This window comes from Nocardia aobensis NBRC 100429 (assembly GCF_000308375.1).
GTDB lineage: Bacteria > Actinomycetota > Actinomycetes > Mycobacteriales > Mycobacteriaceae > Nocardia > Nocardia aobensis.
Genome location: NZ_BAFQ01000025.1, coordinates 1 through 44772, shown reverse-complemented (window position 1 = coordinate 44772; position 44772 = coordinate 1). Strand labels below are relative to the sequence as shown.

Annotated in this window: 41 protein-coding genes and 1 riboswitch; of the genes, 24 read left to right on the top strand and 17 right to left on the bottom strand. The window is 68.7% G+C overall.

All coding sequences use genetic code 11. From position 1 onward, the window contains the following. From RJ03_RS03420 to RJ03_RS03410, 3 genes are all read left to right on the top strand, one after another. On the top strand, nt 1-1280 hold a 1280-nt coding region (locus RJ03_RS03420; protein ID WP_036497968.1), incomplete at its 5' end, for a citrate synthase. A 364-nt stretch (nt 1281-1644) separates the two neighbouring features. Further along, nucleotides 1645-2847 (top strand): GNAT family N-acetyltransferase, encoded by a 1203-nt coding sequence (locus RJ03_RS03415; protein ID WP_036497967.1) that lies wholly within the window; start codon nt 1645-1647, stop codon nt 2845-2847. A 216-nt stretch (nt 2848-3063) separates the two neighbouring features. Beyond that, nucleotides 3064-3453, top strand: coding sequence for a YccF domain-containing protein (locus RJ03_RS03410; RefSeq protein WP_198163982.1), 390 nt, complete (start codon nt 3064-3066; stop codon nt 3451-3453). A 28-nt stretch (nt 3454-3481) separates the two neighbouring features. Here RJ03_RS03410 and RJ03_RS03405 read toward each other — a convergent pair whose 3' ends face one another. Further along, nucleotides 3482-3946, bottom strand: coding sequence for a MarR family winged helix-turn-helix transcriptional regulator (locus RJ03_RS03405; protein WP_051024228.1), 465 nt, complete (start codon nt 3944-3946; stop codon nt 3482-3484). A gap of 36 nt (nt 3947-3982) precedes the next feature. Between RJ03_RS03405 and RJ03_RS03400 the strand changes: the two genes are divergently transcribed. Both RJ03_RS03400 and RJ03_RS03395 read left to right on the top strand, forming a co-directional pair. Then, nucleotides 3983-4219 carry a DUF2530 domain-containing protein gene (locus RJ03_RS03400; protein WP_036497965.1) on the top strand — a complete coding sequence of 79 codons (237 nt, stop codon included), beginning with the start codon at nt 3983-3985 and terminating at the stop codon, nt 4217-4219. Nucleotides 4220-4318: 99 nt separating this feature from the next. After that, the gene (locus tag RJ03_RS03395) at nt 4319-4933 is read left to right on the top strand and encodes a TetR/AcrR family transcriptional regulator (protein WP_228816590.1); all 615 of its coding nucleotides are present in this window, start codon (nt 4319-4321) and stop codon (nt 4931-4933) included. A 12-nt stretch (nt 4934-4945) separates the two neighbouring features. Here RJ03_RS03395 and RJ03_RS03390 read toward each other — a convergent pair whose 3' ends face one another. Continuing rightward, a complete protein-coding gene (locus RJ03_RS03390; protein WP_036497937.1) occupies nt 4946-7786 on the bottom strand; it encodes a sacsin N-terminal ATP-binding-like domain-containing protein in 2841 nt (946 codons plus the stop codon). Between the two features lie 26 nt (nt 7787-7812). Beyond that, complete coding sequence (locus RJ03_RS38990; RefSeq protein WP_083870573.1) at nt 7813-9105, bottom strand: DUF3027 domain-containing protein; 1293 nt, start codon at nt 9103-9105, stop codon at nt 7813-7815. Nucleotides 9106-9122: 17 nt separating this feature from the next. Between RJ03_RS38990 and RJ03_RS03380 the strand changes: the two genes are divergently transcribed. The 3 genes from RJ03_RS03380 (at nt 9123) to RJ03_RS03370 (ending at nt 12283) form a co-directional block, all read left to right on the top strand. Next, nucleotides 9123-9902 (top strand): glutaminyl-peptide cyclotransferase, encoded by a 780-nt coding sequence (locus RJ03_RS03380; protein ID WP_036497935.1) that lies wholly within the window; start codon nt 9123-9125, stop codon nt 9900-9902. Nucleotides 9903-9992: 90 nt separating this feature from the next. Beyond that, a complete protein-coding gene (locus RJ03_RS03375) occupies nt 9993-11747 on the top strand; it encodes an MFS transporter (RefSeq protein WP_051024223.1) in 1755 nt (584 codons plus the stop codon). Beyond that, nucleotides 11744-12283: a DUF2771 domain-containing protein gene (locus tag RJ03_RS03370; protein WP_036497932.1), complete on the top strand. Its 540-nt coding sequence runs from the start codon at nt 11744-11746 to the stop codon at nt 12281-12283. The genes RJ03_RS03375 and RJ03_RS03370 overlap by 4 nt, the downstream gene beginning before the upstream one ends. Nucleotides 12284-12317: 34 nt before the next feature. Here RJ03_RS03370 and RJ03_RS03365 read toward each other — a convergent pair whose 3' ends face one another. Continuing rightward, nucleotides 12318-12746, bottom strand: coding sequence for a cold-shock protein (locus RJ03_RS03365; RefSeq protein ID WP_174372251.1), 429 nt, complete (start codon nt 12744-12746; stop codon nt 12318-12320). Between the two features lie 206 nt (nt 12747-12952). Here RJ03_RS03365 and RJ03_RS03360 point away from each other — a divergent pair, with 206 nt between their 5' ends. Further along, complete coding sequence (locus tag RJ03_RS03360; protein WP_036497928.1) at nt 12953-13186, top strand: hypothetical protein; 234 nt, start codon at nt 12953-12955, stop codon at nt 13184-13186. A gap of 316 nt (nt 13187-13502) precedes the next feature. After that, nucleotides 13503-13660: riboswitch (cyclic di-AMP (ydaO/yuaA leader) on the top strand. Between the two features lie 9 nt (nt 13661-13669). Continuing rightward, complete coding sequence (locus tag RJ03_RS03355) at nt 13670-14311, top strand: resuscitation-promoting factor Rpf1 domain-containing protein (RefSeq protein ID WP_036497926.1); 642 nt, start codon at nt 13670-13672, stop codon at nt 14309-14311. A 156-nt stretch (nt 14312-14467) separates the two neighbouring features. On the opposite strand, the gene RJ03_RS03350 is transcribed toward RJ03_RS03355, so the two are convergent. Continuing rightward, a complete protein-coding gene (locus RJ03_RS03350; protein ID WP_030513263.1) occupies nt 14468-14656 on the bottom strand; it encodes a hypothetical protein in 189 nt (62 codons plus the stop codon). 41 nt (nt 14657-14697) lie between these two features. On the opposite strand from RJ03_RS03350, the gene RJ03_RS03345 reads away from it, so the two are divergent. Further along, nucleotides 14698-17052 carry a helicase-associated domain-containing protein gene (locus RJ03_RS03345; RefSeq protein WP_036497924.1) on the top strand — a complete coding sequence of 785 codons (2355 nt, stop codon included), beginning with the start codon at nt 14698-14700 and terminating at the stop codon, nt 17050-17052. A 37-nt stretch (nt 17053-17089) separates the two neighbouring features. On the opposite strand, the gene RJ03_RS03340 is transcribed toward RJ03_RS03345, so the two are convergent. Then, on the bottom strand, nt 17090-17608 hold the full coding sequence (locus RJ03_RS03340; protein WP_036497921.1) for an LppU/SCO3897 family protein: 519 nt from the start codon (nt 17606-17608) through the stop codon (nt 17090-17092). Between the two features lie 276 nt (nt 17609-17884). On the opposite strand from RJ03_RS03340, the gene RJ03_RS03335 reads away from it, so the two are divergent. Then, the gene (locus tag RJ03_RS03335; RefSeq protein ID WP_036497919.1) at nt 17885-18673 is read left to right on the top strand and encodes a hypothetical protein; all 789 of its coding nucleotides are present in this window, start codon (nt 17885-17887) and stop codon (nt 18671-18673) included. 31 nt (nt 18674-18704) lie between these two features. Here RJ03_RS03335 and RJ03_RS03330 read toward each other — a convergent pair whose 3' ends face one another. The 4 genes from RJ03_RS03330 to RJ03_RS03315 form a co-directional block, all read right to left on the bottom strand. Next, complete coding sequence (locus tag RJ03_RS03330; protein ID WP_036497917.1) at nt 18705-20135, bottom strand: M1 family metallopeptidase; 1431 nt, start codon at nt 20133-20135, stop codon at nt 18705-18707. Between the two features lie 86 nt (nt 20136-20221). Continuing rightward, nucleotides 20222-20887 carry a DUF3239 domain-containing protein gene (locus RJ03_RS03325; RefSeq protein WP_051024217.1) on the bottom strand — a complete coding sequence of 222 codons (666 nt, stop codon included), beginning with the start codon at nt 20885-20887 and terminating at the stop codon, nt 20222-20224. A gap of 70 nt (nt 20888-20957) precedes the next feature. Next, nucleotides 20958-22616 (bottom strand): DNA repair helicase XPB, encoded by a 1659-nt coding sequence (locus tag RJ03_RS03320; RefSeq protein ID WP_036497915.1) that lies wholly within the window; start codon nt 22614-22616, stop codon nt 20958-20960. A 144-nt stretch (nt 22617-22760) separates the two neighbouring features. Further along, nucleotides 22761-23351 carry a GNAT family N-acetyltransferase gene (locus RJ03_RS03315; protein ID WP_036497958.1) on the bottom strand — a complete coding sequence of 197 codons (591 nt, stop codon included), beginning with the start codon at nt 23349-23351 and terminating at the stop codon, nt 22761-22763. Nucleotides 23352-23417: 66 nt separating this feature from the next. Here RJ03_RS03315 and RJ03_RS03310 point away from each other — a divergent pair, with 66 nt between their 5' ends. Continuing rightward, nucleotides 23418-24359, top strand: coding sequence for a sigma-70 family RNA polymerase sigma factor (locus RJ03_RS03310; protein WP_036497912.1), 942 nt, complete (start codon nt 23418-23420; stop codon nt 24357-24359). A gap of 50 nt (nt 24360-24409) precedes the next feature. Here RJ03_RS03310 and RJ03_RS03305 read toward each other — a convergent pair whose 3' ends face one another. Beyond that, complete coding sequence (locus RJ03_RS03305; protein WP_030513254.1) at nt 24410-24610, bottom strand: hypothetical protein; 201 nt, start codon at nt 24608-24610, stop codon at nt 24410-24412. Between the two features lie 229 nt (nt 24611-24839). Here RJ03_RS03305 and RJ03_RS03300 point away from each other — a divergent pair, with 229 nt between their 5' ends. Then, a complete protein-coding gene (locus RJ03_RS03300) occupies nt 24840-26009 on the top strand; it encodes a pyridoxal phosphate-dependent aminotransferase (RefSeq protein ID WP_036497908.1) in 1170 nt (389 codons plus the stop codon). Nucleotides 26010-26062: 53 nt separating this feature from the next. On the opposite strand, the gene RJ03_RS03295 is transcribed toward RJ03_RS03300, so the two are convergent. From RJ03_RS03295 to RJ03_RS03285, 3 genes are all read right to left on the bottom strand, one after another. Next, the gene (locus RJ03_RS03295) at nt 26063-27151 is read right to left on the bottom strand and encodes a 3-deoxy-7-phosphoheptulonate synthase (RefSeq protein WP_036497907.1); all 1089 of its coding nucleotides are present in this window, start codon (nt 27149-27151) and stop codon (nt 26063-26065) included. 288 nt (nt 27152-27439) lie between these two features. Then, nucleotides 27440-27910, bottom strand: coding sequence for a carboxymuconolactone decarboxylase family protein (locus tag RJ03_RS03290; protein ID WP_036497954.1), 471 nt, complete (start codon nt 27908-27910; stop codon nt 27440-27442). A gap of 121 nt (nt 27911-28031) precedes the next feature. Then, entirely contained in the window at nt 28032-28913 is an 882-nt protein-coding gene (locus tag RJ03_RS03285) for an oxidoreductase (RefSeq protein WP_036497952.1), read from the bottom strand. Between the two features lie 166 nt (nt 28914-29079). Between RJ03_RS03285 and RJ03_RS03280 the strand changes: the two genes are divergently transcribed. Beyond that, entirely contained in the window at nt 29080-30726 is a 1647-nt protein-coding gene (locus RJ03_RS03280; protein ID WP_051024214.1) for a (2,3-dihydroxybenzoyl)adenylate synthase, read from the top strand. 105 nt (nt 30727-30831) lie between these two features. Here RJ03_RS03280 and RJ03_RS03275 read toward each other — a convergent pair whose 3' ends face one another. Then, entirely contained in the window at nt 30832-32088 is a 1257-nt protein-coding gene (locus tag RJ03_RS03275) for a salicylate synthase (RefSeq protein ID WP_083870574.1), read from the bottom strand. Between the two features lie 297 nt (nt 32089-32385). Here RJ03_RS03275 and RJ03_RS03270 point away from each other — a divergent pair, with 297 nt between their 5' ends. Both RJ03_RS03270 and RJ03_RS03265 read left to right on the top strand, forming a co-directional pair. Continuing rightward, on the top strand, nt 32386-34764 hold the full coding sequence (locus tag RJ03_RS03270; protein ID WP_083870571.1) for a glycerol-3-phosphate 1-O-acyltransferase: 2379 nt from the start codon (nt 32386-32388) through the stop codon (nt 34762-34764). Next, nucleotides 34761-36209, top strand: coding sequence for an HAD-IB family hydrolase (locus RJ03_RS03265; protein WP_036497901.1), 1449 nt, complete (start codon nt 34761-34763; stop codon nt 36207-36209). Before RJ03_RS03270 ends, RJ03_RS03265 begins: the two co-directional genes overlap by 4 nt. Before the next feature lie 49 nt (nt 36210-36258). On the opposite strand, the gene RJ03_RS03260 is transcribed toward RJ03_RS03265, so the two are convergent. Beyond that, nucleotides 36259-36960 carry a polyprenol monophosphomannose synthase gene (locus tag RJ03_RS03260; RefSeq protein WP_036497947.1) on the bottom strand — a complete coding sequence of 234 codons (702 nt, stop codon included), beginning with the start codon at nt 36958-36960 and terminating at the stop codon, nt 36259-36261. Nucleotides 36961-37080: 120 nt separating this feature from the next. Then, the gene (locus RJ03_RS03255; RefSeq protein WP_036497946.1) at nt 37081-37260 is read right to left on the bottom strand and encodes a hypothetical protein; all 180 of its coding nucleotides are present in this window, start codon (nt 37258-37260) and stop codon (nt 37081-37083) included. A gap of 200 nt (nt 37261-37460) precedes the next feature. Between RJ03_RS03255 and RJ03_RS03250 the strand changes: the two genes are divergently transcribed. The 7 genes from RJ03_RS03250 (at nt 37461) to RJ03_RS03220 (ending at nt 44521) form a co-directional block, all read left to right on the top strand. Next, a complete protein-coding gene (locus RJ03_RS03250) occupies nt 37461-38273 on the top strand; it encodes an enoyl-CoA hydratase/isomerase family protein (protein WP_036497898.1) in 813 nt (270 codons plus the stop codon). Nucleotides 38274-38286: 13 nt separating this feature from the next. After that, a complete protein-coding gene (locus RJ03_RS03245) occupies nt 38287-39021 on the top strand; it encodes an SDR family NAD(P)-dependent oxidoreductase (RefSeq protein WP_036497896.1) in 735 nt (244 codons plus the stop codon). A gap of 26 nt (nt 39022-39047) precedes the next feature. Continuing rightward, on the top strand, nt 39048-40691 hold the full coding sequence (locus RJ03_RS03240) for a class I adenylate-forming enzyme family protein (protein ID WP_036497895.1): 1644 nt from the start codon (nt 39048-39050) through the stop codon (nt 40689-40691). After that, nucleotides 40688-41875, top strand: a complete 1188-nt coding sequence (locus RJ03_RS03235) for an acyl-CoA dehydrogenase (RefSeq protein WP_036497893.1) — start codon at nt 40688-40690, stop codon at nt 41873-41875. The genes RJ03_RS03240 and RJ03_RS03235 overlap by 4 nt, the downstream gene beginning before the upstream one ends. An 11-nt stretch (nt 41876-41886) precedes the next feature. Continuing rightward, nucleotides 41887-43035: an acyl-CoA dehydrogenase family protein gene (locus RJ03_RS03230; RefSeq protein ID WP_036497890.1), complete on the top strand. Its 1149-nt coding sequence runs from the start codon at nt 41887-41889 to the stop codon at nt 43033-43035. Nucleotides 43036-43108: 73 nt separating this feature from the next. Further along, nucleotides 43109-43771, top strand: a complete 663-nt coding sequence (locus tag RJ03_RS03225; protein WP_036497887.1) for a TetR/AcrR family transcriptional regulator — start codon at nt 43109-43111, stop codon at nt 43769-43771. Between the two features lie 6 nt (nt 43772-43777). Beyond that, nucleotides 43778-44521, top strand: a complete 744-nt coding sequence (locus RJ03_RS03220; protein WP_036497884.1) for an enoyl-CoA hydratase/isomerase family protein — start codon at nt 43778-43780, stop codon at nt 44519-44521. Nucleotides 44522-44772: the final 251 nt, after the last annotated feature.

The following is a 44772-nucleotide window of genomic DNA, read 5'->3' as shown; positions in this document are numbered from 1 at the left end:
CCTACCCTGGCGGCGAATACGCCATGACTGTCGCCCAGGCCGTCGAAGGCAACGACGGAATCGATCTGGGCAAGCTGCTGGCCAGCACCGGGTACGTCACCTACGACCCGGGCTTCACCAACACCGCGCCCACCAAGTCGGCGATCACCTACATCGACGGTGAGGCCGGCATCCTGCGCTACCGCGGCTACCCGATCGAGCAGCTGGCCGCGAGCTCGAACTTCATCGAGGTGAGCTACCTGCTCATCTACGGCGAGCTGCCGACCCAGGCACAGCTGGAAGACTTCACCGACCGGATCCGCCGTCACACGCTGCTGCACGAGGACCTCAAGCGCTTCTTCGACGGCTTCCCGCGCAACGCGCACCCGATGCCGGTGCTGTCCTCGGCGGTCAACGCGCTGTCGGCCTACTACCAGGACTCGCTGGACCCGCGCGACCCCGAGCAGGTCGAGCTGTCCACCATCCGCCTGCTGGCCAAGCTGCCCACCATCGCGGCCTACTCCTACAAGAAGTCGGTCGGCCAGCCGTTCCTCTACCCGGACAACTCGCTGAGCCTGGTGGAGAACTTCCTGCGCATGACCTTCGGCTTCCCGGCCGAACCCTACGAGGTCGACCCCGAGGTCGCCGCCGCGCTGGACATGCTGCTCATCCTGCACGCCGACCACGAGCAGAACTGCTCCACCTCGACCGTGCGCCTGGTCGGCTCCTCGGACGCCAACCTGTTCACCTCGGTATCCGGCGGCATCAACGCGCTGTGGGGCCCGCTGCACGGCGGCGCCAACCAGGCCGTGCTGGAGATGCTGGACGGCATCAAGGCGAACATCAACGGCGGCACCGTCGACGCCGCGGTCAAGGACTTCATCCGCAAGGTCAAGAACAAGGAAGACGGCGTGAAGCTCATGGGCTTCGGACACCGCGTCTACCGCAACTACGACCCGCGCGCGACCATCGTCAAGAAGACCGCCGACCAGATCCTCGGCAAGCTGGGCGTGCAGGACCCGCTGCTGGACATCGCCAAGGCGCTGGAAGAGGCCGCCCTGACCGACAGCTACTTCGTCGATCGCCGCCTGTACCCGAACGTCGACTTCTACACCGGCGTCATCTACCGGGCCATGGGCTTCCCGACCCGCATGTTCACCGTGCTGTTCGCGATGGGCCGGCTCCCCGGCTGGATCGCGCACTGGCGCGAAATGCACAGCGAGCCTTTGAAGATCGGCCGCCCGCGCCAGATCTACACCGGCTACGGTGCGCGCGACTACGGCGATATCGCCGGTCGCTGAATCACCTGACCCGAAGCCCGCCTTCCGTTCGGAAGGCGGGCTTCGTGCATGTCGAGGGCGGTTGCCGCGCACGGCTTTTCGCTGGTCCGCATCGGTGGACGCTGCGCCGCAAGCGGATTCGCGCACGATTACAAGCGCACGTTAAGCGGCTCGCCGGCGCTGCCCGGCACCATTGTTCTCGCAGCCCGGAAATGACGCCGGGCGCCGGATCCGGGCCTGCCTCGGAGGGGACGGCAGGCCCGGATCTGTGTTATCTGCCTCCGCTTCGCTTCGGCGGGGTTTCGGAGATGTCTTTTGTCTCCATGCATGGCACCTCGTGAAAATCCTGGTGCGCCGGGTCGTGCCGGCGTGCGATGGTCGAGGTATGGCGATCGCATCGGAGGTCACGCTCAGGCCCGCTACCGAGGAGGACATTCCCGGTATCGGCTTGCTGTTGTCGAACGCTTTCGGCGCTTCGCCCCGCGAGGACCCGGTCGTCACCGCGCAGCGGTTGAAACTGTTCCCGATCGAACGTGCGCTCGTGGCCGTGGACGGCGACCGGATCGTCGGGCACACCCGGGACACCACGATGACGCTCACGGTGCCCGGTCCCCATCCCGTCGAGGTCTGCGGCGTGGCCGGTGTCGCGGTGGCGCCGACCCATCGCCGGCGCGGGATTCTGCGCGCGATGTACACCGAATTGCACGAGCGCATCGAGGCCGCGGGGCTGCCGCTGACCATCTTCACCGCCAGCCGGGCCACCATCTACGGACGGTTCGGATACGGGCCGTGTGTGGTGGAGAACCGCGTCACCATCGACCGGCGGTTCGCCGAGTTCCGGCCCACCGCGCCGGATCCCGGCGGCGTGACCCTGAGCTCGCTCGACGACGCGATCACCGTGGCTCCCGGCATCTACGACCGCTGGCGGCGACTGGTCCCTGGCGCCCAGGCCCGCCCGCATTCGGCGTGGTTGATCCAGTTGGTCGGCAGCGGGGGCCAGGCCGCCCTGTACGCCCTCACCCATCCCGACGGGTACGCGCTCTACCGCTACGACAACCCCGAGCCCCGCGAGCTCACCGCCGAGGTGGTGGAACTGCGCGCGGTCACCGTCGAGGCGCATGCCGCCCTGTGGCGTGCCCTGCTCGGTCTGGACCTGGTGGACACCGTCACCGCCACCATCGGTGACGACGACCCGCTGCCCCACCTGCTCACCGACTCCCGCCTGGTCCGCACCGTCAGCCGTCACGACGGGCTGTGGGCCCGGCCGATGGACGTCCCCGCCGCCCTGTCCGCGCGCGCCTACGAGACGGATCTGGATGTCGTTGTCGCCGTGGACGATCCGTTCCGGCACGCCGGGGGTACCTTCGCCCTGCGCGTGCGTGACGGGCGAGCCGAATGCGAACCCACCAGCCGCACCCCCGACCTCGAGCTCGGCATCGACGTGCTGGGCAGCCTCTACCTCGGCGCGTACTCCGCCCGCACCTTCGCCGGCGCGAACCGATTGTGGGCGAAGGACTCCCGGATCGTCGCGGATGTGGACCGCGCTTTCCGGGCCGAACGCGAACCGGTCCTCGGCTGGTTCTTCTGAGCTGTCGTCCACCACTGTGGGCCGACACTCGACCGGCTCGATCCGGTGCGGCCGTCGCGACCTTCGACACCGCCCGATTCCTCGACGGACGGAGCCGCCGGTCACGCATCGGTGGACCGCTCGCGCCGGTGCCGGGCAGCAGGGCACGCTCGAGGGGAAGTTCCGTCGTCTCTGGTGAGGAGGGCACCGCCCTGGCATGCTGGGGAGGTGACCCTCATCCGGTTCGTACTGAATGTGCTCTGGTTGATTTTCGCCGGGTTCTGGCTGGCGGTGGGCTATTTCCTGGCCGGAATCGTCTGCTGCATCCTGATCATCACCATCCCGTTCGGGATCGCGTCGTTCCGGATCGGCGCCTACGTGCTGTGGCCGTTCGGCCGGGAGGTGGTGGCCAAGCCCGGAGCGGGGGCTCCCTCGCTGATCGGCAACATCATCTGGGTGATCCTCGCGGGATTCTGGCTGGCGATCGGGCACCTGGTCACCAGCATTCCGCTGTTCGTCTCGATCATCGGGATTCCGTTCGGCTGGGCGAACCTGAAACTCATCCCGGTCTCGCTGATGCCGCTGGGACGTGAAATCGTCTCCAGCGACCACGCTTTCGTGGCCTGAGCGCCCGCATCCGGACGCCGGACGGGCCCTACTCCGAGTCGGCGACCAGCTGCTTCATGATCGAGACCGCGTCGTCGAGCACCCGCAGCTGATCGGGGGTCAGACCGGACAGCTGATCGAACATCCACGCCTCGCGGGCGTTGTTCTCGTCCTGGATCAGCGCCTTGCCGGCGTCCGACAGCGACACGATGACCTGACGGCCGTCGGTGGGATGCGGATCGCGCTTGACCAGCTGCAGTTCCGAGAGCGAGGCGATCACTCGCGTCATCGACGGAGGTTGCACCCGCTCCTTGGCGGCGAGCACACCGGGAGTCATCGCCCCGTCCCTGGCCAGGGTCGCCAGAGCCGACAGTTGAGTGAGCGAAATCTGCGCGTCGGCGCGCCGGCCGCGCAGATGGCGCGTCAGCCGCACGACCGCCAGGGACAGTTCACCGGCGAGCGCGCGGATATCGGAAGGCGTTGTCACAGAGGCAAACGATACGTGACACCACATATGTGGTTCGCCGTTCCCGCCGCTATCGTTGACTTCGTGACCCCCGAGGTGCCCGAGATCCCGCCGCGGCTGACCGATCCACGTCCCGTGCTGGCCGTCGGCTCGCTGGTGTGGCTGGTGGCCACGATCGTGGTCTGGTGCAACGACAGCTGGGCCGACGCGCGGCCGATCTGTCTGATGGGGCTCGGCGTGGGACTGCTCGGCTACAGCATTTTCGTGATTCAGCGCCGCGGCGCCCGCAGAGGTGACAAAGGCGCGCAGAAAGGGCTGTGACACCGGCCGGCACGCGCCACGCCCGAGCGCGCCGACTTTACAGTGTGCGAATTGACTCATCGCGTCCTGGCGGCTTAACTCGCTTCCGTGTCCTCCCGATTGAGCGTCGAAGAACGACGAGCCCACCTCATCGAGGCCGCCATCGGCCTCGCGGAGAAAAAGGGCGTCGCCGGGGTAACTACACGCGATGTCGCGCAGGCGGCCGGGGTATCGCTCGGTGTGGTGCATTACTGTTTCGAAAACAAAGATGCGCTGATGACCGAGCTGGTCAAAGCATTGTCGATGGAATTGCGCGATTCCGTCGAGACCAATGAAACGGTCTGGCAGGAAGTCGGAAGTGGAAAAGAATCCCTTCAAAATTTGGTGCGCGCCAGCCTGGAACTGCTCTGGCTGAACATCGAATCCACACCGCAACGACAACTGCTCACCTACGAAACCACCACCTACGCTTTGCGTGAAAGTGAGCAGACCCCAGCGAAACTCGCGATCGCGCGCGAACAGTATCTGTTCAACGACGCCACCGTCGCCGACGTCCTCGAGCACGGGCGCGTGGCCACCGGAACCGAATGGCGAATTCCGGTTCAGACGTTGAGCCGATTCACCCTGAATGTCATCGACGGAATCGTTTTGCGCTGGCTCGTCGACGACGACAGCGCGGCGGTGCGCACCCAGCTCGACGTGCTGGCGGAAATGATCACCACCTACGCGAAATAGCCGCGTCGCGTATCACGAACTCGGCTGCCGCTGCACGTGGGTGGTGTCGCCCGAACGCCACCACGGCACGGCCACCGTCGCCTCGTAGGCGCCGGTGAGCCGGACCTCCAGACGATCGTGCAGCACCAGCTCACCGGCCGGTGCCGGCAATCCGAACTGCAGTCGCAACAGCACGCCCAGCGGCTCGTCCGCCCAGGTCGTGCGTTTTCCGGCGCCGAGCACCTCGGCGTGGACGGCCTCCGAGGCGGCGGCCACGTCGAGCAGCGTCGCCAGCTCGCCCGCATGCTCGATATCGCCGGCCACCAGGCGATCCGGCGGCAACGCCAAGCCGAGCCATGGCCGGTCCAGGACCAGCGCCCGATCGGGATCGATCACCGCTCCCGACAAGGCACGCACCCGCTCCGGCACGCCGATCGCGTCGAGATCCAGCTGCGGCACGGCGGCGGCGAGTCGGCGGTGGGTCTGCGAAACCGCTTCCGGTGTGGGCCTTTTCGCCGGATCGGCCAGTGCCTCGAGCAGAGCCACGGCCAGGTCCGCGGTGATGTTCGCCGGGTCGGCGAGCACCGCGTCGAGCGCCGCCAGATCGGCCGTGGAGAAACCCGGCAGCTCGGGCAGCAGATCGATGAACACCGGATCCGCGCCGGCCCGATACACGCCGAGCGGGCGGCCGTCGACCCGTGCGTGCCGGCGCAACCACCACGCGGTGTAGCCGTCGCGGTCGGCGAGCAGGCCGCGGGTGGCCGGTTCGGACAACAGCAGCCGCAGCGCCTGCGGCCACGCGTCGTCGGCGACCAGATCCAGATCCCGCACCGCCGCGAACTCCGGCGGATCTTCCGGCAAACCCTGCCACCAGCGGTCCTCGTCGTCGAGGTCGTGGTCGGGGCCGGTGGGATCGGTTTCGGTGACGACGGTGAACCCCCAGCCGACGCCGATCGCACGCAACGCCGTGGCCGGATGGTGTTGCGCGACCTCCGGGTCGAGGGTGCCGAACGGGGAATCGCCGACCAGCACCCCGGCCAGCGGGGCCCCCGGGAGCAGCAGTTCGTCGGCGGGGCGCAATTCGCCGGTGCTGTCGGGCAATTCGAGCGCGCCGAGCCACGTCGGCAACGTGACGCCGGCCGGCAGGTGGGCGGCGAGACCGAGCACGGCCTCGCGCAGATCCTCGTCGTCGGGGCGGTAATCCAGTTCGGCGCGCAGCGCGGTGTCGGTCAGCAGATCCTCCACACCGGCCTGTTGTGCGCCGAGGCGGCAGAGCAGCTCGTGCGCGGCCTCCGGGTGGGCCAGCCGCGCCCACGGCACCGCCACGGCGTCCTCGAGCTGATCGTCGAGCACCACCGTGCGGGGGCCGGTGACCAGGCGGCCGTCGGAGAGCGGAACGGCCAGCGCCCCCAACTCCTCGGCGGCGAGCGGGTCGGTGACGAACGGTTCCAGCGCGTCGTAGAGCGAATACCACCATTGCGGCGGGCGCTGCACACTTCCGGTCAGTTCGGCGACGCGGGCCAGGCCGATGCGGTGGACGTCGAGCACGCCCAGCAGTTCGGCGGTGGCTCGGCCCGACAACTCCGGAACCACCAGCGGCCCCAGCAGAGTCGCCAGCAGATCGGCGAGTTCGGTGGTGACGCCCGGAAATACACTCGCACGCGACGGCGCCGCATCGGTCCGCACCGGGGCCGCCACGTCGTCTCCGGACGTACTCGCGGTGCCGCCGAAATCGGGCAGCGCGAACCCGGCATCGGCCGGGCCGTCGCTCGCACCGGCAGCCGGGGCCAGTACCGGCAACCACGGATTTTCGCGCAGTTGCTTCACCAATGCCTCACGCAACAGGCCGTCGGCCTCGCTGCGCGCGAAGCCGGGCGCCGGAACGAGGACCAGCCGATCCCCCGGCGGCAGGGCACGGGCGAAATCCGCATAGCCCTCGGCCAATTCGGCCACCCGGGCGCCGGGCATCAGTCGGCGCCGATCCGGTTGCAGGGCGATATCGGCGATCAGCAGGGCGGGCAGGGACAATTCCTCGTCGGTGCGGGTCGGTGCGCGCAGCACATCGGCGGACGCCGCCACGGCCCGGCCGTCACGCACCGGGAGCAGCCAGCGCGCCCGCTCGGTGGTGTACTGCCACCACCGGAAGTCCTCACCGGAGGGTGCGGTGATGCAGACCCGCTGCAGGCCGTTGCCGAGATCCTCGACCGCGCGCCAGGATTCGTCGTCCCCGATCCGGATCGTATGCAGGCCCGGCAGTTCCAGTAGCAGATCCACCGCCTCGGCCCGCATGGTCGCGAGCAGGTCCGCGGCGTCGACGTCCTCGCGCAGCCAGACCACGATCTCGCTGTCGAAACCGGGCTCCGGGGCGACCGCCACCGACCAGGCCAAGCGCAGCACCGGGACGGCGGGGCCGTCCGCGCCGACGGGGAGGTCGATGCCGTTGTCGCGCAGTTCGGTCAGAGTCTGTGCCCGGGAGAAGCGCAAAGATCCTGTGGTGGAACGAAATTCCACTTCGTCACCGGCGGAGAGCACCGCCGTGAACCCGACACCGAACCGGCCGACCGCCGTGCCCGTCTTGCCCGACGCGCGCAACGCCGTCAGTGCGTGCACGCCGGAAAGATCCAGCGGCGCACCCGTATTGGCGATATGCAGAGCCCGGCCCCGCAGCCACACGGAGACCCGGCCGGAGACCCCCGCCTTGACCGCGGCGTCGGCGGCGTTCTGCGCCAGCTCGGTGAGCAACCGATCGCGGTACCCGGCCCGGACCAGATCCGCCTCGGTGGCGGCGTCCTCGCGCAGGCGAGTCGGCGAATTCCGCCATGCGGTGAGTACTCCCGCACGCAAGTCCGCGGTGCCGAACGGATCCTGTGTCACCCTTACGGCTCCCCCGCTCGCGCTCGTCAGTTCTCCTCCGCCGCCCCGGATTCACCCGGCTGCACCCGCACCGCGGACACCGCCCAGGCATCGCTGTAGCGAACCGGTTCGACCCCGGCCGCGCGCTCGGCGGAGGAGTGATCCGCCTCGGCCGCGGCGGGCTCGGCAGCCGCAGGGGGCTCGTCGTCCGCATCGGCGGCTGCGGCACCCGCGGTGGCAGAGGGGGCTTCGACACGCGCCGCAGCTCCATCGGCATCGCCACCGGCTGCCGCGGCGCTCGGTTCCTGCGGCTCGACGACAGAAGCCGAAGGGTTCGAGGCGATTTCGGGCGAAGCAGCAGCCGAATCGGACGGCTCGCCCGCAGCTGTCGCGTCGGCTCCGCTGCCACCGGTCGCGGAGACGTCGTCCACGGTGGTCGACGGCGATTCGGCCTCGGCAGTACCTTCGCCGCCGGGTGCCACGGCCGCGGTCGACGCTGCGGCTGTGTTGTCGCCGGCGGGTGTGTCCTCCGCACTCGCTCCCTCGGTGGCGGGAGACTGTTCCGCATCGGCGGATCCGTCCCGCGCGGTCAATTCCTCCGCCGGGACGACCTCGATCGCCGCATCGTCGTAGGCCTCGTAGAGCGGGGAGCCGGCTCCGGTGGGCATTTCGGTGTCGGAGTGGGCGCCGCAGCCGTATTCGACGTGGACCACCCGGCCGTCGGCGCCCATCGCGTTGGCGCAGACGCCGAAGGCGGCGCGCAGGGCGCCGGCGAGAGGCACGAAGAAGCCGCAGACTCCGCACGTGCCGGGGGCCGAACGCGCCATCTCGGTGTCGGGACCGAATTCGGAATACCAGCGCTCGGCGGCCTCGACGCGGCCCTCGCGGCTGAGGACCTGGCGGCGGCCGAGACCGATCTCCTCACAGACCTCGTCGACCACCGGGTCGCCGGTCTCCAGATATCCGGGCACCAGGCGCGGATCGTCGACGCGCGGGGCGAGCAGATCGCCAGGGGCCAGATCGCCGGGGCGGATGCGCTGATCCCACGGCACGAAGTCCGGCGCCACCAGCGCGTCGGGCCCGGGCAGCAGGGCGGACTCGCTGACCGTCGCGTACTCGGCATCGGGCGCGGCCGCGACCACGACCTCCCACTGCCAGCCGCGGTACCCCGGCAGGGTCGCGGCGAAGTGATGGGTGGCCGCACACTCGTTCTCGCCGGTGACGCCCAGATGTTCGCCCACACCCGTGGGCTGCAACTCCAGGAGCGCACGGCGAGCCAGGTCGACCGCCTCCGCCAGGATCGGTCGCACGCCGGACTCCGAAACAGACACTGCGCTCACGCCCTACATTTTGCCGTATGAAATGCCAACGCCGTGCGGCGGCCGCAGCAGTGCTGATCGCGGCGGCCACAATGCTGTCCGCCACGGCCTGTGAGCGCGACGACAACACCCCGCGCCTGCGGGTCGAGGTGGTCGCCACCCGGCCGCACGACCGGGCCGCATTCACCGAGGGACTCGAGGTCGACGGCCCGGTTCTCTACGAGAGCACCGGGATGGAAGGCGACTCCGGAGTGCGGGCCACCGATCTCGCCACCGGCGCGCCGATCGCCGCCGCCACACTCTCCGGCGACTACTTCGGCGAAGGCGTCACCCGCGCCGGGGACACCGTCTGGCAACTCACCTGGAAGGACGAGACCGCCTTCGCCCGCGATCCGCGCACACTCGCCGAACGCCGCCGTGTCCACTACGACGGCGAAGGCTGGGGCCTGTGCACCCGGGGCGACCGCGTGGTGATGAGCAACGGCAGCGACACCCTCACCTTCCGCGACCCCGCCACCTTCGCGACGACCGGAACGATCCGGCTCACCAGCCATCACGACGCCCGGCTCAACGAACTCGATTGCGCCGCAGACGGTTCGATCTACGCCAACGTGTGGCCGACCGATCAGATCCTGCACATCGATCCCGTCAGCGGCGCGGTACTGGCCGAGATCGAGGCCGGCGGCCTGCTGCGCCCCACCGAGCGCACGGGAGCCGACGTCCTCAACGGCATCGCCCAGATCCCCGGCACCGACCGCTTCCTGATCACCGGAAAGTACTGGCCCACCATGTTCGAGGTCCGATTCGTCCCGATGTGAGCGCGACGGTCGCCCCGACGGCGGCCGACACGCATCGGATCACAGCCCGGCCGATGTCCACGCGTCGGCCGAGTGCGAGAGAATCGAATCGTGACTGCCTCCCGCGAACCCTCCGGCACCGAACCCGGTCCGTGGGACGGCGAGGAGTATCCCGCTACCCGGCGGCATCCCGGCTACGACCGGTACCCGCCGCCGAACGCCCCGTCGTCCGCACCACTGCCTCCGCTCCCGCGCCGCAACGGTGAACCGGACGTGCCCGAATTCGTGACCCGGCGGATGGCGTCGGGCGAACCGCCGCGAGCGCTCCCTCCGCGCGGCTCGCACGGCGACGACCGTGCCGGCGAGTCGTCCGAGGCGCCGAGCTCCCAGACCTCGAACGCGGCCGATCGGCCCCGGCCCAAGGACGCGAAAATCGCCGAACGCCAACGTGTCCCTCGCAAGATGACGGTGACGCGGGTGATGGCGATGCGCACCAGGCACCTCACCGAGAAGGGTTTCCACACCTTCCAGCGCGCGGCGCGGGCCGACGGCGCGGGCGAATCCGGGCTCACCGCACTCGTTTACGCGACGATGGCCAACTTCGCCCTCGACGCCGCGATCGCGGTGGCGCTGGCCAATACGCTGTTCTTCGCCAGTGCCACCGCCGAATCCAAGACCAAGGTGGCGCTGTATCTGCTGATCACCATCGCGCCGTTCGCGGTGATCGCGCCGCTGATCGGCCCGCTGCTGGACCGGCTGCAACGCGGGCGCAGACTCGCGCTGTCGGCCTCGTTCGCGATCCGGGTGGTCTTCGCGATCCTGCTGATCTTCAATTTCGACAGCTGGGCGCTGTACCCGCTGGCGCTGTGCATGATGATCTCGAGCAAATCGTTCGCGGTCCTCAAGAGCGCGGTGACGCCACGGGTGCTGCCGCCCGGGATCGATCTGGTCCGCACCAATTCCCGGCTCACCGTATTCGGCCTGGTCGGCGGGACGCTCGGTGCGGGCGCGGTGGCCGGAGCGGTCGCCGCGGTGGCCGGGTCCGTCGGCGCCCTCGTGTTCGCGGCGCTGATCGCGGCGGCCGGGGCCTATCTGAGCCTGCGCATTCCGTCCTGGGTCGAGGTCACCGAGGGCGAGGTGCCGGCGACCCTCGGCTACCACAGCCGCGACGGCGGCACCGAAGTGCTGGACCGCGGCGAGAAATCGACGGTGAAACCGAGCCGGCGCCGGCAGCCGCTGGGCCGGTCGGTGGTCACCGGACTGTGGGGCAACAGCGCGATCCGGGTGCTGACCGGCTTTCTCACCTTCTACGTGGCCTTCGTCGCGAAATCGACCGAACACCGCCCGGTGCAGCAGGCCGCGATGCTCGGACTGGTCGGCGCGGCCGCGGCGATCGGCAACTTCGCCGGCAACGCGACCGGCGCCCGGCTGAAACTGGGCCGGCCGTCGCTGATCGTGGTGGAGTGCACCGCGGCGTGCACCGCCGTCGCCGTCGTCGCGATGCTGCTCGACAATCTGATCGGCGCAGCGGTCGCCGCGCTGGTGGCGGCCTGTGCCAGCGCACTGGCCAAGGTTTCGCTGGACGCCTCGATCCAGGACGATCTGCCGCCGGAATCGATCGCCTCCGGATTCGGGCGCTCGGAAACGGTGCTGCAGTTGTCCTGGGTGGTCGGCGGTGCCGGCGGCGTACTGCTGCCGACCGTGTACTGGGAGGGTTTCGCGGTGGTCACGGCGGTCCTGGCGCTCGGTTTGGCGCAAACCTTCGTGAGCTACCGTGGGCATTCGCTGCTCCCCGGATTGGGCGGTAACCGTCCGCAGCACGTCAAACAGGAAGTCCCCCTAGCGACAGGAAAACAGCCACAGTGACCAAGCCCAGCACCCGCACGATCCTCGCGCTGGCCCTGGCGGCAGTTCTGGTCGTCGCCGCGGCCGTCGCCGGCATCGTGGCGGTGGCGGTGCACAACGCGCACGAGGCCGATCCCACGGTCACCGCCTACGCGCACGGCAGAACCGTCACGGTTCCGCCCTATCTGTACTGCACGATCGGCGAACCGGATCCGCACGGCCGCGTCTCGCCCGACTGCAAGCGCACCGAGATCACCGCGGAACTGAATCCGCCGCTGGGCTACCCGGTGCAGCTGTCGCTACCCCGGCACATCGCCGACGCGCCCTGGGTCATGGTGCTGGAGTACCAGCAGATCGACAATCCGGGTAAGACCGTGCAGCACCTGGCGTCGTACCGGGACTACCCGCAGGGCACCCTGGCCGTGACGGTGGACAGCCATCCCGAACCGAACCTGCGCCTGATCGGCGTCGAGGTGCAGCTGCTGCTGCTCGTGCGCGACGAGGCCGGCAACGAGGCCTTCTCGCCGTATCAGGCGTGGTCGATCAAGGCCGCGTGAGCGCGGCCCGCTCGCGAATGCGGTGCTCGCGAACTCAGTGATCGAGTTCGCGGGCCACCCCGCGCACCACTTCGGCGATGCGCTGCGCGGTCTTGCGATCGGGGTACTTGCCCTTGCGGAGCTCCGGCTGCACCGTCGCCTCCAGCAGGGTGATCATGTCCTCGATCATGCCGTGCAGGTCGTCGGGCGCCTTGCGCGGATGGGCCGGAGCTTCCTTGCGGACGCGGTCGTTGCGGCCCTGCGCGTTGCGCACCGAGGGCAGCGGGTCCAGCAGCTTCAGGCTCAGCGCCTGCGGGCCGCGGCGACCGGCGGCCATCCCGAACTCCACGCGCTGGCCGGGCTTGAGCGCGTCGACACCCTTGGGCAAGGCGGACGACCGAACATAGACGTCCTCGCCCTCATCCTGGGAAAGGAAGCCGAAGCCCTTGTCGACGTCGTACCACTTCACCTTGCCGGTCGGCACTGCGCTCACCCGTTCGTCATCGTTGTCCGGTCCGTCCGAATCCCGCGGGACGGCGAACGACCCCGGACACGGACGTAGGTCCCGGCAGAACGCCGGAACCTATCTCTGTGCGAAAAGAACGCGCCCCACACAGCTATGCAGGACGCGATTGGTTCGAGTCTACCCCGGTGGGGATAGGGCAAGCACATCCGTTTTACCGTGCACCCATGCCGGACTCCTCCTCGCCCCGCGCACCCCGGGGCTCCAGTGACGTGCTGTTGCGGGTGGCCGTGGGCCTGTTCGCGATCGGCCTGCTCGCGATCGTCGCCATTTTCCTCACGCCGATCCTGACCGACGGGAACCCGCCGCTGTGGCTGTATCTGGTGGCGATGGCGGCGACTCCGCTCGGCCTGCTGCTCGCGGTCGCGTTCGCGCTCTGGTCGGGCCGACGCGCTCGTTGACCGTATCCCCAACACGCCGGGCAATTACACGTGTGACCTTCGTCACATAACGGCGCGGTAACGCCACGGTCACGACCCGCACTCGGAGGTGACACGCCGCACTCACCTGCACAGACGCGGATTCGGAAGGTCTTGCGGCACAGCACGACCGGTCATACACGCCGGTTACCAAATAGTGATTTTTCCGCCGGATCGTCGTACCGTCTATCGCAGCCGGGACATCCCGGCACCACCGGCCCGCCGCACCGAGCCTCGCCCCGCGGGTACGGACCCCGACGGAAGCAGGGGCGAGGGCGGGGAACCCACGTTCCCACAGAGGTTTTCGGAGCTCAACCGGGTTTCGAAGCCTCCGCAGGGAAGCGGGAACGGCCGGCAACGACCGCTCCCTTGGGGTGAAGTCCCGGCGAGCCGGGACCGGACGGCCTCTCAGTCCGAACCCGACAGCTCACCTCGCAGGCGCGTACGAGAGGAAGACGACCCGACATGAGTGGACGCCATCGTAAGCAGACCAACACCGGTCGCACCGTCGCCAAGGTCGCTGTTTCCACCGCGATCATGGGTGGCGCGGGTGTGGCTCTCGCTGGACACGCCGCCGCGGCTCCCGATTCGGAGTGGGACCGCCTCGCACAGTGTGAATCCGGTGGTAACTGGGGCATCAACACCGGCAACGGCTACCAGGGCGGTTTGCAGTTCTCGCAGTCGACGTGGGCCGCTCACGGCGGCACGCAGTACGCTCCGTCGGCCAACCAGGCCAGCCGCGACCAGCAGATCGCGGTCGCCGAGAAGGTGCTCGCGACCCAGGGTTGGGGCGCGTGGCCTTCCTGCTCCTCCAGCCTCGGCCTGCACGGCAGCGCGACTCAGCGCGATCTGCCCGCCTCTCCCGCCCAGACTCCGCGCTGGCAGCCGGTTGCCCCCGAGAGCGAGGCCTCGACCCAGGCCCCGGCCGACGGCAACCAGCAGGTGTTCTCCGCCGTCGACAAGGCCGTCACCGTCGCACAGGCGCAGGGCGTGCAGCTGCCGCAGCCGGCGCTCGACGCGTACAACGCCTTCAAAGCCAGTGGCGCCAAGCTGGATCCGTCGATCGTGAACTTCTACGAGGCGAACAAGGGCCTGCTGCCCAACTAGACCACTCACATAGTTTCCCCCTGCAGAGAAGGCCCGCATCTCGCGATGCGGGCCTTCTCTGCGTACCCGGGCGGCGAACTCCACGTTCCCGATGCGACCCCGGATACGAAGAAGGCCCGCACTCCTACCGGAACGCGGGCCTTCTTCGTGTTCGCGTCAGCGGTTGACCACCGTGTGCGGATGCACGTAGGGCAGGGTGTCAGCCGGCACCGGAAACTCGGTGTCCTCACCGTAGGGCGACAGGCCACCGGAACGGGTCGACGACAATTCGGTGACCGCATGGTCACCGTGGTCCACCTGGGGCCAGCCGTTGTCGACGTAGGGTTTCTTCGATTTGTTCACCACGGCCTCATTCTGGCATGTTCGCTCGCCGTAGTCTGGATTGGATGACCACGACCGATGCCCGAGCCTCCGACGACGGCGCCGGGACGCATTCCGGGGCCGACGCCGGACCCGCCGAGCTCGGCACACTCACCGACTGGCTGAGCTCCCGCAGCGACGACGATCTCGTCCGGCTGCTGGGTTTGCGCCCCGATCTCGCCGTGCCGTTGCCCGGTTCGATGACCGTGCTGGCCGCCCGCGCGGAACAGCGGGCGTCGGTACTGCGCGCCGCCGACGATCTGAACACACTCGAGTTCGCCGTGATCGAAACCCTCGCCGCGCACAACGCATTCGGCGGCGGCCGCCAGGAGCGACCGCTGCCCCGCGGGCGCCTGCACGAACTGCTCGCCGATCGGGTATCCGCCGCGGCCGTCGACACCGCGCTCGCGCGCCTGATCGAGCGTGCGCTGGTGTGGGGCACCGACGATCTGTTCGTCGTGGCCGCCGCGCCCGAGGCGCTGCCGTGGCAGATGGGCGCCACCACGGAACTCCCCGACGCACTGACCGAACCCGAGATCGAGGCGGCGCTGCGCGAGATCGGCGGCGCGGAACGCGCGCTGCTCGACAAACTGGCGACCACCGGCCCCCGCGGCCGCACCCGAGACGCCGCGCCCGGCACCGATCCGGAGCGGCCCATCCAACGGCTGCTGGCCCGCCGGCTCCTGATCTGGATCGACGACGAGACGGTCGAACTCCCGTCTGCCGTCGGCCAGGTGCTGCGGCGCGAGCCGGTCACCGATCCCCATGTACTCGAACCCCCGCAGCCGCAGACTCGCGAGCACTCCGCCGCCGATGTCAACGCCGCGGCCGCCGGTGAGGTCGGCGAGTTGCTGCGCCACGCCGGCGACATCCTCGAGGTTCTCTCCCAGTTGCCGGCGCCGGTGCTGCGCGCGGGCGGCCTGGGTGTGCGGGAACTGCGGCGCATCGCCAAACAGACCGGACTCGACGAGGCCCGGGTAGGGCTGCTCGTGGAGGTGCTGGCGGCGGCCCGGTTGCTGGACAAGGGAATTCCCGAACCTCCCCCGGACAACGACGCCGGTGAGGACTACTGGGCACCCACCATCGCCTCGGACGGCTGGCTGGAGGGCCCGGCGGCGCGCCGGTGGGCGGTGCTCGCCCACGCCTGGCTGGAGCTGGACCGATTCCCCTGGATGATCGGCCTGCGCGATGTGAACGACAAACCGCTGGCCGCCCTCTCGGCGGAGCTGCGCACCGCACACGCCGTCCCCGATCGACGTGCGATTCTGGCGGTGACCGCGGAGTTTCCCCCGGGTACGGCGATCACGGCCGCCGATGTGGCGCGCGTGCTGAGCTGGCGAATGCCGCGGCGGCGCAGACATTTCCGCATCGAGGCGGTCGAGCGCACGCTGTCGGAGGCGGCGGCGCTGGGCGTCGTCGGCCGCGGCGCGCTGACCTCCGCGGGCCGGGCGCTGCTGCACGGTACCGTCGCCGACGCCGAGGCCGAAATGGACGCGGCACTGCCGGAACCGGTCGATCACGTACTCGTCCAAGCCGATCTGACCGTGGTCGCCCCGGGACCGCTCGTACCGGAACTGCGTGAGCGCATCGCCCTGGTCGCCGATATCGAATCCGCGGGCGCGGCCACCGTGTACCGCATCGGCGAAGGATCGGTGCGGCGCGCGCTCGACGCCGGCATGACCGCCGCCGAACTGCATCAGCTGTTCACCGCCCATTCGCGCACCCCGGTCCCGCAATCGCTGACGTACCTGATCGACGATGTGGCACGCCGGCACGGGCGCTTGCGTGCCGGGATGGCGCAATCGTTCGTGCGCAGTGAGGATCCGGCGCTGCTGGCCGAGGTGCTGGCCGCTCCCGTGGCAGCGGAGCTGGCGCTGCGGGCCGTCGCGCCGACGGTGGCGATTTCGCAGGCGCCGCTGGGCGAGGTGCTGGAGCGGCTGCGTGCGGCTGGTTTCAGCCCGGCCGGCGAGGATTCGTCGGGGGCGATCGTGGATCTGCGCCCGCGCGGGGCGCGGCTGTCCACCCGGCCGAACGAACGCCACGCCTGGCGCCCCACTCCGCCCAGTGCCGAACAGCTGCGGCTGCTGGTGGGCGAACTACGCGCCGGGGAGAAGGCCGCCCGCAGCCGGTCCGGGCAGCGCGTCCGCAGCGACGGCACCCGCACGAGTACCGCGGCCACGCTGGCGCTGCTGCAACTGGCGGTGCGGGTGCGCCGCCCGGTGCACATCGGCTACGTGGACGCCCAGGGCGTGGCCACCCAGCGCATCGTGGAACCGGTGCGGGTGGCCGGCGGTCAGCTGGATGCGACCGATCCGGACACCGGCGCGATCCGGCACTTCACTTTGCACCGGATCGCGTCGGTGGCCCTGGTCGAGTCGTGACCCGCGGCTGAAAGCGGGCGCGCCTCCGACCGCGGGCTCAGCTCTTGGGGTTGGCCAGACAGAACGTGGTCTTGGGCTCCGAGAGCGTCAGGAAGGTCGAATTCGCGTCGCACAGGAATTCGTCGTTCTGACCGTCGACCCGCTTCACGACCTTGACCGTCGCCTCCGCCGAGTCGCATTCGGCATAGGAGTATCCGGTCGTCTTGTCCTCGTGATAGCAGTTGCCCTGTTTGAGATTGGGCGCCAGGCACAGGAACGCGGTGGTACCGCCGTTGAAGGTCTCCTCGTACGAGGAGTATTCGGTCCCGCAGTCCTGCTTCTTGTCGGAGGTCGATTTCACCGTGTAGACGGCCTTGGCCGAGGAGCAATCCACCGGCTCGGTCCTGGAATCTGCGGGCGATCCCTCCAGCACATTGATGCAGTCACCGACCTTCGCGCGGGCGGTATCGGATTTTGCCGCATCGGAAAACATCGAACAGCCGGTCACAGTCAGGGCGGCGACCGCCATGAGCGCCAGCACGAGACCCTTGATCGGTCTCGGTCCTGCGAACTTCACCTACGAAAACCTTTCTCGCCGAGCCGCTCACCTATGGCGAACGTGGTGGGGAGGATACCCGCCCGCCCTGCCGGGCGGGTCCTGCCTCACATGTGCAGCGAGTGCAGGCCGTACAAACCCATCAGCGAATAGTTCACGATGCTGGGCAGCAGGTGGTTGAGTAGCAGAAGCCCGAAGGAATTCACGATCCGATACACCTTTCGACAATCCGCGGGTGCAGCCGCACACGCGCGATCTGTAGTCGATATCCTCGCCCGAATCGTTACGCTCTGCAGCATGAAGCTCGAGCAGACAACCGCAGAGCTCTACGCCCTCGACCCCACCGAATTCGTCGCCGCTCGCGACGAAGCGGCCCGCACCGCGCGCGCCGACGGCTCTAAACAGCTGGCCACGGCGATATCGCGGCTGCGACGCCCGACCGTCGCGGCGTGGGCGGTGAATCTGCTGGCGCACAAGGCAACCCAGGAATTGGGGGCACTGCTGGATCTCGGCGAGGCGTTGCGCGAGGCGCAGCGCACCCTGTCGGCCGACCGGATGCGCACCCTCGCCGACCAACGCCGCAAAGCGGTGAACGCGTTGACGGACAAGGCCGCTCGTCTCGCCTCCGACGCCGGGAAGAATCTCACCGAACCGGCGTTGCGCGCGGTCGCGCAGACTCTCAATGCGGCACTGGCGGATCCGGAGGTGGCCGACCAGGTCCGTGCCGGCGTGCTGGCCGCCGCGGTCGACTACGCCGGTTTCGGCCCGGCCGGGCCCGCCTTGGCGGCCGTCCCCGACGAGGAAACCGAGAAACCTGCCGACACCGGCGCCGACGAGGCGGCCGCCGCCCGGGAGGCGCTGGAAGCCGCTCGTGCAGAACGAGATTCGGCGGCAGCAGACCTCGAGCGGCAACGCTCCGACGTGGCCGCGCTGGCCGAGCGGATCACCGCGTTACGCGACAAACTCGCGCAGGCCGAGGAATCCCGCCGATTCGCCGCGGCGGGGGTTCAATCCGCCGAAGCGGCGTTGCGACGAGCCGACGCGGACCTCGAGCAGGCGCAGCGGCGCGTGGACGAGTTGCGCTGATAACCACGAAAAGTGTTGGCGCCGAGAGCGTTCAGCCGCGCAGCGAACCCGGGTACAGGTACTGGTCCGCCGGCGGCGTGGTGGTATCGAGCCAGGCGGTGAAGAATCCGCTCAGATCCGTCGCGGTCTTCGTTTGGATGAAGCTGCGGAATTCCGGCATGGATGCGTTGCCGTAGGCATGTGACCGCACGAATTGCGCCACGGCGGGAAAGAACACGTCGTCACCGAGTTCGTGGCGCAGGGCGTGCAGGAACAGCGGCCCCCGGGAATACACCGTGGTGAATTCGTTTCCGGCCCCGGGATTTTGCAGCGGAATGTCCCAATACCCCGGATTGTCGTGGGTTTTGGCGATGGTGCTGCGGTAGAGGGCGTCCACATCCTTGCCCTCTTTCCGCTCCGGCCACAGATAATCGGCGGTATAGCTGGCGAAGCATTCGTTCAGGCAGATATCCGACCAGTTCCGCACCGACATCGAATCACCCCACCACTGATGGGTGTTCTCGTGGACGACGGTGTCGAGATCGGTCCACGGCGCGTAGATCGGCCGGGTCTGGGTCTCCAGCGAGAAATGCAGGTCGGTATCGACGTAGATTCCGCCGCCGCTCTCGAAGGGATAGGGGCCGTAAAGGGATTCGAGAAAGTCGAGCACCTCCGGCAGCCGCTGCTCGAGCGCCCGGCCCTTGTCCGCACCCGGCGCGAAGGCGCTGATCAGCGGAGTGCCGTTCGCGCGGCGCTGTTCGAGGAAATCGAAGTGGTCGATCGCGACGGTGGTGAGATAGCCGATCGACGGATGGCTCGAACTCCACTTCACCGTGCGCTTGTCCCCGGCGACGGTATCGCCGACCCGCAGGCCGTTCGACACCGCTTGCCACTCTTGCGGAATCGTCACCTGCAGATCGAAAGTCGCCTTGTCCACCGGGGTGTCGTTGAGCGGGTACCAGGTGGTCGCCGAATGCGGTTCGCCGGCCGCGAAGGCGCCACCGCTCGGCGAGATGGTCCAGCCGGAATCGGGATCGTCGGATTCGGTGCCCGCGTAGTCGACCGTCACCGTGAACGGCAGCCCGGGCAGCACCGGCAGCGCCGGGGTGACGGTCAGTTCGTGTTCACCGCCGGTGGTGAAGCCCGCCGGCAGATTGTTCACCGACACCTTCGCCACCGCGGGTCCGGCGTAGTCGAGGTTGAACGCGCGCAGCGGCTGCGTCGACACCGCGTCGATCCGCGCCCTACCGGTGAGATGCCTGCTCGGCGGGTCGTAATCGATGGCGACGTCGTAGTGCTGCACGTCGTAGCCGCCGTTGCCGTCATCGGGATAGTAGGGGTCGCCGAGGCCGGGCGATCCGGTGAACGGATCGGCGGCGGGCTGGGCCTGCGCCGGCACCGGTTGCACCTGGGCGGGGAGCACCAGCGCCACCCCGCACAACGCTCCCGCCGTGAGACACCGTGCCCAGGCATGCGACTTCATCAACCCTCCACCCCTTTCGCGGCACGGCGTGCCGACCAACCGACGATGCTAGTCGGCCTCGCTGCGCGCGGGAGCCGCCACACGCGTCAACCGCGCAGTTCCTCGGGCAGCTGTTGCGGATCCAGCAGCAGCCGTTGCGAGTCGACCCGGCCCACCTTCTCGGCGAGGCCGAGGTTGTCGGCCAGCAACTTCCATTCCACATCGCTGATCGCGGCGCGGGCGCGCTCGATCACGCCGAGGTCGCGGGTGCCCCACGCGATCGGCATGGCGCTCACCGGCTGGCGCAGGTCGCCGACCGATCGCGGCGCGCGATCGGCTCGCACGGTCACCGCCGGCACCTGTTCCCCGGCGTCGGTGTCGTGTCCGGGCAGGGCGCGCACCACCCGGGTGATCAGCGCGTAGCGCGGCACCGCGCCGGGTTTGGCGAGGTTCACCAGCGCGAGCAGGGTGATCCCTTTCGGATGCTGCCCCGACACGACGGCCGGAACCAGCTCGCCCTCGGCGTACAACTTCTCGATGCGCGAGCGGTACGGCGTCCACAGCGCGACGAACAGCGCGCTGATGGTCGCCAACGCGAAGGCCACCGCCAGCAGGAACGAGTACGGGTGATTCAGCCAGATCAGCCCGGCCGTGCCGAGGCCGAGCACGATGGCCGCGGTGAACGCCAGTATCCGCAGCCGCCGGATATCGCGGACGACTTCGTTCACCGCCCGGGCATGTTCGCGGTCGACCGCGAATTCGAAGCGTCGCACGTCTCAAATCCTCACATCTGTCCGGCAGCGGTAACCCAACGGCACGCCCACCGCCGCCGATCGGGAGCGCCTACCCGATCGCCGGGCCCAGCAGGTCGTCCGCATCGGTGATGCGATAGGCATACCCCTGTTCGGCAAGGAAACGCTGGCGGTGGGCCGCGTATTCGGCATCCAGCGTGTCGCGTGCCACCACCGAGTAGAAGTGCGCCTGACCGCCGTCGGATTTCGGGCGCAGCAGCCGGCCCAGGCGCTGGGCCTCCTCCTGACGGGAACCGAAGGTGCCCGAAACCTGCACGGCCACGGACGCTTCCGGCAGGTCGATGGAGAAGTTCGCCACCTTGCTGACCACGAGAACCGGAATTTCGCCGTTGCGGAACGCGTCGAACAGCGCCTCGCGCTCCTTGGTGCGGGTCGAGCCCTGAATGACCGGAGCGTTGAGATGTTCGCCGAGTTCGTCGAGCTGATCGAGATAGGCCCCGATCACCAGGCTGGGCGCGTCGCGGTGCCGGGCCAGGATGGATTCGACGACGGGGAGTTTGGTGCGCGCGGTGGAGCAGAGCTTGTAGCGCTCCTCGGGCTCGGCGGTGGCGTAGGCCATGCGTTCGGCTTCGGTGAGCGTGACCCGCACCTCGATGCACTCGGCCGGCGCGATCCAGCCCTGCGCCTCGATGTCCTTCCACGGCGCGTCGTAGCGTTTCGGGCCGATCAGCGAGAACACGTCGCCCTCGCGGCCGTCCTCGCGCACCAGCGTCGCGGTGAGCCCGAGCCGGCGCCGGGACTGCAGATCCGCGGTCATCCGGAACACCGGGGCGGGCAGCAGGTGGACCTCGTCGTAGATGACCAGGCCCCAATCGCGGCTGTCGAACAGTTCCAGGTGTTTGTATTCGCCCTTGGTCTTGCGGGTGATCACCTGATAGGTGGCGATGGTGACCGGGCGGATCTCCTTGCGCTCGCCGGAGTACTCCCCGATCTCGTCCTCGGTCAGCGAGGTGCGTGCGAGCAGTTCCCGCTTCCACTGCCTGCCGGCCACGGTGTTGGTGACCAGGATCAGCGTCGTCGCCTGGGCCTTGGCCATCGCGGCGGCGCCGACCATCGTCTTGCCCGCGCCACAGGGCAGCACCACCACCCCGGATCCGCCGGCCCAGAACGAGTCGGCCGCCAGTTCCTGATAGTCGCGCAGATGCCATTCGTGGGTGCCGAAGTCCAGATCGATGCGATGGGCCTCGCCGTCGACGTACCCGGCGAGGTCCTCGGCCGGCCACCCGACCTTCAGCAGCATCTGTTTGATCCGACCGCGCTCGGACGGGTGCACGACGACCGTGTCGTCGTCGATGCGGGCGCCGAGCATCGGCTGAATTTTCTTGTGCCGCAACACCTCTTCGAGCACCGCACGATCCAGGCTGACCAGCACCAGGCCATGGGCGGGATGTTTGACCAGCTGCAACCGACCGTAGCGGGCCATGGTCTCGACCACGTCGACCAGCAGCGGCTGCGGCACCGCATAGCGCGAATAGTTGACCAGCGCGTCGACGACCTGTTCGGCGTCGTGCCCCGCCGCCCGCGCGTTCCACAGCGCCAGCGGTGTCACCCGGTAGGTGTGCACGTGCTCGGGTGCGCGTTCGAGTTCGGCGAACGGCGCGATCGCCTGCCGGGCCGCATCGGCCTGCTCGTGGTCCACCTCGAGCAGCAGGGTTTTGTCGCTCTGCACGATGAGCGGTCCGTCCGTCACGGCACCTCCTCCAGATTCTCGGGTCGGCCCCCTGCGCTCGGGGAATACGTCCCACATTGTTGCCGGACCCCCCGACAAACCTTCATCAACCCTACGCGAGCTGGGCAGATGTTCGCTGTGAGCGCACTCGCACCCGGACGCGGCTCAGTGCGCCGATCCGGGCCCGCGCAGGGGCGGCCAGTCGGTGGCCGGCCCCGGCGGGTCGCCGGCCAGCCGCCCGGCGATCCAGGAATCCCTGCGCACGCCGCGCTGCACACCGGCCCAGCGCAGCAGACCTTCGTAATGGAAGCCGGTCCGCCGCACCACCGCGGCGGAGGCGAGGTTGCCGACGAACGCCCGCCACTCGATGCGGCTCAGGCCGAGCCCGTCGGCGGCGAAACCGAAATCACAGACCAACCGGACGCTGCGGGTCATCAACCCGCGACAGCGCACCGCGTCGCTGAGCCAGAAGCCGATCTCGGCGGCGCCGGGCTGCGGGCCGGCCTCGAGGCCGACCATGCCGGCCACCGGCCCGTCCGCCGCCGTGCGCACGGCCCAGACCGGGCTGTGGGCGGCCCATCCGGGCGCGACGATATCGGTCAGGAATCCCACGGCGTCGGCCCGCCGGTACGGCACCGGCACCGTCGTCCACTCCGGAATCGACGGCTGCCGGCAGCAGGCGACGATCGCGTCGATATCGGCCTCGGCCGGGCGCGACAACCACACCGTCTCGTCGGTCAGTACACAGTCCTCCACCGCTTCATGCTGGCACGCAACCCTGCGGTGGCCCAGCGGATTTCCGGCGACCGTAGAATCGGGCCAATGGTTGCCGCGTTGCTCGCCGATCTGTTCGAGTCCCATCGGGCGCATCTGCTGTCGGTGGGTTACCGGCTGACCGGCAGCGTGGCCGACGCCGAGGACGCGGTGCAGGAGAGCTGGCTGCGACTGGCCACCACCCATCAGTCCGAGATCGAGGACCTGCGCGCCTGGCTGACGACCGTGGTCAGCCGGATCTGCCTGGATCGGCTGCGCAGCGCCGCCGTTCGCCGGGAAAGCTATGTGGGGCAATGGCTTCCGGAGCCGATCGTCACCGGAGTGACCCCGTCGAATCTGCCGGATCCGCTGGAAACGGTAGTGCGCAAACAAGATTGCCGTTTCGCCGCGCTGGTGGTCCTCGACACGCTGACGCCGGCGCAGCGGGTGGCCTTCGTCCTGCACGACGGGTTCTCGGTGCCGTTCGACGAGATCGCCCAGCTGCTCGAGGTGACACCGGAGGCGGCCCGGCAACTCGCGGTCCGGGCCCGGAAAGCACTGGCCGCGGCCCCGGAACCGGTGTCGGACACCGAACATCTCGCTGCCGTGCAGCGACTGCTCGAGGCACTGTATTCCGGCGATGTGGACGCGGTCGTCGCGGCCCTGCATCCGGATTCGGTCTTCATCGGCGATACCGGTGGCACCGCGAAGACGGCCGCGCGGGCGATCGTCGGCGCGGACAAGATCGCGCGGTTCGTCCTGGGGCTCATCCGGATGTATCAGGTGGACCGGGCCGAACTGTCGCCCACCGACTCCGATCGATTCGAATTCGTCGGCGTCAACGGCCAACTCGGGCTGCTGCTGCACGAGCGCGCCCCGCGCAACGGTGCGCCGGGATCACCACCGCGCGTGGTCGGCTTCGCCGTCCGCGACGGATTGATCTGGGGCACTTACGATATCGCCAATCCCGCGAAGCTCGGTGGCATTCGCCTGCCCCGGGATCCGGCGTAGCCGCCGGAACGCAACGAGCGTCCCGGCGGCTCGGCCGCGGTATCGACGGACTACGGAGTGGACGAACCGGTCCACATGTCCGGGGTGCTCGAACCGAGTCCCCAGTTGCCCGTGGACGATCCGGTACCCCAGTTCGGCGTCGAGGAACCCCAGCCCCAGTCGTTGCTGAAGATGTTGTGCAGGGTGTCGTTGATGTATCCGAGAACCGTTCCCGCCGCCGGATGCAGCAGAAGGTCGAGATAGGAGGCCATACATCGCCCCTTTCGAGCCACCACCGAAGTGGTTGTGAGATAGAACACGGGGAGGCTAGCCGCCGCCAGGAAACCGCACAACCATGCAGGTCACACGCCCGAATGAAATGTGAAACATAGCCTTTCGCTATCGCGCCGCAACCTTAGCGAACGGACGGCAAGCATCGGCCCGGTCCCCGGTCCGGGGTGCGCGCCGCGGCCACGGCGGCGATATCGCTACGTTGGGACCATGTCAGCCATCCCCACCGTCGCCCGCCTGCGCCCGTTCCGCGCCACGATCTTCGCGGAGATGACCGAACTGGCCGTGCGCCACGACGCGGTCAACCTCGGTCAGGGATTCCCCGATACGGACGGCCCGGCCACGATGCTGGAGGTGGCCCGCACCGCCATCGCCGACGGGCTGAATCAGTACCCGCCGGGGCGTGGCATGCCGATTCTGCGCCGGGCGATCGCGGCGGACCGGAAACGCCGCTACGGCGTGGACTACGACGTCGACTCGCAGGTGGTGGTCACCGTCGGCGCCACGGAGGCGATCGCGGCGGCGGTACTCGGCCTGGTGGAGGCCGACGAGGAAGTGGTGCTGATCGAGCCGTACTACGACTCCTACGCCGCGGTGGTCGCCCTGGCCGGCGCCACCCGCCGCACCGCGCGGCTGGTGCCCGACGGCAACGGATTCGTCCTCGACCTGGACAGCCTGCGCGCGGCGATCACTTCGAAAACTCGTATGCTGCTGCTGAATTCGCCGCACAACCCCACCGGGGCGATCCTGTCGCGCGCCGACCTCGAGGCGATCGCGGAGCTGGCCCGCGAGCACGATCTGATCGTGGTCTCCGACGAGGTCTACGAACATCTCGTCTACGACGGCAACACCCATATCAGCATCTCGACGCTGCCCGGCATGTTCGAGCGCACCGTCGTGATCTCCAGTGCCGCGAAGACTTTCAGCGTCACCGGCTGGAAGATCGGCTGGGCGTGCGGTCCGGCGCCGCTGATCGACGGATTGCTGGCCGCCAAGCAGTTCATGAGCTTCGTCGGCGGCGGGCCGTTCCAACCGGCGGTCGCCTACGCCCTCGAGAACGAGCAGCAGTGGGTCGCCGATCTTCGCGACAGCCTGTCCGACAAGCGCATTCGCCTGTCCGAGGCATTGGCCGACGCCGGATTCCTGGTCAAGCGCAGCGATGCGACCTACTTCGTCTGCGCCGATATCAGCCCGCTGAGCTCCGCCGACGCGCTGGTCTTCTGCCGGGAGCTGCCGCAGCGGCTCGGTGTCGTCGCGGTCCCGATCGAAGTCTTCGCCGACGACCGCGACTCGTGGAATCGCTTGGTGCGCTTCGCATTCTGCAAGCGGGACGACACACTCGACGAGGCGGTCCGCCGTCTGCACGCGGCCCATGTGTGACCGCGCGGTCACCTTCGTCCCGAGCCGCGACCGAAGGTGACCGCTACCGTGTCTCAGCCCCGGCGCCGGGCAACCGCGTCGGCCAGGCGGTCCAGCTGCGCCGCCGTGGTCTCCCAGTCCAGGCAGGCGTCGGTGATGGACTGGCCGTAGGTCAGATCGTCGGCGTGGCCGAGGGTGAGGTCCTGGCGGCCGGCGACCAGGAAGCTCTCCATCATCACACCCACCACCGCGCGGTCGCCGGCGGCGATGCGCTCGGCGATATCGGTGACCACGTCGACCTGCTTGTTGTGGTCCTTGTTGCTGTTGCCGTGGCTGGCGTCGACGACCACCCGCTGCGGCAGCCCCGACTTCTCCAGGCGCAGGCAGGCCTCGGCGACGGAGGCGGCGTCGTAGTTCGTGCCGGCACTACCGCCGCGCAGGATCACGTGGCAGTCCGGGTTGCCGCTGGTGCGGATGAGCGCCGAGCGGCCGTCGAGATCGGTGCCGGGGAAGACGTGGCTGGCACCGGCCGCCCGCACCCCGTCCACGGCCACCTGCACATCGCCGTCGGTGCCGTTCTTGATCCCGACCGGCATCGACAGCGCGCTGGAGAGCTGCCGGTGCACCTGGCTGGCCGCGGTGCGCGCGCCGATCGCGCCGTAGGACACCAGATCCGCGATGTACTGCGGGGTGATCGGATCGAGGAATTCGCAGGCCACCGGCAGGCCGAGGCCCGTGATGTCGACCAGCAGCCGCCGCCCCAGCCCGAGACCGGTGTTGACGTCGAACGAACCGTCCAGATGCGGATCGTTGATCAGGCCCTTCCACCCGAGCGTGGTGCGCGGCTTCTCGAAGTAGACGCGCATCACGATGTGCAGCCGGTCGGAGAGTTCGGCGCTCTTGGCGGCCAGGCGGCGCGCGTAGTCGAGGGCGGCCTCGGGGTCGTGCACCGAACACGGGCCGACGACGACCATCAGGCGGTCGTCGGCGCCGTCGAGGACGTCGACGGTGGCGGCGCGACCGGCCCGCACGGTGTCGGCGAGCGCATCGTCGATCGGATGTTCGCGGCGAACCTCGGCGGGCGAGAGTAGCGGGCTGATACTCAGCGTGCGCTGATCGTCGAGGTCACTGTGTGAGGCATCGACATCGGCTGCGGTGGTCATGATGGGTTCCTTTTCTCAGGCCGACCCACCGAGCGAAATCCCGTGGAGCCGGTCTGCAGTCCGGCTCGGGGTGGGAGAAGGTCAGCGCGGGTCACCGACCGACCCACCCGGGGCCGGCTTGGTAAACCAGAAATACGCGCGCTGCACGAGGGCGACTGTACCAGGGGCGCGGCGCGGGTGGGTCCGGCCGGGTGGGCGGACGTGACGGCTCCCACAGCCACCGTGGATGCGACGGGGCCCGGCCGGGATCCGACGATCCTGCGCCGGGCCCGAATTCGCGTGCGGCGGTCAGAACATGCCGGGCTCGTAGGTGCCGGCCGGGGTGCCGGCGATGACGTTGAGGCGGTTGTAGGCGTTGATCAGCGCGATGAGCGAGATCAGCGCGCCGATCTGCTCGTCGTCGTAGTGCTTGCGCACCTGCTGCCAGGTCTCCTCGCTGATGCCGCGGTGGACATCGGCGATGCGAGTGCCTTCCTCGGTCAGCGCGAGCGCGGCCCGCTCGGCCTCGGTGAAGACGATCGCCTCGCGCCACGCGGCGACCAGGTTGAGCCGCACCGAGGTCTCCCCCGCCGCGGCCGCGTCCTTGGAGTGCATATCGGTGCAGAAGCCGCACCCGTTGATCTGGCTGGCGCGCAGCTTGACCAACTCCTGGGTGGCCTCGGGCAGCGGCGAGTTGTCCACGACCTGGCCGGCGTTACCGATCCGCTTGACGAACTTGGCGGCGATCTCGTTGTTGAACAGAGCGAAACGGGGTTCCATGACCATCCTCCTGTGGAAAGTGAGCCGCGCTGCGCGGCGTCGCTACACAGAGATGACGGAACGGCCCCCACCGGGTGTGACATCACCGGAAGTGATGCCGGTCACACCCGATTGGTTCGGCTCAGCGGCGGGCGAACGAGTAGTTCACGTCGGTGAGTTGTTCGGACAGGTCCCAGAGGCGGCGGGCGGTGACCTCGTCGCGGGAGGCGGCCGAGGAGCCGCAGCGCTCGGGATAGCCGCGCAGGCCGCCGAGGCGGGTCGGGCCGTAGAACGCGCCGGGTTCGACCGTCGCGGTGGCGGCGTAAAGGCTTGGCAGGGCGCCCATTTCGGCCGACTGGGCGAGAATGCGGTTGCCCAGGGCCATGATCGCGTCCAGGAACGACTCGGTGTGCGATTGCAGTTCGGTGCTGGCGTAGCCGGGGTGGGCCGCCACCGAGACCTTCGGCGAACCGGCCGCGGTGAGGCGGCGCTGAAGTTCGTAGGCGAACATCAGATTCGCCAGTTTCGACTGCCCGTACGCGCGCCAGCGCTCGTAGCGCCGGTGCTGGTAGTTCGGATCGGCGAGATCGACGCGGCCGATCATATGGGCGCCGCTGGATACCGTGACGACGCGATCGGAGATCTTGTCGAGCAGCAGCCCGGTCAGCGCGAAATGGCCGAGATGGTTGGTCCCGAACTGCATTTCGAAGCCGTCGGCGGTGCGGCGCAGCGGCAGGGCCATCACGCCGGCGTTGTTGATCAGCACGTCGGCGCCCTCGATCGTGCGCGCGAATTCGCGGATCGAGGACAGGTCAGCCAGGTCGAGCCGGCGCACCTGCACCCGTTCGCCGATGGTGTCGGCGACCGCGCGGGCCTTCACCTCGTCGCGGCAGGCCATGATCACCTGCGCACCGGCCTGCGCCAACGCCCTGGTGGTGGCCGCGCCCAGTCCGCTGTTCGCGCCGGTCACGATGATCGTGCGCCCACTCTGGTCCGGAATATCGGAGATGTTCCAACCGCTCACCCGCACGAGTCTAGGCGGGCACGGGCCGGTGCGCGCTGTTGTCGCGGAGCCGGGCCGCGGCGTTTCGGGCCACCCGGGACGCAAGGCCACCCCTTCTAATATAGGGTTGCCTAACCTATCTAATGCAGCGTCGATACTGCGCAGCTCGACCCGTGAGGCGATACCCGTGACTTCGATATCCCCCGCCCAGCAGGACCTGCTCGACGGTTTCGTACCGTTTCCGGCCGAACTCGCCGAGCGCTACCGAGCCGCGGGCTACTGGCGCGGCGAACCGCTGGGCGACCTGCTGCGCGACGCCGCCCGCACCCGGCCCGGGCGTCCCGCCCTGCACACCGACGCCGGACCGATCGACTACGGCGAACTCGATCGCCGCGCCGACCGCACGGCCTACGGATTGCTCGCCGCCGGACTCGAGCCCGGCGACCGCGTCGTGGTCCAACTGCCCAACGTGATCGAATTCGTGGAGGTGTTGTTCGGGCTGCTGCGCGCCGGAATCGTGCCGGTGCTGGCACTGCCGGCGCATCGGCAGGCCGAGATCGAACATCTGACCCGGCTCTCGGGCGCGGCCGGCTACATCGTGGCCGACAAGGTCGGCGACTTCGACTACCGCGAACTGGCGGCCGCGGTGGCCGAGCGGGTGCCGTCGCTGCGCACGATCTTCGTCCTCGGCGATCCCGGCGCCTACATCGATCTGAGAACGATTGCGCGCGAAGGTGGTTCGCTGCCGGACGTCGACGCGTCCGGTATCGCGGTGATGCTCGTTTCCGGCGGTACCACCGGCCTGCCGAAACTCATCGCCCGCACCCATGACGACTACCACTACAACGCCCGCGCCAGCGCCGAGGTCTGCGCGCTGACCGCCGACGACGTGTACATGGCGACGCTGCCGGCCGCGCACAACTTCCCGCTGTCGTGCCCGGGCATTCTGGGCACGGTCGCGGCCGGCGCGTCGATCGTCATGCTGGCCGACCCGAGTCCGGAGAACGCGTTCGCGACCATCGAACGCCACGGCGTCACGGTGACGGCGGTGGTACCGCCGCTGGCCCAATTGTGGTGTGCGGCAGTGGAATGGGAGGAGGCAGACCTGTCCAGCCTGCGGCTGCTGCAGGTCGGCGGCGCGAAATTGGCCGAGGTCAATGCCCGCGAGGTGACTCCGGCGCTGGGCGCGACACTGCAGCAGGTGTTCGGCATGGCCGAGGGGCTGATCAACTACACCCGCCTCGACGATCCCGAGGAAACGATCGCGGTCTCCCAAGGGCGCCCGCTCTCCCCCGCCGACGAGGTCCGCGTGGTCGACGGCGAAGGCAACGACGTCGCACCCGAGGAGGAGGGCGAACTCCTCACCCGCGGCCCCTACACCATCCGCGGCTATTACCGTGCGCCGGAACACAATTCCCGCGCCATCACCCCCGACGGCTACTACCGCAGCGGCGATCTGGTGCGGCGACTGCCGAGCGGGCACCTGATCGTCTCCGGCCGGATCAAGGATGTGATCAACCGCGGCGGCGAGAACATCTCCTGCGACGAACTCGAGGAACACCTGCTGGCCCACCCCGCGGTCCGTCATGCGGCCGCGGTCGGCCTGCCGGACGCGGCCCTCGGCGAAAAGGTCTGTGCCGTACTGGTGATCGACGGCGAGATGCCGAGCCTGGTCGAGGTCAAGGAGTTTCTCACCGCTCGTGGCCTGGCGACCTACAAACTGCCCGACATCCTCGAGCAGGCCGACGCGCTGCCGTTCACGGCCGTCGGCAAGATCGACAAGAAGGTCCTGCGGTCCCGCTACGACACCGAGTCCGCGACCGCATCGCGCTGAGCCTCGTCGCCGAACAGCCTTGCCGCCGAGCCGAACTCGGCGCACGGGCCGGTACGAAGAAGCCCGGCGGGAACTCCCGCCGGGCTCGATCCGCGTTCCGTACGTTCAGGCTTCGACGACGTAAGGCGCTACGCTGCCCAGCTTTTCGCAGGTCTCGGTGAATTCGCGCTCCGGGCGCGACTGGGAGACGATGCCGGCCCCGGCGCGCAGCCAGGCGCCCTCCGTGGTCTGGTAGATCGCCCGCAGCACCAGCGTGGCCTCCAGCGCGCCGCCGGCCGAAACGGTCACCACCGCACCGGAATACAGGCCGCGGGCGTCGTGGTCGAGGCGGAAGACCGCGTCCACGCCGGTGCGCTTGGGGATGCCGGAGGCGGTCACCGAGGGGAACAGCATCTCCAGCGCATCCCAGGCACTCTTGTCCTCGGCGAGGGTGCCCCGCACGGTGGAGGCCAGATGTTGCACGCTGCCGCGTTCACGTACCGCCATGAAATCGGAGACGGCGGTGCTGCCCGGCGCGGCCACCGCGGCGATCTCGCCGAACGAGGTCTGCACCGAGATGGCGTGCTCGACGATTTCCTTCGGATCACCGACCAGCTCTTCGCGGGCGGCGGCGTCGGCCGTCTCGCCACGGCCGAAGGCGCGGGTGCCGGCCAGCGGTTCGGTGGTCACCACCCGGTGCCGGTCGACCGAGGCCACCAGTTCGGGGCTGAATCCGGCCGCCTCCAGGCCGCCCAGCCGCAACAGGAACGAGCGGGCGGGCGTGTTGTTGGCGCGCCCGAGCCGATAGGTCTGCGGAACGTCCACGGGGAAGGGCAGATCCACCTTCCGCGACAGGATCACCTTCTGATACCGCCCGGCCCGGATCTCGTCGACCGCCTCGGCGACCCGGCCGCGGTAGTCGGTGGGGTCGATGGTGACATCCACCGGCCGCGGCGAGGCCGGAGGTCGCGCACTCGCCTGTGCGATCAGTTCGTGGATCTCCGCGGTCTCACGGGGCGTCGCACCGGACACCCGCACACCGGAGGTGTCGATGCGCACCTCGATGCGCGGAATCATCAGATGCGCCAGGGTGGTTCGGGCCGGTACGTGCGCGTCGGCGCCCAGCGCCCAGGCGCAGAATTCGAACCCGATCCAGCCGTAGGCGTTGCGCCCCTGCAGCGGGAGCGCGGCCAGCGCCGCGTCGATCACCGCGGCCGGACGCCCCTGCCACGGCTCGACGGTGGCCCGGCCCTCCCACTCGACACGCAGTTCGCCGGAGTCCAATTCGATGCTGCCGATCGGATCGGCGGCGAACACCCAGCCGTCAGGACCCTCGTACCCGACGTACTCGCCGAAGCGGTCGGCCGCGGCGAGCGCCGCCATGGCGTCGGCGGGTGCGATCGCCGACGCCGTGCCCGTCACCTCCGTCCCCGGTGCCGGCTGCCCCGTCGCCCCCGGACCGTCCCCGTAACCGTTTCGCACCCGCTCGTCCGTGGTCGACACCGTTCCTCCAAGGTTATGCTTACCTAACTATCAGAGGTGAGGTTAGCATTACCTGCCCTTCTCGGTATTGTGCCGGAGCACACATCGGACTCGCTTTGCGAGCGTCGTGGCCAACTTCCTGCGCGAATCCGCTTCCGCGAGCTTGAATGGTGGAGCGCCGTCGAGGAGGGGCCCGCCATGATCGATCACGCCGCCGGCAATCCGGCTCCGAGTACCGCGAAGGATCTGCCGCGCTCGGCGGTCGCCCTGGTCGACGCGGTGTCGCCGGTGGAACGCGAGCTGATCGGCGGCTGGCTCGCCGAGGGCGGGATCGCCGCCGAACTCGGCATCGACGCGCCCGTCACGCAGATCGACCTGGACGCCACCGCCATTGCCGCCCGGCTCGTCGGCCGCCGCGACGACCCGATCGTGATCCCGATCCGGGTGCTGTGGCTGCCGCCGGAACGAGACGGCGTGCGGCGCACCACCTTCGCCGATCTGGCGCTGCTGAGCAATCCACGCCGGCCACATCGGCTGCTGCAGCGCCGGCTGGTGAACAAGGCGCCCGACCGGCATCTCATCCTCACCGGACAGCCCGCGCGGCTCAGCGATCTGCGCGCGAACAACCCCGGGGCCGCGGAGAGTTCGGAACCGTTCGCGCGGGCGATCGTCCGCGCGGGCACGGTGGCGCTCGAACGCGCCGAACGATCGGTGATCGGCGACCGCTACAAGGTCCCCCGGATGGTGGTCGAGGAGATTCTCGACTCTCCCGACTTCCTGCGCCGCCTCGACGCCATCGCCACCGAAACCGGCACCGAACCCCGGGAGGTGTACCGGCGGGCCGAGAAGGCGCTGCGGGAACTCGTGGCCGCGCAGAGCCGGTTGATCTCGGATCTGTTCACCCAGGCGATGCGGCCGGTGCACGCCTCGGCCTGGAAGATCGACTGCGACCGGTCCGGGCTGGCCGCGCTGCGGCGGCTCAATCGCAACTACCCGCTGGTGTTCCTGCCCTCGCACCGCTCCTACGTGGACGCCTTCGTCCTCGGCGACGCGTTGGCGCGCAACGACTTTCCACCCAACCACGTGATCGGCGGCGCCAATCTCAGCTTCTGGCCGATGGGGCCGATCGCGCGCCGCACCGGCACCGTCTTCATTCGCCGCAGCTTCGGCGACGACGAGATCTACAAGGCCGTGGTCGAGGAGTACTTCGCCTATCTGCTCGCCAAACGCTTCAATCTGGAGTGGTATTTCGAGGGTGGGCGCACCCGTACCGGGAAGTTGCGGCCGCCCCGGTTCGGACTGCTGAACTATCTGGCCTCGGCCATCCGTGCGCGGCGGATCGACGATGTGATGCTGGTGCCGGTGTCGATCACCTACGAGCGGCTCAACGAACTGGGATCCATTGCCACCGAACAGGTCGGCGGTGCCAAGAAACCCGAGGGGCTGACCTGGCTGGCCCGCTACATCCGCAGCCAGCAGCATTCCGCCGGGCGGGTCTACGTCCGCTTCGGGGCACCGCTGTCGGCGCGCGACCGGCTGGCCGCCCACGGCGATCCGATGCAGCCGATCGCGGAATCCCTGGCCCCGGACCCGGAGGAAGTGTCGGACCGCCAGCGCAAAGCCGTGCAGCGCTTGGCCTTCGAGGTGGCGGTCGGTATCAACGCGGTCACGCCGGTCACGGTCAACGCGCTGGTGACGCTGACCCTGCTCGGTGTGCACGAGCGCGCGCTCACCCTCGGCGAGGTGCGTCGGACGCTGGAGCCGGTCTGCGGGTACATCTCACGCCGCGCGCTGCCGACCGGCGAGCTGGATACGCTGAGCGACGATCAGGGTCTGGCGGTGGTTCTGGAACAGCTGTCGCTGGCCAAGGTGGTGACGGTGTACCGGGGCGGGCTGGAACCGGTGTATTCGATCGAGGCGGGCGCCCATCTGGAAGCCGCGTTCTATCGCAACAGCGCCGTGCACTGGTTCGTGAACCGCGCGATTCTGGAATTGGCGATTCTGGAGGTCGCCGACCAGCAGGCCGGCGCCGCACCCGGGATCGAGGTCATCTGGGATGCCGCCTACCGGCTGCGCGATCTGCTCAAATTCGAGTTCTTCTTCCCCGACCGGATCGAGTTCGCGGCCGCGATGAGCGCGGAAATGCTTCTGCTGGACCGCGATTGGGAGCAGCGCGAAAGTGCCGCGGAACTCGTTTGCGCGCTGGCCGATTCGGGATTCATCATGGCGCACCGCGTGGTGCGCTCGTTCTTCGACGCGCAGCTCGTGGTGGCCGAGCGCCTGGCCGCCGCCGATCCGGCCCAACCGCTGGACCGCAAACAGTTCATCGACGAATGCCTGGCCGTCGGACGCCAGATGCTGCTGCAGCAGCGGCTGCACAGCACCGAGTCGGTATCGTCGGAATTATTCTCCAGCGCATTGAAACTCGCGGAGAACTACGGCCTGCTCGATCCCGGCACCCCGGATCTCGCGCGGCGTCGCCGCGAGCTGGCCGATGAACTGCGCACCATCGGCGCCCGCATCTCCCGCGCCGCCGCCCTCGACCCGTCCAATCGCGCACCGCAGGGGACAGTGTGAACCTTTCCGAAGCGATTTCCGCCATCCGGACCGGGCCACAGGGCCCGCGAGTGGCGGCCGTCTTCGACTTCGGCGGAACGGTGGTCGCGGGCTTCGCGCCCGCCGCCGCACCGCTGCGCCTGCTGCGCGGACGCGATTCGCGCCGGGCGCTGACCGACACGCTGCTGTACAGCATTCGCGGTTCGCGGACCGAGGGCGAGTACGAGCGCTTCCTGCAGCGCGTCGCCCGGGTATGGGCGGGCCGTTCCGAGCAGGAGCTGACCGAACTCGGCGAACAGCTGTTCCGCAGCACCGTGCACGGGCACGTGTATCCCGAAGCGTGGCACCTGATCCGGGAGCACGAGGCGGCCGGGCACACGGTGGTGATCGTCACCAGCCTCACCCGTTTCCAGGTGCTGCCCGTCGCCCGGGAACTCGGCGTGGACCATGTGCTCTACACCGCGATGGCCACCTCCGACGGTGTGCTCACCGGCTTCACCGAGGGAAAACCGCTGTGGCGCACCGAGAAGGCCGCGGCGGTGCGCCGCTTCGCCGCCGAACACGATATCGATCCCGGTGACAGTTACGCCTATGCCGATGCGGCCCCGGACGTTCCGCTGCTGGAGACGGTCGGCCATCCGGTCGCGGTGAATCCGGGTCCGCGGATGTCGATGACCGCCGGAGAACGCGACTGGCCGACCCTGACCTTCAAACCGCGGGACCCGGCGGGCGTCACCGACTTCGCCCGTACCGCAGTGGGTTTCACCGGATTGCTGAGCGGCGCCGCCTTCGGGGTCGCCTCCCGCGCGGCCACCCGCCGTCACCGCGCGATGGCCGACGCCATGATCGCCACCGCCGCCGACGCCACCCTGCGCACCACCGGCGTGCGGGTGCGGGTGGTGGGCGCCGAGCACGCCCGGCAGCCGCGTCCCGCGGTCTTCCTGTTCAATCACCAGAGCCAGTTCGACATGGTGGTGCTGGCCGCGGTGCTGCGCTCGGGATTCACCGCGGTGGTGAAGAAGGAGGTCACCACCAACCCGGTTTTCGGCCCGCTGCTGCGGTTCGCCGAGGCGACCTTCATCGATCGCTCCGACACCACCGGCGCGAAGGCGGCGCTGGAACCGGTCGTCGACACCCTGCGCGGCGGACTCTCGCTCGTGGTGGCGCCGGAGGGCACGCGCTCGATGACGCCGCGGATCGGCCCCTTCAAGAAGGGCGCCTTCCACATCGCGATCGAGGCCGGAGTGCCGATCATTCCGCTCGTCATCCGCAACGCGGGCGAAATCGCCTGGCGGAATTCGGCGATCGTGCGCAAGGGCACGGTGGACGTGGCGGTGCTGGCACCGATCGATGTGAGCGGCTGGGATCCGCAGGACATGGATGCCGACATCGCGCGCGTGCGGCAGCTGTTCGTCGATACGCTGCTGGACTGGCCGGTCGACGCGGCGGTGGAGGCGGTGCCCTGAACCTCGGACGCCCAGCCTCCCGACGCCCCGGCCTCCGACGCCTCAGCCGTCAGACGCGGCGGCCGAACAGCAGCTTCCACGGCATCAGCGCCGATTCCAGCTGCACCTTGAGGCTCATCTTCGACGCGCCCTTGGTGCGCTCCTCGAAGCGGATCGGCACCTCGGCGATCGAGATGCCCTGCTTGATCGTGCGGTAGTTCATCTCGACCTGGAACGAGTAGCCGTTGCTGTGGATGGAGGCCACATCGATGGCGCGCAGCGTGTCCGCCTTCCACGCCTTGAATCCCGCGGTCGCGTCCTTGACGCCGAGCCGCAGGATGGCGTTGACGTAGAAGTTCGCCCACGCCGACAGCGCCTTGCGGTACCACTTCCACTCCGCCGCGGTCGAGCCGCCCTCGACGTAGCGTGATCCCAGGACCACACCGGCATCGGAGGTCTCGAGCTTCTCCAGCATCGCCGGAATCACCTCGGCCGGGTGGGAGAGGTCGGCGTCCATCTGGATGACCACGTCGGCGCCCTGGTCGAGGGCCGCGGTGATGCCGGCGATGTAGGCACGGCCGAGGCCGTCCTTCTCGGTGCGGTGCAGCACACCCACCACCGACGGCAGTTCCGCGGCCAGTTTGTCGGCGACCTCGCCGGTGCCGTCCGGGGAGTTGTCGTCGACGACGAGAACATGCAGATCGGCGACCGGTAGTGCGGTCAGCCGCTCCACCGCCACCGGCAGGTTCTCCCGCTCGTTGTAGGTCGGCACCACCACGGTCACCTTCACAAGTCGCCCTCCACTCGATTCGACCTGACTGCGCGCCCCCGGATCCGGGCACGACGTGCTCTGGAGAACCGTAGCCCACCCACCTGAGAGCACACGAGCGGCTCAGTCTCTCCCGTCGCGGGCATCCTCGCGGGCATTGCGCTCGCGCACGATCTCGAGCGCCCGCTCGGCGGTGGCGCGGTCCGGATACGGCCCCATCCGATCGGCGAACCAGCACCGCTTGCCCTGTTCGGCGCGGTGATGTTTGAGGCAGTAGTACCACTGATCGTCGGAATCGCCCATGCCGATCATCGTCGCATCCGGCGCCCCGCCTGTCAGGTAACCGGTGAATCCGCACGTCGGACTGCCTCGGCCAGGACCGGGCGGCGGCTGTGGCCCTTGACACACCCATGCGTTGAATGTACGTTCATTCACAACAAATGCCAGTTCACTCATCGCGGCGGCGATCCGCTCGCCGACTCGTCGGAGCAGAAGGAAGCGCAATGGATTTCTCGACCTACTCCCAGCTCACGTTCAAACGCCTGGACGACGGCATCCTGCTGATCACCATCGACCGGCCGGAGAAATACAACGCCGCCGACGAGCAGATGCACGCCGAGCTGGCCCGGGTGTGGACAGACGTCTCCGCCGATCCCGAAACCCGGGTCGCGGTGATCACCGGCGCCGGGAAGGCGTTCTCCGCGGGCGGAGACCTGGCGATGGTCGAGCGCATGGCCGGCAACCACGAGCGGGTGGCGAACATGCTGCAGGAGATGAGCGACCTGGTCTACAACATGATCAATTGCGAGAAGCCGGTCGTCGCCGCGATCAACGGCGTCGCGGTCGGCGCGGGGCTCGTGGTGGCCCTGCTCTCGGACATCTCGATCTGTGCCGAGGACGCCAAGCTCGGCGACGGGCATGTGAAGCTCGGCGTGGCCGCCGGCGATCACGCGGCGATCCTCTGGCCGCTGCTGTCCGGTATGGCCAAGGCCAAGTACTACCTGCTGACCGGCGAGATGGTCGTCGGCGCCGAGGCCGAACGCATCGGCATGGTCACCAGCGCGGTGCCGCGCGAACAGGTGCTCGACGACGCCCTGGCGGTCGCGAACAAACTGGCGGGCGGTTCCCAGCTGGCCATCCGGTGGACGAAGAAGGCGCTCAACAACTGGCTCAAGCAGGCCGGTCCGATCTTCGACCAGTCCGCCGCCTACGAAATGCTCTGCTTCATGGGCCCGGATGTCACCGAGGGCTATACCGCTCTGCGCGAGAAGCGCGCCCCCAACTTCCCCTCCGCCCGCGCGGTCACCGGTAACTGAGGAGCCGAATACGATGAGCGACAACACCATTGCGGTAGTCACCGGAGCCGGATCGGGCATCGGCCGGGCGATCACCCTGGCCCTGGCCGCCCGCGGCGACCGGGTCGTGGCCGCCGATCTGGACCTCGACGCCGCCAAGCGCACCGCCGAACAGCAGTCCGACCGCATCGTCGCGATGAAGGTCGACGTCGCCGATGCCGCCCAGGTGCAGGTCCTGCGAGATCAGGTGCACGCCGAGGTCGGGGTGCCGAACATCCTGGTCAACGCCGCCGGCTGGGACCGCACCGACAAATTCCTCAATGCCACACCGGAATTCGCGCAGAAGGTGGTCGCGATCAATTATCTGGGCCCCGTGCACATGTGCAGCGCGTTCCTGCCTGGCATGGTGGAGGCCGGCGGCGGGCGGGTGGTCAACCTGGCCAGCGACGCCGGACGCGTCGGTAGCTCGGGAGAAACCATCTACGCCGGCGCCAAGGGCGGCGTGATCGCTCTGACCAAATCCCTGGCGCGCGAGATGGCCCGCTATTCGATCACCGTGAACTGCGTCTGCCCCGGCCCGACCGACACCCCGCTGTTCCAGGCCCAGGACGAGAAGTTGAAAGAGGCTCTGATCAAGGCGATTCCGTTCCGCCGCCTCGCCCGGCCGGAGGAGGTCGCCGCCCCCGCCCTGTTCTTCGCCTCCCCCGACGCCTCGTTCATCACCGGTCAGGTGCTCAGCGTCAGCGGTGGACTCACCATGGCCGGCTGAGCGCCGAGCCGACTTCGGAGGACCAGATGTACGACGCCCACGCCTACCGGCAGTACTTCGAACACGATTTCACCTATCTCAACGGTTTCCGGCGCAACGTCCACCGCTACGCCCAGCACCCGGCGATCGAGGATCCGGCGACCGGGACCACCGTCACCTACGCCGAGTTGGGCGAGCGGGTCGACCGGCTGGCCACCGGCCTCGCCGACGCCGGTGTCGAGCCGGGTGACGTCGTGGCATATCAGCTGTTCAACGGCGTCGAGTTCGCCGAGCTGTATCTGGCGACGCAGGCCGCCGGTGCCGTCGGCTCGCCGATGAACTTCCGGCTCGCCGCCGGTGAGACGTCCTACATCCTCGCGTCGAACCGTCCCCGGGTCTTCGTCTACGACACCGATCTCACGCCGATGGTGCGAGAAGCGCTGGAGCGCAGCGGGTTCCGTCCCGAACTGCTGGTGGCATCGGGTCCGGGCGAGCCGCTACCGGGCGCGATCCGCTTCGACGAGTTGCCCGCGGCGACGGCGCGGCCGCTCGACGCGCAGCGCACGGTGTGGGACGAGACCACCCGCCTCTACACCTCCGGCACCACCGGGATGCCGAAGGGCGTGCCGCTCAACAGCCTGGTGGAGATCTTCAGCGCGCACGACGTCGTCATGCATTTCCCGATGTCGCCCGAGGACAAGACGCTGAACATGACCCCGTGGTTCCACCGCGGCGGATTGTATTGCGCCGGACCGAATCCCACGTTCTACCTGGGCTCGTCCCTGGTGCCGATGCGCGCCTTCGACGCCGACACCACCCTGGACCACGTGCAGCGCTACGGCCTGACCTTCCTGATCGGCGCGCCGACCAATCTGGCCATGCTCGCCCACGCGCAGGAGGCTCGGCGCCGCGATCTGTCAAGCCTGCGCGGCATCGTCACGATGGGCGCTCCGCTGGAACGCGAGGCGGCGCTGCGCTATCAGAAGGTGTTGAATCCCAACATCTTCAACGGATACGGCAGTACCGAGGGATTCTGGAACACCTTCCTGCGCCCGTCCGATCTGCCGGCCATGGCCGGAACCGCCGGGCGAGCGTGCATCGACGACGACGTGGCGGTGGTGCGGGTCCTCGACGACCGGCTGGCCGAGCCGGAGGAGACCGTCGCCAAGGACGGTACGGAGGTGGGCGAGGTCATCGTCCGCTCCCCCAAGGGCTCGGGCGCCTACGTCGACTCGCCCGAACAGGAGGCCCGCAAGTTCCATCGCGGCTGGTTGTATATCGGTGACCTCGCCACCTGGGACGAGCAGGAATTCGTCACCATCGTCGGACGGAAGGACGACATGCTGCTGTCCGGTGGCGAGAACGTCCATCCCGTCCAGGTCGAGGAGGCGCTCAACGAACATCCCGGCGTAGACGACAGCCTGGTGGTGGGCATACCCGACGAGCGCTGGGGGCAGGTGGTGGTGGCCTACGTGGTCGCCGCCGAACCGGGCGTCGGCGTGGCCGAACTGGACCGGCACTGCCGCACCCATCCCATGCTCTCGGCGTTCAAACGACCACGGGCCTACCGCTTCGTCGATTCGCTGCCGGTGTCGGCCACCGGCAAGAAATTGCACTACAAACTCACCGAGCAGGCCCGCGACGATGCCGCGGCCGGCCTGTTCACCTATCCGGACAAGGAAACCGCATGAGCGCGAAACGTCCCCCCGCATTCGACGCACTCGACCCACTGGCCATCGATTCGCTGCTGACCGAGGACGAACGGGCGGTGCGCGACAGTGTGCGCGGCTTCTGCGCCGAGCACATCACCCCACATATCGCCGACTGGTTCGAAGCGGGCGAGCTGCCCGGCGCGCGCGATCTGGCCCGCGAATTCGGCAGACTCGGCCTGCTCGGCATGCATCTCGAGGGTTACGGATGCAGCGGCGCCTCGGCCGTGCACTACGGTCTGGCCTGTCTGGAACTCGAGGCCTGCGATTCCGGTATCCGCTCCCTGGTCTCGGTCCAGGGCTCGCTGGCCATGTTCTCCATCTGGAACAACGGTTCGGAGGAACAGAAGCAGCGGTGGCTGCCGGGTATGGCCGCGGGCGAGATCATCGGCTGCTTCGGCCTCACCGAACCGGATGTCGGTTCCGATCCGTCGGCCATGCAGACCCGCGCCAAGCGCGATGGTGACGACTGGATCCTCAACGGCCGCAAGATGTGGATCACCAACGGCTCGATCGCCGATGTCGCGGTGGTGTGGGCCGACACCGACGAGGGCATCCGCGGTTTCATCGTGCCCACCGACACCCAGGGCTTCAGCGCACACACCATCAAGCACAAGTTGTCGCTGCGCGCCTCGATCACCAGCGAACTGGTCCTCGACGACGTGCGCCTGCCCGCCGAGGCGATGATGCCCGAGGGCCGGGGTGTGAAGGCGCCGTTGTCGAGCCTGTCCGAGGCACGCTACGGCATCATCTGGGGTTCGATGGGTGCCGCGCGCTCGGCCTGGCAGGCGGCGCGCGATTATTCGATGCAGCGCAACCAGTTCGGCCGCCCGATCGCCGGATTCCAGCTGACCCAGGCGAAACTCGCCGATATGGCCGTCGAACTGCACAAGGGCCAACTGCTTTCACTGCATCTGGGCCGGCTCAAGGATTCGGTGGGACTGCGTCCCGAACAGGTGAGTTTCGGCAAACTCAACAACACCCGCGAGGCGATCGAGATCTGCCGCACCGCACGAACCATCCTCGGCGGCAACGGGATTTCGCTCGAATATCCGATCATCCGGCACATGGTGAATCTCGAATCCGTGCTCACCTACGAGGGGACGCCGGAGATGCATCAACTCGTGCTCGGCCAGGCCTTCACCGGCCAGAACGCCTTCCGCTGACAAGAGGTCTCATGAACGCACGACTGGAGTACGACTCCGAACACCGCCAATTCCGTTCCGTGGTACGCGATTTCGTTCGCCAGACGGTCGCGCCGGCCCACGAGGACTGGGAACGGGCCGGCTGCCTGGACCGATCGTTGTTCACCGCGGCGGGCAAGCTGGGACTGCTCGGCTTCCCGGTCCCGGAGCGCTTCGGCGGTCCGGGGGTGGAGGATTTCCGCTACCACGCCATCGTGATCGAGGAGATCACGCGGGCGGGTGCGGCCGCCGCGGGTATCGCGTTCTCTCTGCAGAACGATGTGGTGCTGCCCTATCTGACCGATCTCACAGACGAGGACCAGAAGGCCCGCTGGCTGCCCGGCGTCGTCACCGGCGAGACCGTCCTGGGGATCGCCATGACCGAACCGGGTACCGGTAGCGACCTCACCGGCATTCGCACCACCGCCGTCCGCGACGGCGAGTACTACGTGGTCGACGGCAGTAAGACCTTCATCTCGAACGGGCAGAACGGCGATCTGTTCGTGGTCGCGGTCCGCACCGGCGAGGACAAGCACAAGGGGCTCACGCTGCTGGTCGTCGAGGCCGGCACACCGGGATTCGGCCGCGGCCGCAACCTGGAGAAGATCGGCCTGCACGCCCAGGACACCAGCGAACTGACCTTCACCGAGATGCGGGTGCCGGTGGCGAATCGGCTCGGCGCGGAGGGCGAGGGCTTCTATCAGCTGGTGCGGAATCTGCCGCAGGAGCGGCTGTCGCTCTCGGTCGGCGCGGTCGCGGCGGCCGAGGGCGTACTCGCGCAGACCCTGGACTACGTGCGCGAACGCAAGGCCTTCGGCACCTCGGTCGCGAGCTTCCAGAACACGCAATTCGTGCTCGCGGAGTTGGCGACCGAACTCGATATCGCGCGGACCTTCCTCGACGACTGCCTCGCCGAACACATCACCGGCGGCCTCACCGCGGCCCGCGCCGCCCGGCTGAAATGGTGGACCACCGAATTGCAGATGCGGGTGGCCGACCGCTGTCTGCAACTGCACGGAGGCTATGGCTATATGCGCGAATACGCGGTGTCGCGGGCGTTCGTCGACGCGCGTATTCAGAGCATCTACGGCGGCACGACCGAGATCATGAAGACGATCATCGCGAAGGAGCTGGGCATCTGATTCTCGGTGGACCACTCTAGAGTTGAGTGAACCGTCGTTCATTCGACTGCGCAGATACGGAAGGGTATGCCCGATGGCGAAGCGATCCGCACCGATGGAAATCGAGGAGGCCGTGCGTGCGGTGCGAACCAGTTCGCGCCGGCGCCAACTCCTCAACGCGGCCGTCGCCGTCATGCAGACCACGGGCTTTCATCAGATGTCGATGCAGGCGCTCGCGGATCAGGCCGATGTGAGCGTCGGGCTCATCTACAAGTATTTCGGCGGTAAGGAAGACCTGCTGCTCGCGGCCATCGTCGACATCCTCGACGCCTTCCGCGACGAATTGGATCCGGCCATGGACGCGGTCGGCGACGATCCGGTGGAACGGCTCGTCGCCGGTTTCCGCCACTATGTGGAAATCGTCGACGAGAACCTCGACGCCGTGGTCCTGACCTATCGGGAGAGCCGGACCCTCGATCCCGAAGGCCGCGAACGGATCAAGGAACTCGAGGTCGAAACCTCGGCCCCGCTGCGGGCCGCCGTCGAGGCGGGAATCGCGGCCGGGCTGATGAACGACCTCGATCCGGATCTCGTCGTCTTCAATCTGATGATGCTCGCCCACGCCTGGGCCCTCAAACATTGGCATTTCGCGCCGCGCTACACCGTCGAGCAATACATCCGGGCACAGGTGCGTTTCGTGCTGCCCACATTGCTCGCTCCTGGCGCGGCGGACGAATATCGACATCTCATGGAGTGAATCATCTTGTCGGTCACGCTGTCTCGTACCGGCGCCATCGGCGTCCTCACCCTCGATCGCCCGCCGGTCAACGCCTTCGACGAGGCGCAGGCCGGTGAATTCGCCACGGCGGTGGCCGAACTCGGTACCGACCCCGTCGTGCGTGCGGTCGTGGTGCGCGGTGCGGGAAAGGTGTTCTGCGCGGGCGCCGATATCGCGATGATGGATTCCTGGCGGAAGCTGCCCGACCGCGGACAACGCCTGGAGAAGTTCTGCCTGCTCTTGCAGGACGCGTTCGCCGCCCTGGCGGGCCTGCGGAAACCGACGATCGCGGCGATCGACGGCGCCGCCACCGGCGGTGGCTTCGAACTGGCGCTGGCCTGCGACTTCCGCGTCGCACGCCGGACGGCCCGGCTCGGCCTGCCCGAGGTGGGGATCGGCCTGCTGCCGGGCGCGGGCGGCACCCAGCGGCTGACGCACCTGGCCGGGCCGGCCACCGCGTACCGGCTGATTCTCGGCGCGGAGCTGATCGACGGGACGACCGCCGAACGGCTCGGCCTGGTGCACTGGGCCGTCGACGACGCGGCGGCTACGGCGATGACGCTCGCCGAACGCCTGGGCGATCTCCCTGAGGACGCCTACGCCGCCGCCAAACGGTGTATCGACGCGGCGCACACCGGACAGGGATATGCGCTGGAGCGCACGGAGATCGGCGCACTGCTGCACAGTGCGGAAACCGCCCGCCGCTTGGACGGGTTCGTGTCCCGCTAGGGCGAATTTATCGTGCACATCCGCGCCGGAATGCGCGAAAACCGCGCGAAGCGCCGAGGTTTGCACGATTGGTTCGGCCCGGCCCGAATCCCGCTCGGCCCAGCCGCACTGTGCATAGAGTACGCACATGAGCAGAACGGGCTCCCTGGTTCGAGTCACGGCCGCCTATGTGGTCGCCGTCGCGGTGGCACTGGTGTGGCTGCTGTGGGGTCCGGGCACCGGACAGCTGTGGCTGGACGGCCTGATCGCCG

Bases quoted from the DNA above. Each gene is read 5' to 3' on its own strand.
- RJ03_RS03415 (WP_036497967.1), top strand. From the start codon at position 1,645: ATGGCGATCGCATCGGAGGTCACGCTCAGGCCCGCTACCGAGGAGGAC.
- RJ03_RS03405 (WP_051024228.1), bottom strand. From the start codon at position 3,946: ATGTGGTGTCACGTATCGTTTGCCTCTGTGACAACGCCTTCCGATATC.
- RJ03_RS03380 (WP_036497935.1), top strand. From the start codon at position 9,123: ATGAAATGCCAACGCCGTGCGGCGGCCGCAGCAGTGCTGATCGCGGCG.
- RJ03_RS03360 (WP_036497928.1), top strand. From the start codon at position 12,953: ATGCCGGACTCCTCCTCGCCCCGCGCACCCCGGGGCTCCAGTGACGTG.
- RJ03_RS03355 (WP_036497926.1), top strand. From the start codon at position 13,670: ATGAGTGGACGCCATCGTAAGCAGACCAACACCGGTCGCACCGTCGCC.
- RJ03_RS03345 (WP_036497924.1), top strand. From the start codon at position 14,698: ATGACCACGACCGATGCCCGAGCCTCCGACGACGGCGCCGGGACGCAT.
- RJ03_RS03335 (WP_036497919.1), top strand. From the start codon at position 17,885: ATGAAGCTCGAGCAGACAACCGCAGAGCTCTACGCCCTCGACCCCACC.
- RJ03_RS03330 (WP_036497917.1), bottom strand. From the start codon at position 20,135: ATGAAGTCGCATGCCTGGGCACGGTGTCTCACGGCGGGAGCGTTGTGC.
- RJ03_RS03310 (WP_036497912.1), top strand. From the start codon at position 23,418: ATGGTTGCCGCGTTGCTCGCCGATCTGTTCGAGTCCCATCGGGCGCAT.
- RJ03_RS03305 (WP_030513254.1), bottom strand. From the start codon at position 24,610: ATGGCCTCCTATCTCGACCTTCTGCTGCATCCGGCGGCGGGAACGGTT.
- RJ03_RS03300 (WP_036497908.1), top strand. From the start codon at position 24,840: ATGTCAGCCATCCCCACCGTCGCCCGCCTGCGCCCGTTCCGCGCCACG.
- RJ03_RS03295 (WP_036497907.1), bottom strand. From the start codon at position 27,151: ATGACCACCGCAGCCGATGTCGATGCCTCACACAGTGACCTCGACGAT.
- RJ03_RS03290 (WP_036497954.1), bottom strand. From the start codon at position 27,910: ATGGAACCCCGTTTCGCTCTGTTCAACAACGAGATCGCCGCCAAGTTC.
- RJ03_RS03275 (WP_083870574.1), bottom strand. From the start codon at position 32,088: ATGGCGGCGCTCGCCGCGGCCGACCGCTTCGGCGAGTACGTCGGGTAC.
- RJ03_RS03270 (WP_083870571.1), top strand. From the start codon at position 32,386: ATGATCGATCACGCCGCCGGCAATCCGGCTCCGAGTACCGCGAAGGAT.
- RJ03_RS03255 (WP_036497946.1), bottom strand. From the start codon at position 37,260: ATGGGCGATTCCGACGATCAGTGGTACTACTGCCTCAAACATCACCGC.
- RJ03_RS03250 (WP_036497898.1), top strand. From the start codon at position 37,461: ATGGATTTCTCGACCTACTCCCAGCTCACGTTCAAACGCCTGGACGAC.
- RJ03_RS03245 (WP_036497896.1), top strand. From the start codon at position 38,287: ATGAGCGACAACACCATTGCGGTAGTCACCGGAGCCGGATCGGGCATC.
- RJ03_RS03240 (WP_036497895.1), top strand. From the start codon at position 39,048: ATGTACGACGCCCACGCCTACCGGCAGTACTTCGAACACGATTTCACC.
- RJ03_RS03235 (WP_036497893.1), top strand. From the start codon at position 40,688: ATGAGCGCGAAACGTCCCCCCGCATTCGACGCACTCGACCCACTGGCC.
- RJ03_RS03230 (WP_036497890.1), top strand. From the start codon at position 41,887: ATGAACGCACGACTGGAGTACGACTCCGAACACCGCCAATTCCGTTCC.
- RJ03_RS03225 (WP_036497887.1), top strand. From the start codon at position 43,109: ATGGCGAAGCGATCCGCACCGATGGAAATCGAGGAGGCCGTGCGTGCG.